General features: G+C 40.9%; 42 protein-coding genes and 4 tRNA genes (2 of these 46 running past the window's edge). 40 read left to right on the top strand and 6 right to left on the bottom strand.

Annotated elements, in window-relative coordinates; genetic code table 11:
• From lepB to NYP67_RS05545, 4 genes are all read left to right on the top strand, one after another.
• Positions 1-216: the final stretch of a signal peptidase I gene (gene lepB, locus NYP67_RS05560; protein WP_020759212.1), read on the top strand. It extends 738 nt beyond the left edge of the window; 216 of the gene's 954 nt are visible here — the last part of the coding sequence; its start codon lies beyond the left edge, outside the window; the stop codon is at positions 214-216.
• 87 nt (positions 217-303) lie between these two features.
• On the top strand, positions 304-987 hold the full coding sequence (locus tag NYP67_RS05555; protein ID WP_016793383.1) for a ribonuclease HII: 684 nt from the start codon (positions 304-306) through the stop codon (positions 985-987).
• A 300-nt stretch (positions 988-1,287) separates the two neighbouring features.
• On the top strand, positions 1,288-3,873 hold the full coding sequence (locus tag NYP67_RS05550) for a hypothetical protein (RefSeq protein ID WP_020759214.1): 2,586 nt from the start codon (positions 1,288-1,290) through the stop codon (positions 3,871-3,873).
• The gene (locus tag NYP67_RS05545; RefSeq protein ID WP_004131750.1) at positions 3,857-4,639 is read left to right on the top strand and encodes an HNH endonuclease family protein; all 783 of its coding nucleotides are present in this window, start codon (positions 3,857-3,859) and stop codon (positions 4,637-4,639) included. The genes NYP67_RS05550 and NYP67_RS05545 overlap by 17 nt, the downstream gene beginning before the upstream one ends.
• A gap of 196 nt (positions 4,640-4,835) precedes the next feature.
• On the opposite strand, the gene serS is transcribed toward NYP67_RS05545, so the two are convergent.
• Positions 4,836-6,122 (bottom strand): serine--tRNA ligase, encoded by a 1,287-nt coding sequence (gene serS / locus NYP67_RS05540; protein ID WP_020759216.1) that lies wholly within the window; start codon positions 6,120-6,122, stop codon positions 4,836-4,838.
• A gap of 105 nt (positions 6,123-6,227) precedes the next feature.
• Between serS and trxA the strand changes: the two genes are divergently transcribed.
• The 5 genes from trxA (at position 6,228) to NYP67_RS05515 (ending at position 12,723) form a co-directional block, all read left to right on the top strand.
• The gene (trxA, locus tag NYP67_RS05535; RefSeq protein WP_115761532.1) at positions 6,228-6,587 is read left to right on the top strand and encodes a thioredoxin; all 360 of its coding nucleotides are present in this window, start codon (positions 6,228-6,230) and stop codon (positions 6,585-6,587) included.
• A 179-nt stretch (positions 6,588-6,766) separates the two neighbouring features.
• The gene (locus tag NYP67_RS05530) at positions 6,767-7,771 is read left to right on the top strand and encodes an aggregation-promoting factor C-terminal-like domain-containing protein (protein WP_004131757.1); all 1,005 of its coding nucleotides are present in this window, start codon (positions 6,767-6,769) and stop codon (positions 7,769-7,771) included.
• Positions 7,772-8,000: 229 nt separating this feature from the next.
• Entirely contained in the window at positions 8,001-9,659 is a 1,659-nt protein-coding gene (locus tag NYP67_RS05525; protein WP_116689378.1) for an MDR family MFS transporter, read from the top strand.
• 804 nt (positions 9,660-10,463) lie between these two features.
• A complete protein-coding gene (locus NYP67_RS05520) occupies positions 10,464-11,255 on the top strand; it encodes a DeoR/GlpR family DNA-binding transcription regulator (RefSeq protein ID WP_116689381.1) in 792 nt (263 codons plus the stop codon).
• A gap of 562 nt (positions 11,256-11,817) precedes the next feature.
• Positions 11,818-12,723 carry a hypothetical protein gene (locus NYP67_RS05515; protein WP_473411272.1) on the top strand — a complete coding sequence of 302 codons (906 nt, stop codon included), beginning with the start codon at positions 11,818-11,820 and terminating at the stop codon, positions 12,721-12,723.
• Between the two features lie 310 nt (positions 12,724-13,033).
• On the opposite strand, the gene NYP67_RS05510 is transcribed toward NYP67_RS05515, so the two are convergent.
• Entirely contained in the window at positions 13,034-14,926 is a 1,893-nt protein-coding gene (locus tag NYP67_RS05510) for a PfkB family carbohydrate kinase (RefSeq protein ID WP_473411271.1), read from the bottom strand.
• A 197-nt stretch (positions 14,927-15,123) separates the two neighbouring features.
• Between NYP67_RS05510 and NYP67_RS05505 the strand changes: the two genes are divergently transcribed.
• The 10 genes from NYP67_RS05505 to NYP67_RS05460 all read left to right on the top strand — a co-directional run bounded on the left by NYP67_RS05505 (position 15,124) and on the right by NYP67_RS05460 (position 24,698).
• Positions 15,124-15,780, top strand: a complete 657-nt coding sequence (locus NYP67_RS05505; protein ID WP_032813263.1) for an ECF transporter S component — start codon at positions 15,124-15,126, stop codon at positions 15,778-15,780.
• Positions 15,781-15,871: 91 nt separating this feature from the next.
• Complete coding sequence (locus NYP67_RS05500) at positions 15,872-16,693, top strand: energy-coupling factor transporter transmembrane component T (protein WP_346284300.1); 822 nt, start codon at positions 15,872-15,874, stop codon at positions 16,691-16,693.
• The gene (locus NYP67_RS05495; RefSeq protein WP_346284301.1) at positions 16,690-17,562 is read left to right on the top strand and encodes an energy-coupling factor ABC transporter ATP-binding protein; all 873 of its coding nucleotides are present in this window, start codon (positions 16,690-16,692) and stop codon (positions 17,560-17,562) included. Before NYP67_RS05500 ends, NYP67_RS05495 begins: the two co-directional genes overlap by 4 nt.
• Positions 17,559-18,362, top strand: a complete 804-nt coding sequence (locus NYP67_RS05490) for an energy-coupling factor ABC transporter ATP-binding protein (RefSeq protein WP_415702818.1) — start codon at positions 17,559-17,561, stop codon at positions 18,360-18,362. The genes NYP67_RS05495 and NYP67_RS05490 overlap by 4 nt, the downstream gene beginning before the upstream one ends.
• A gap of 5 nt (positions 18,363-18,367) precedes the next feature.
• Entirely contained in the window at positions 18,368-19,069 is a 702-nt protein-coding gene (locus NYP67_RS05485; RefSeq protein WP_116689386.1) for a phosphoribosylanthranilate isomerase, read from the top strand.
• Positions 19,062-20,030, top strand: coding sequence for a carbohydrate kinase family protein (locus NYP67_RS05480; RefSeq protein WP_473410744.1), 969 nt, complete (start codon positions 19,062-19,064; stop codon positions 20,028-20,030). The genes NYP67_RS05485 and NYP67_RS05480 overlap by 8 nt, the downstream gene beginning before the upstream one ends.
• Positions 20,031-20,106: 76 nt before the next feature.
• On the top strand, positions 20,107-21,090 hold the full coding sequence (locus NYP67_RS05475; RefSeq protein WP_032813262.1) for a nucleoside hydrolase: 984 nt from the start codon (positions 20,107-20,109) through the stop codon (positions 21,088-21,090).
• An 80-nt stretch (positions 21,091-21,170) separates the two neighbouring features.
• Entirely contained in the window at positions 21,171-21,884 is a 714-nt protein-coding gene (locus NYP67_RS05470) for an HAD family hydrolase (protein ID WP_346284303.1), read from the top strand.
• 2 nt (positions 21,885-21,886) lie between these two features.
• Positions 21,887-23,092: an iron-containing alcohol dehydrogenase gene (locus tag NYP67_RS05465; RefSeq protein WP_346284304.1), complete on the top strand. Its 1,206-nt coding sequence runs from the start codon at positions 21,887-21,889 to the stop codon at positions 23,090-23,092.
• Between the two features lie 160 nt (positions 23,093-23,252).
• Positions 23,253-24,698 carry an MFS transporter gene (locus NYP67_RS05460; RefSeq protein WP_415680950.1) on the top strand — a complete coding sequence of 482 codons (1,446 nt, stop codon included), beginning with the start codon at positions 23,253-23,255 and terminating at the stop codon, positions 24,696-24,698.
• Positions 24,699-25,156: 458 nt separating this feature from the next.
• On the opposite strand, the gene NYP67_RS05455 is transcribed toward NYP67_RS05460, so the two are convergent.
• From NYP67_RS05455 to NYP67_RS05445, 3 genes are all read right to left on the bottom strand, one after another.
• A complete protein-coding gene (locus tag NYP67_RS05455; RefSeq protein WP_415697453.1) occupies positions 25,157-26,341 on the bottom strand; it encodes an SGNH/GDSL hydrolase family protein in 1,185 nt (394 codons plus the stop codon).
• An 84-nt stretch (positions 26,342-26,425) separates the two neighbouring features.
• Complete coding sequence (locus NYP67_RS05450; protein ID WP_415680509.1) at positions 26,426-28,456, bottom strand: family 20 glycosylhydrolase; 2,031 nt, start codon at positions 28,454-28,456, stop codon at positions 26,426-26,428.
• Positions 28,457-28,557: 101 nt separating this feature from the next.
• Positions 28,558-29,697, bottom strand: a complete 1,140-nt coding sequence (locus NYP67_RS05445) for an ROK family protein (RefSeq protein WP_415680510.1) — start codon at positions 29,695-29,697, stop codon at positions 28,558-28,560.
• A gap of 278 nt (positions 29,698-29,975) precedes the next feature.
• On the opposite strand from NYP67_RS05445, the gene NYP67_RS05440 reads away from it, so the two are divergent.
• The 10 genes from NYP67_RS05440 (at position 29,976) to NYP67_RS05395 (ending at position 37,141) form a co-directional block, all read left to right on the top strand.
• Entirely contained in the window at positions 29,976-30,929 is a 954-nt protein-coding gene (locus NYP67_RS05440) for an ROK family protein (protein WP_415680511.1), read from the top strand.
• Positions 30,930-31,004: 75 nt separating this feature from the next.
• A complete protein-coding gene (locus NYP67_RS05435) occupies positions 31,005-32,288 on the top strand; it encodes an ABC transporter substrate-binding protein (RefSeq protein ID WP_016785565.1) in 1,284 nt (427 codons plus the stop codon).
• Positions 32,288-33,259 (top strand): carbohydrate ABC transporter permease, encoded by a 972-nt coding sequence (locus NYP67_RS05430; RefSeq protein WP_415680512.1) that lies wholly within the window; start codon positions 32,288-32,290, stop codon positions 33,257-33,259. The genes NYP67_RS05435 and NYP67_RS05430 overlap by 1 nt, the downstream gene beginning before the upstream one ends.
• A complete protein-coding gene (locus NYP67_RS05425) occupies positions 33,249-34,091 on the top strand; it encodes a carbohydrate ABC transporter permease (RefSeq protein WP_102704738.1) in 843 nt (280 codons plus the stop codon). Before NYP67_RS05430 ends, NYP67_RS05425 begins: the two co-directional genes overlap by 11 nt.
• A 1-nt stretch (position 34,092) precedes the next feature.
• Complete coding sequence (locus NYP67_RS05420) at positions 34,093-35,619, top strand: DUF4127 family protein (protein WP_473411270.1); 1,527 nt, start codon at positions 34,093-34,095, stop codon at positions 35,617-35,619.
• Between the two features lie 42 nt (positions 35,620-35,661).
• Complete coding sequence (locus tag NYP67_RS05415) at positions 35,662-36,636, top strand: acyltransferase domain-containing protein (protein ID WP_473411269.1); 975 nt, start codon at positions 35,662-35,664, stop codon at positions 36,634-36,636.
• Between the two features lie 118 nt (positions 36,637-36,754).
• Positions 36,755-36,827 (top strand) — tRNA-Gly (locus NYP67_RS05410).
• A 27-nt stretch (positions 36,828-36,854) separates the two neighbouring features.
• Positions 36,855-36,925: transfer RNA gene (locus NYP67_RS05405), tRNA-Cys, on the top strand.
• A 31-nt stretch (positions 36,926-36,956) separates the two neighbouring features.
• Positions 36,957-37,028, top strand: a tRNA-Val gene (locus NYP67_RS05400).
• A gap of 40 nt (positions 37,029-37,068) precedes the next feature.
• Positions 37,069-37,141, top strand: a tRNA-Val gene (locus tag NYP67_RS05395).
• Positions 37,142-37,385: 244 nt separating this feature from the next.
• Here NYP67_RS05395 and NYP67_RS05390 read toward each other — a convergent pair.
• On the bottom strand, positions 37,386-46,184 hold the full coding sequence (locus tag NYP67_RS05390; RefSeq protein ID WP_473411268.1) for a Rib/alpha-like domain-containing protein: 8,799 nt from the start codon (positions 46,182-46,184) through the stop codon (positions 37,386-37,388).
• A gap of 458 nt (positions 46,185-46,642) precedes the next feature.
• On the opposite strand from NYP67_RS05390, the gene NYP67_RS05385 reads away from it, so the two are divergent.
• The 11 genes from NYP67_RS05385 to fni form a co-directional block, all read left to right on the top strand.
• Positions 46,643-46,936 carry an ACT domain-containing protein gene (locus tag NYP67_RS05385; RefSeq protein ID WP_004131818.1) on the top strand — a complete coding sequence of 98 codons (294 nt, stop codon included), beginning with the start codon at positions 46,643-46,645 and terminating at the stop codon, positions 46,934-46,936.
• Positions 46,937-46,955: 19 nt separating this feature from the next.
• Positions 46,956-48,320 (top strand): PFL family protein, encoded by a 1,365-nt coding sequence (locus NYP67_RS05380; protein ID WP_415691468.1) that lies wholly within the window; start codon positions 46,956-46,958, stop codon positions 48,318-48,320.
• A gap of 98 nt (positions 48,321-48,418) precedes the next feature.
• Complete coding sequence (locus NYP67_RS05375) at positions 48,419-49,441, top strand: ribokinase (protein WP_101889770.1); 1,023 nt, start codon at positions 48,419-48,421, stop codon at positions 49,439-49,441.
• A gap of 67 nt (positions 49,442-49,508) precedes the next feature.
• Positions 49,509-50,525 carry a ribose-phosphate diphosphokinase gene (locus NYP67_RS05370; protein WP_004131821.1) on the top strand — a complete coding sequence of 339 codons (1,017 nt, stop codon included), beginning with the start codon at positions 49,509-49,511 and terminating at the stop codon, positions 50,523-50,525.
• Between the two features lie 196 nt (positions 50,526-50,721).
• Positions 50,722-51,018, top strand: a complete 297-nt coding sequence (gene rpsF / locus NYP67_RS05365; RefSeq protein WP_004131822.1) for a 30S ribosomal protein S6 — start codon at positions 50,722-50,724, stop codon at positions 51,016-51,018.
• A 118-nt stretch (positions 51,019-51,136) separates the two neighbouring features.
• Positions 51,137-51,778 carry a single-stranded DNA-binding protein gene (gene ssb, locus NYP67_RS05360; protein WP_060785657.1) on the top strand — a complete coding sequence of 214 codons (642 nt, stop codon included), beginning with the start codon at positions 51,137-51,139 and terminating at the stop codon, positions 51,776-51,778.
• 207 nt (positions 51,779-51,985) lie between these two features.
• Positions 51,986-52,234: a 30S ribosomal protein S18 gene (gene rpsR, locus NYP67_RS05355; protein ID WP_004105399.1), complete on the top strand. Its 249-nt coding sequence runs from the start codon at positions 51,986-51,988 to the stop codon at positions 52,232-52,234.
• Between the two features lie 15 nt (positions 52,235-52,249).
• Complete coding sequence (gene rplI, locus NYP67_RS05350; protein ID WP_472781562.1) at positions 52,250-52,696, top strand: 50S ribosomal protein L9; 447 nt, start codon at positions 52,250-52,252, stop codon at positions 52,694-52,696.
• A gap of 601 nt (positions 52,697-53,297) precedes the next feature.
• Positions 53,298-54,440, top strand: a complete 1,143-nt coding sequence (mvk, locus tag NYP67_RS05345; protein ID WP_472781561.1) for a mevalonate kinase — start codon at positions 53,298-53,300, stop codon at positions 54,438-54,440.
• 21 nt (positions 54,441-54,461) lie between these two features.
• Positions 54,462-55,616, top strand: a complete 1,155-nt coding sequence (gene mvaD / locus NYP67_RS05340; protein ID WP_415697456.1) for a diphosphomevalonate decarboxylase — start codon at positions 54,462-54,464, stop codon at positions 55,614-55,616.
• On the top strand, positions 55,609-57,671 hold the 5' portion of the coding sequence (fni, locus tag NYP67_RS05335) for a type 2 isopentenyl-diphosphate Delta-isomerase (RefSeq protein WP_415697457.1). 403 nt of this gene lie beyond the right edge of the window; 2,063 of the gene's 2,466 nt are visible here — the first part of the coding sequence; it begins with the start codon at positions 55,609-55,611; the stop codon falls past the right edge of the window. Before mvaD ends, fni begins: the two co-directional genes overlap by 8 nt.

The following is a 57,671-nucleotide window of genomic DNA, read 5'->3' as shown; positions in this document are numbered from 1 at the left end:
AAAGTTAAGCCAGGCCATGTTTTTGTTCTTGGAGATAATCGCGCTAATTCAGCGGATTCTAGGTATCATAAGAACGATGGGGACGATGGTTTAGTGCCAATTTCTAAAATTGAAGGCGTTGCGTTTATGCGTTTTTGGCCACTTAATCGTATGGGCATTTTTGAAAATCACAGCGATGCTTTTGACGATGTAAAAGCTAAATCTGCAAATAAGTAAGGCGTAAGTAGACGTAATTAAGCATAAGTAAACGTAAGTAGATATCGCAAATAAGTAGTGCAAATAAGTAGTTAAGAGTAGGCAAATTTGGCAATTATTCCATCTTTTGACTTTGAACAAAACCTTATAAGCAGCGGATTTGACTGGGTTATTGGCTTAGACGAAGTTGGCCGCGGTAGTCTTGCTGGTCCTGTTATGGTTGGTGCAGCGCTTTTTAGTGCGCAAAAGATTAAATCGGGTAGTTTTCCGCAAGGTCTAGCGGATTCTAAGCTTCTTAATGCACATAAGCGGGAGGGTTTGCTGGATCCGATTGAAAATTGGTGCAATGCTTTTGCTGTTGGCTCTTGTACAAATCGTCAAATTGACGAGTGGGGTATTAGCTACGCTCTTGGTGTTGCTGCGATTAATGCGATTAACGATGTTCAAAATCGCATGCGCTCTAGCCTTAAAGATGCGCGGATTGCTGCGATTTTGGACGGTCCGTTCAATTACGTTGGCAAAGCTTTAGGTACTTTTGATGCGCCTAGTATGCAATTTTCTGTAAAAGTTCACACTTTAGTTAAGGCAGATCAAAAGTGTGCTAGTGTTTCGGCGGCTTCTGTTATTGCAAAGGTGACTCGAGATTCGTTGATGATTGATTTAGCACAAAATCCAAAATATGCTGTTTACGATTGGGCGCATAACAAGGGCTATGGTTCTAAAGCGCATAGGGATGCGATTTTGGAGCATGGCGCTAGCGATTTGCACCGTTTGAGTTGGCATTTGGGGTAGATTGCAATCTACAATTCGGCGTGTTGATGCCTGGCGTTTAGCGTAATCTTATGTGTTGTAAAAAGTAGCGAATCTGTGTGTTAGAGAGTGCTTGTAAAAGTGCATTTTACGGGTTTGAAAAGTGACTTATAGTGTTTTAAGAGTTTAGATGTTAGATGTGCTGTGAGTATTAGATTTGTTTGATGTTTAGATGTTTGGCTGTTTTTGTGTTTGTTTGCACTGTGTTAAATGTGTTCGCTCTTATGCATAATATAACTACGTTGATTTTGTAGGTTTTATGAACAAGAAAAGGATAGTTAAATGATTAGTCGTTTCTTTGCTTTTGTTCCAGGTGTTAAACATCTGGTTGCCTTAAGAGCGGCGTGTCTTGCTATATCTTCTCTTGCAAACATCGGTTTTGTGTATGTTTGTGTTGGTATTCTTTCGCCTATTTTGATTCCAGCAAAATACACTGGTAAATCTTTGCTTAGCTCCGTTGAGTTAACGTCTTATTTGATTTCGCTTGTTGGTATTTTGATTATAAAATACGTTGCTTTCCATCAATCTTGTATTTTTTCTACCGAGATTGGCACTCGCGTAGCTATGAATCTTCGACCGAAGATGTTGCAATCTATGATTTCGCTCAGTTCGGTTAATCGCACTGATTCTGTTGAGTATTCTTCGATTTGCGTAAATGAAGATATTGCTTGGGTTCAGCGTTGGGCTGGTTTGCTTTTGCCGCAAATTTTTGCAGCTTTTCCTATGCCTTTTGCTGTTAGCATTGCGTTGTTCTCAATCAACACTTATTTAGCGAGTATTTGCCTTGTTGCGGCCGTTTTTTCTGCTTTAGCTCTTTGTACTGCGCTTTATAACGTTCGTGTTTCGTTGCGTTGTTTGTGTGCTTTTTTGACGTATTTTATGGTTGCTGTTGCTGTTGTTTGCACGGTTTGGCTTCTTTCGGTTAGGTCTGTTGGTCTTCCTGCAGCAATGCTAACTTTGCCGCTTCTTATGTTAAGCGTGGATCCAATTCGCCGAGTTGCTAATTGCATGCATATTAAAAATCGTGCTGTTTTGGGGCTAAATAATATTGGCGATTTGTTCAAAAGTGTTGCTGCTAATGGTGGTTCTTCCAATAATTCATCTACTTTGGATTCCGATTTGGATTCCGAATATTCACAATCCGTGCTAGAAAAAATAGACAATAAGTCGTCTTTGAGTATTCCAGATGGCGCTAGCAACGTTTCTCTTCATGTTCGTTGTAATTTTGTTAAGAATAATCGTCCTTTGCGAGCATCCTTTAATGTTTCTAGTGGAAAACTGAATGTAATGCCAAGCGAGTATTACAATCTGGTTGCGCATAACGTTATTAATGGCGTTACTTTTAGCTCTAAATCAAACGTTGCGCTATCTTACAGTGATAGTTATGCTTTGCCTGATTTAGGTGTGGATTCGCCATTTGTGGCATCTGATTTTGGCGATATTGCTGGAAATCCTTCTTATATAACTCTAAATAATGTAGATCCTGGTGCGTTGGCAGATCTTGTAACGATTGTTCGCAAGAATAGTCACCTGTTTTCTGCCACTTTGCGAGAAAACTTATTGATGGCGTCTAAAAACGCTACTACTACGTCTATGTGGCAGGCGCTTGGAGCCGCTCGTGCGGATGGTGTTGTTTACGCAGATTACAACGGTTTAGACTTGCGCGTAGAAAATATTCATGCCGAAAATAAGCAAGACATTCTTAGGCGACTTGTTATGGCTCGTGCGTTGATTCGACGCACTCCTGTATACATTTTTGACTATTCTTCCAAAGATATTAGCGCTAAAGAAGCTAAAAACTTATGCGATATTTTGCGCAAAATTGCCAAAAAAGCAACTATTCTTGTGTTTCTTCCAAGCGATAGCTACGCCACTAGTGCAGACAATTTAGTTAAAGTTAGTGTGTTTAGTGATTCGCGTGCGCGAGCTGCATCTGTAGGCGCACTAAGTGATGATTCAAACGGAGATTTACGCGCGCAAAGTGGCGATTTAAGTGGCGATGCAAGTAGCGATGAGTATGAAAATGAGCATGAAAATATTGCGCATAATAGTGGCAAAAAATCAAAAGTGTCTTACTTAAAGAAAGCATTATTTGCCATTCTCAGTGCCTTCTCGACTGTAATAAATATTGTTTGCGCTTTGCTGATTCCTGTTTGTGCAATCGCAGCAATGTTTGCTATAGCAAGCAGGCCGCTTTTTGGCTTAGGTGTTAAAGACTATGTTCTTGTTGTAGTTGTTTGCGCATGCTTAAGATGCTTAACGCTTGTTGCGTCTTTTGCAGGACTAGACCTTCATCACGCGCACTTACACAAGGCAGGTCTTAGTATGAGCGTTGGAATGATCCTTTCGATTATTCCAGCAATCGTTTTGCTAAGCTACTTTAGTGTTCAAATCGCGATTTTTGCATCTGTGATTTGTTTGCTAATCGTGTTTGTAATCCCAGGATTGTTTAGTTTGAGCCTTAAAAGCTTTATTAATAAAGTTCATTTAGATCAAAAAATGGTTGAACTAGAAGTAGACGATGTAGAGCTTGGTTTGCAAGAAGTATTGGCCTTCCGTCAAGGAGATTATTGCGTTAAGCGAGTTGTTGACTCAATGCGAAAATTGGCTCAGCAACGCGTAAGATTATCGCGCAAAGTCGGCAGAATGCAAGCGATTCTTATGTCGGTTTCTCTTATTGGAATTGCAAATGCAATAATGCTTGTTTCTAGTACAATCCACCCACTTGTAACTAAGAATCCGCAATGGAACGTTGTGTACGCAGTTATGGCAATCATTATTCTTATTAGCCTTATTCAGCAAGTGCTCAACATTGTTATACGTCGTATTCCTTGGGTTGTAGATATTAATCATGCTGCGCAATCGTAGTAATAGTAGCGGTCGTGGCGGTCGTAGCAATCGTAGAGTAGGTGATGCGCGCTATAGCAACGCTCCAATCTCTAGGAGCGTAACGTCTTTTATATGGCTTATTGCGCTCGCGATTCTTGCAGGCATTGTTATTGGCCTAGTTTTGCCTAAAATCAACCATGACGTTGGAAATATCACTGGAGAATACGTTGCCAGTGGAGAGGCTGCAGAAAAGCTTAGCAAGCTAAAAGTAGATAAGTCGCATACTTCTGGATATAACAGAAGCGTCTTTGGGTATAGAACTACAGACGATAATAAAAACGGTTGCGACGTTCGAGAAGACGTTCTTGCGCGCGATTTAACGCATGTTCGCTTTAAGTACGCGGGATCTTGCAAAGTAGCGTCTGGGCTTTTACACGACCCATATACAGGATTAGATATTAACTTTGTACGAGGCAGAAAAACTAGCGCGCTTGTTCAAATTGACCACGTTGTGGCTTTAGAAAACGCTTGGCAATCAGGTGCTTGGAAGTGGAATCGCGCTAAGCGACTTAAGTTTGGTAACGATATGCTTAACCTTCTTGCTGTGCAAGGAGCAGCAAATCAAGAAAAAGGCTCTGCTTCTGCGGCCTATTGGCTTCCATCTAATAAGTCTTTTAGATGCGATTATGTAGCTAGGCAGATTGCTGTTAAATATAAGTACGATCTTAGTGTTACAAGCGCCGAAAAGCAGAGTATGGCTTCGACTTTGCACGGGTGTTCTGCGCAAGAGCTGCCTACAAAGTAGGGTAGCGCAATAAAAGTCGTAAGTGGCAAATCGCAAGTCGAATATTTGCAAGTCGCAAGTAACAAATTACAAGTCGCAAATCAAAATCAAAAACAAAAACAAAAGTGTGCAAACCAAAACTGATTTGCACACTTATTAGTCAACGTTAATATTAAAGGCTTAAAGCCACGTTAGGCTTAGGCTTAGGCTTAGGCTTTTAGGCTTCCCACTTAGTAGGCTCAATAACCTCTTTGCCACCCATGTATGCTTGCATAGCCTTTGGAATATCAATCGAACCATCTTCATGCTGATGATTTTCCAAAATAGCAACAAGCCAGCGAGTAGTAGCCAAAGTGCCATTAAGCGTGCTAACTGGGCGAGTTCCGCCATCTTCCATGCGCTCGCGAACATTCAAGCGACGAGCCTGATACTCCGTGCAATTAGAAGTAGAAGTAAGCTCGCGGTAACGGCCTTGCGTTGGAACCCAAGCTTCGCAGTCAAACTTGCGAGCAGCAGAAGAGCCAAGGTCGCCAGCAGCGGTATCGATAATGCGGTAAGGCACTTCCACCTTAGCAAGCATCTCTTGCTCCATGCCGAGTAACTTTTGATGTTCTGCGCGAGAATCTTCTTGCTTGCAATAAACGAACATCTCTACTTTATCGAATTGATGCACGCGAATAATGCCGGAAGTATCTTTTCCAGCAGCACCAGCTTCTCGGCGGTAGCAGCTCGACCAACCGCAGTAGCGCAAAGCGCCATTGCTTAAGTCAAGGATCTCATCCTCATGCATGCCAGCAAGAGCAACCTCGGATGTGCCAACTAAGTATTGGTCATCTGGTTCGCGAAGGCGATAAATCTCGTCTGCGTGAGAATTCAAGAAGCCAGTTCCGCGCATAACTTCTGGACGCACAAGCGTTGGCGTAATCGCAAGCGTAAAACCATGCTCTTCTGCTTGGTCTACAGCCATTGTAAGCATTGCGATTTGCAAGCGAGCTACAGCTCCGCGCAAGAAGTAGAAGCGAGAGCCTGCAACCTTAACGCCTCTGCGCATATCGATTCCAGCAACGCCAGTTCCAAGAGTTAAGTGGTCTTTTGGCTCAAAGCCTTCTGCTGCAAAGTCGCGAGGTGTGCCAACCTTCTTAACTACAACGTAGTCGTCTTCTCCGCCTTCTGGAGCTTCGTCTTCTACAATGTTAGAAAGCTTCCACATTGCTGTTGTGTAGTCTGCAGTAGCTTGCTCGGATTGAGCCTTAAACTGTGCAACTTTTTGCGCTAACTCTTTTGTTTGTGCAATAAGTTCGGCTTTTTGATCTGCACTTGCGGCTGCTACCTTTTTGCCGATTGCTTTTTGATCGGCTCTAGCTGCCTCAAATGCCTTTAAGCTTGTGCGGCGCAAATCATCTGCGCGAAGCACTTCATCGACAAGTTCTACGGACTCGCCACGCTTGCGTTGCGACTCCTTAACTACGTCGGCATGTTCACGAATAAATTGGATATCAAGCATGTTTTCTAGCCTAGTGCCGCAAGGCGACAGATGATGCTAATAACTATAGTGCAAATGAGTACGTGTTCGTGTAAAATTTATTAAATCTTGTTTTAAGGAGTAAAAATGGCACTTATTCACGCTACTCAAGAAGATTTTGAGAAGATTGCAAGCACCAACGAGGTAGTTGTTGTTGATTTTTGGGCCACTTGGTGCGGTCCTTGCCGCGCTTTTGGGCCGATTTTTGAGCAAGTAAGCGCAAAGTTTGAAGATATTCCATTTGTTAAGGTAGATATTGATCAGTCTCCAGATTTGGCGAGTGCAGCTGCGATTAAAGCGGTTCCAACAGTTATGGTTATTAAGCGCGGAGATGTTATTTATCGTCAAGCTGGCGCTTTGCTTCCAGCAGATTTAGAAGATTTAGTTAATCAAGCTAAGGCTTATGATCCTAGTAAAGATAATGAAGGTGATTCTGTAAACGAGTAAAGCGAATTTAATAAGTGTATGAAATAATCTCAAAAACCTTGATTTTTAGCGCTTCTCTTTACGTAAGACTACAATTATATATACTTTGTGCAAAAAGTCGTATGATTAAAAGTTATATAACGAAAAGTCGTATAACGTTTTAGATTTACACTTTGCACTAACTTCTATCAAGGAGAGTTATGACAAGTCACAGAAAGAAAACTGTTACGCTTACTTCATTGAGCATGCGTCAATGGGCAAGAGTTGCAGTGATTTTCGTTAGTATTGTGGCTGTTGTAGTTCTTGGAGTTGTTTCTCGAAACTTTTATTCTGGTTCCAAATCAAATTCCGCAAAGTCTTATGTAACTGCCTATTCGGCTACAGATAGCGAAAATCAGGTTTCTCGTGGAGCATACAGAAACTCGCTCAACCCATCTAAAAAAGGCGCAACTTCTTATATTACTGTAAATATAAATGGCCATCATCGCGCGGTTTTTGGAACAGATTTTACAAACGTTAAGTCCGTTTTAGAAGCGGGAGACATAACTTTGGATTCGCACGACGTTGTTACGCCGTCTCTTGATTCAAAGGTTAGCGAATCTACAGTTATAACTATTAAGCGCGCTGGTGCAAAGCTTGAAACTTCCGACGAGCCTATTGCTTTTAATACGGTTAAAAAAGAGACATCGGCTCTTCCAAAAGGTACAGAAAAGGTTAAAGATCAAGGTGCGCCTGGCGTTATGGAAACGAGCAAAATCGTTACGCGTGCAGGTAAGAAGATTGTGTCTTCCAACGTTTTTGTGTCTTTTGTTAAGCAAGCTCCAAAAGATAGGGTTGTTCTTGTTGGAACTGGCGGCGCTAGTGTAGATTCTGCTTCTGCTGAGTCTATTGGAACCACAGTTCCAGCTGGCGAGATGCAAGAGTGGGCGCATTCGTGGCTGCTTTCGAATGGATACAGCGAGGCTGATTTTACTGCTACTGTGTTTATTATCTCGCATGAATCGGGTTGGCGCGTAAACGCTATGAATCCTTCTGGCGCGTATGGCTTGCCTCAAGCTTTGCCTGGAAGAAAGATGTCTTCTATGGGAGCCGATTGGGCAACTAATTATCAAACTCAGCTTCGTTGGTTCTGGAATTATTGCAATGGTCGTTATGGCTCTATTCAAGGCGCGTATAGGCATTGGCTATCGCACAGAAGCTACTGATTTGGCGTGTAGCTACTGATTTGGCGCGTAATGAATTTTTTGAGAATCGTTGGTTTTTGAGAATCGTGTGTTTGTAGTTTGTAGTTTGTAGCTTTGTAAAACAACAAACTCACGGAGTAGTCTTATAGCTTGTTTTAAGGCGATTATTGTAGAGTCGAGTATATTTCTTGATTTTGCAATAATCGCTGATTATTTTATGCGTGTTTTGCAAATATGGAAGGAAGTTTAAGTGACAATATTGCCTAGAAAATCATGGTTTAATAAGAGTAGTGACTCTGTTAGCAAGTCTTATAAATGCAAGCCTTTTGGGAATTTGCGTGAACTTAGCCATGCTCTTGTTGGTGAGCAGGCGTATAAGAACAATCGTCTTACTCGAGCAGCCTTGGTTTCTTTGGCAATTCTAACCTTTATAACGTTTATTGGTAATTTTGCGCAATTGCAACTTACGGCCGCGCTGCCAACTATTGTGCGCGAATTTAACATTAGTGTTACTACAGGTCAGTGGCTTACATCTATTTTTCAGCTGATTATGGCCATTATGGTGCCGCTTACTGCGTTTTTAACTAGGCGATTTTCCACTCGTCAAATCGTTATATCGTCTATGATTCTTTTTACGCTCGGCTCAATTATGGCATGGCTTAGCAATGACTTTATTATGGCGCTTGCTGGTCGAACTTTAGAGGCGATTGGCACGGGCGTTATGTGGCCAGTGTTGCAAATCACCGTGTTTTCCGTGTACCCAGTAACACGGCGAGGAATGGCAATGGGCAGCGTTGGTATGGCTATGAGCATTGCGCCTGCAATCGGCCCAACTGTTGGAGGAATACAAACTGATTTTAACGGGTGGCGTTCAATTTTCTTGTCGCTTAGTATTATTGGCGTAATTTCTATTGTTCTTTCTGCATTCTTCTTGCACAATTTTGGTGAGCAAGATCGCAGCGCCAAAGCCGACTTTTTCTCCGTTGGACTTTCGATTATTGGCTTCGGCGGCGTTATGTTTGGCTTTACAAATATTGAAGCGTACGGAATTGCTAGCGCGTTTTCTTGGGCGCCTATGCTTGTTGGTGCGTGCGGAGTGGCGTGGTTTGTTGCTAGACAATTGCGCGCGCACGCGAGTGGTAAGCAACCGCTGCTTGGCATTAACGTTTTGAAGAATCGCTATTTTACAGTTGGAACGGCTTGTGCATGCTTAACGTTCTTTGCGTTTAGCTCGATTATGGTTGTTATTCCGCTTTATATTCAGTCTGATCGCGGTTTTTCCGCCACTATGAGCGGACTTGTGCTTTTGCCAGGCGCGTTTGGAATGGCCATTTCGCAATACTTTGGTGGGCGTATGCTGGATCGTTTTGGTGTGCGGCCAGTGGCAATGGCTGGCTCGTTGATTTTGCTTTTTGGCACAGTCATGATGAGTCTTATAGACATGCACACGTGGATTTGGTGGATTTCTATTTGGCAATTTACGCGTCAAATCGGCATGGGTTTCTTGCTTATGCCTGTTACAACTTGGTCATTAAACTGTTTGCAACAAAGCGAGCTTGGCGATGGATCGGCTGTGACTAATACAATGCGCCAGCTTTGGGGTGCGATTGGCGCGCCTGTGCTTGTTGTAACAATGGCTACTTTTACGCAATGGCATCACGTTCTTACGGGAGTCGGAAGTGCGGATAACGTTGCAGCTAGTATTTTTGGCGTGCAATGGACTTTGAGAATTAGCGCGATTATTACGGCTATTATGGCGTTGATTGTTATTTTTGGAGTTAAGGGAGAAGGCGCGGGTTCGGCGCATCAGCTTGCGCGCAGGGCGATTGACCGTATGCGCGTTTTGCACATTCCGCACGCATCGGAGCATAAAGATGTTATGCACGATCATACGCATCATCAATACTGATAGCTCGCATGAATCTTTGTCAACCTTACTGTTGTGCGATTCCTATTTAGCGTTGCTGAGGGCTGGGTGTTTCTACGTTCGCGCGTTACAGCGCGCTCGCGCCTTCGCCGTGCAGAAGCAGTGCTTCTGCTTTAAGCGGCTCAGCGAATCGAGGTGACTTCTCGCGCATTATGCAGCTCGAAGTCGTCGATTCGCACAACGCTTCGCCTCTTACGTGTTGTCTGCTGTTGCGGTTGTTCCGATTTGGCTTTGATTTGTTTTTTTGGTTGAAGTTTGTTTGTAGGCGTGTATCATTGGATTATTTGGCATCGGCTGCCGCTCTTATACTGTTCGACCAAGAATCACCCAGCCCTCTTACGAGTCTGAACAATTGCGTATAGTCTAATCGCCTGAGATTCTCGATTTTTCTTGCTCTCTCGGCGAGTCACCACCTTCGGCGCTGCGAATCGACTTGCATGAGCGCTTAAAGCGTAGCGCGCGAATGCACTTCGATTCGCTGAGCTTGCTCAAAGTTGAAAGCACAGTGTGCTTTCAACGCAAGCGAAGACGTGAGCGCGCTGTAACGTGCGAGCGATACGCCTCGCCTCGATAGCTGCGAAAAATCTCGAATCTCTACCTTACTTGCGCGCCAACCTGCCTGAGCGCTTAAAGCGTAGCGCGAAAAGGCAACTCGGAGCGCATTTTGCGTAAGCATTTGTTCGTTTTGCCAGATTTTATACGTTTTTTGTTAAATACCTAACGTTTTGAGCCTAGAAACGCTCATTTGCGTTTGTTTTTTGCGTTTACTTGTGCGATAATGTTCACATGATTTCTTCACAGCGTCAACAATTGATTTTGAGCCGCCTTCGCACCAGGGGGGCCGTGCGTATTACCGCTCTTTCTAAGGAACTCGCCGTTTCTGCAATGACAATTCGCAGGGATATTGCGGAGCTTTCGGATCGTGGTCTTCTAAAGCGCGTGCATGGTGGTGCTGTTACAACTAACACGCTTCTTTCAGAGCCGCTGTTTTCCGTAAAGTCGCAGATGGATATGGGGCTTAAGGATGCAATCGCCGCTAAGGCGGTGGATTATGTTCAGCCAGGAGATGTGATTGCAATCGGTGGTGGCACAACCGCATACGTGTTTGCGCAACATCTTCTTGAGTCGCGCAGGGCGTCTGGAATCACGATTCTAACAAATTCGATTCCAGTTGCGGAGCTTGTTCAAGCGCTTGAATCCAAAGACATTGAGGTTATTGTTACAGGTGGTGTTATTACGCGTTCCAACTCGTTGGTTGGGCCTATTGCAGATAAAGTTGTTTCGTCTTTGCGAGTAAACACAGTATTTTTGGGCACGCATTCCGTTAGTTTGCCTCGCGGGTTCCTTATGCCAAATTCGCTGGAAGCCGCTACGGATATGGCTTTGATGGATATTGCGGATCGCACGATTATATTAACGGATCACACAAAGTGGACTTGCACGTCACTTTCGCTTTTTGCGCGATTTGATCAAGTTGACACGGTTATTACAGACGATTGCTTAGATGCGGATTCGCAGCTTCGCACTCGCGAGCTTGTTAAGAATTTGGTTCTTGCGCCAACAGTTACTGGTGAATAGCTTGCGCGACGACCTGCCTTCGAGCTTAAAGCGTGTCGCGAATCGACTTGCATGGGCGCTTTGACTGAGATTGAAATTGCATAATGCATTTCAAGCTCCTTCAAAGCGTGATTTGGCTCAAATGTAAAGTCCAGTGGACTTTACATGCCAAATCAGCCGAGCGGCTACTAATAGCCGCGAGGAATAGCGCGCTTAGACCGCGCTCACGATATTCCTGATTCTTTTCCCATTATTTGTTTCGCGACACGCGCGAAAAGCCTTTCCTTAAAAAAACCTGGGAAAATTCTTCAAAAACCTTGAAATGCGTATTTTTACGGTTTAAGCGTTGTTTATCCACAAATTTTACGGCAATGTGGCCTTTATTGTGGATTAGTTTGTGTATAACATCATTTTTTTCGGTTTAGCATGTGTGGCTGGGGCTTGACTTTTTCAAACGGGGGGGGGTATGTTAATAGCAAACATGGCCGCACCTAGTTTGGCTGTGTGCCGCAATCCGTTTTGGATTGTGGAGCAATTTTTCTATGCGCCCCTAACGCATAGGAGAAGAAGAAAGGAAATTAAAATGATGAATAAGAAGGCTATCGCCGCTTTCGCTGCTGGCGCAACTTTGCTTGCCGGCTTTGCAATGGCAACCCCAGTGTTCGCTGCTGATGCTCAGGCTCCTAAGAATGATCAGAATCCTGCGGCTCCTAAGAATGATCAGAATCCTGCGGCTCCTAAGAATGATCAGAATCCTGCGGCTCCTAAGAATGATCAGAATCCTGCGGCTCCTAAGAAGAAGGATTCTGAGTCTACAGAGGATAAGATTCATGCTCTTAAGTTAGCGGATGCTAAGGCTGAGTTTGATAAGCAGAAGGCTGAGTTGGGTAAGAAGAAGACTGCTCTTACTACTGCTGCTACTGATCTTAATAATGCTGCTCAGGCTGTTCAGTCTGCGAAGAATAGAGTTGATGATGCGAAGCGTGATTTGGCTCAGAATAAAGATAAGAAGAATGTAAACTCTTTGAAGGATGCCCTAAATAAAGCTGATGCTGATTTGAAGAAGGCTGAGAAGGTGCAGGAGAAGAAGAGTGCTGCTTTCAAGGATGCTTACAAAAACTTTATGGAGTTGTTGGCTGGTGATTATGCTAAGGCTGTTAACGCTTTAACTGCATTGGATGAGACAGCTGTTAATACTGCTGATACTGTGGCTGGAGTTGAGGAAGCTTTGGCTGATGATGAGGCTGTTAAGAATGCTTTGAATATTGTTCCATCTGCAACGATTCAGCAGGGTAATACTGGCGCTACCAAGCAGGGTCAGCAGGGTAAGCAAGACCAGCAGCAGGGCAAGCAGGGTAAGACTGAGGTTGAGAACAAGAAGGATGCCAAGAAGCATTTGCCTGGTACTGGTGTTGGCGTAACTTTGACTGCTTTGGCTGCCACTATGCTTGCTGGCATGGGTGCTGCTGTTCGCAAGGCTCGTCACTAAGCACTGTTCGCGCGCACTGGTGTTCGCTGGTGCGCGTGCAAAAAATTGGCTTGCGTTAGGCGGCGGCGCGTGTTTTGCGCTGCAGCTTGCATGTGGGGTTTAGAGTTTGCTTGGTTTGCCGAAATTTCCTTTTCTTACCGTGTAGGTTCTTTATTCTGCGTGCGGGTGCTTAATGCTTGTTGCTAGAGATGGTTTTCCGCTAGGGACGGGATTCTGTTCTTTAGTTTTAAAGGCTTGTTAGGTTTCTAACAAGCCTTTTTCTTTTCAGTGTTTTGTTGCTCAATGCGCTGATTATAACAACAGAAAGCGTCTACTGGTTTATCAAACTGCTTTTAGGCATAGTTATACTTGTTTCTAAAGTATATTTGTCTATAAAAGATGGTGTTATCTCTTCTCTAGAATTCGAATAATTTGCAGCGTAGGCCGCAATTTCTGCTGCTTGGTTTGTAGTGTAACCATATAGCATATATGCTGCTAGTGCTGATACAAAAGCATCACTGCAGTTGCTATACTTCTCTATGTTGGGTTCGTTGCTTTTTACTATTTTTTCTTCTTTGTAATCAGATAGTAAGTATCCTTTATGCAGCATATTTATAATTACTGTTTTTACGCCTTTATTTATAAAAGATGAGGATTTTTCTTTTGCTATTTCCTCAATTCGATCAGTGCTTTTACTATCTATATTCGTAAATAAAATATCTATTTTATCTATTATTTCTTTCGGTATGTTTTCGGATGAAACATGATTGAATATGATTTTTGCACCAGCTTTTTTAGCGATTTTGCACGCAGATATTATTGCATCGACAGGTATATCTGATTGAATTATGCAATATGCTGTGTTTTCAAACAAATTAGCTCTATCTTGTATGTTTGATTGATTTAATGTGCTATTTGCGCCAGATATTACAGATGTTATTGAATCTCCGCAAGCGTCTACTAATGTGTACGCTTTTCCAGTGTGAGATTCATGTTTGCGTATTACGCCAGATGAATCTATTGCCCATTGTGAAAGTGTTTTATATATTTTGTCTGCATCCAAGTCGTATCCAACATTTCCTATTAGGGTTACACGTTGGCCAAGGTTAGATACTGCTATAGCTTGGTTTATTGCGCTACCGTTTGGATAAGTTTTAGAAGTTTGAACATTAATGCTTTCATTTTTACTTGGCAAATTTTGCACAGATAGGAATGTGTCTAGGTTAATAGATCCTATAATTGTTATCTTTTGTTTTCTTAGCTGAGACGGTGATCCTATAGTTCTTGTATTGTCCAGATGGAATTCTTGAACGAAAGAAGTCTTTGATTCATGTCTTTTTTCTATTTCGTTTATAAGCTTGCTGCACAAGTATGACCCAAAATCAGCGTTGCGGATTGTATATGTAGATATTTCAGAGTTTTTTGCCAGTATAGGCTGTTCGTTTGTGTCGTTTTTTATGGATACGAGTGAAACGTCCTCGGGAATGCTTCTATTTAGAGAAGTCATTAACTGTTGAAATTCTAAAGCTTTTCTATAATGAGAAGACACGAGCGCAGTAATAGAGTGATCGCTTATTTTTTCTACTAATTTGTCGTTGAGGTCAAAAAATATTCTGCTTTCGTCAAAATCGAGGTGATGGTCAAATAAGCATGATTTGAATCCGTTAAGAAAATCTTTTGTTCTTCTTCCATCTGTCATTAAGCATCCTATTGATGTGTGGCCATGCGATATTAGTTGTTCCGTCAGTTTATATGCCGCATCTGAATAGGGCAATAATAGTGATTCGTCGCCTCCTATTGATCCAATAGTTAGCCATGGTATCTCGTGTTCAATTCCTTTTAATTTATTAAAGCTTTCTTTGCTTACTGGCTCCCATATAACGCCGTCGATTTTGTGCTTGCTAAGTGCGCTTATATTTTTACTTTCTTGTTCTATGTTTGAATAGCTATTGAAAACTACTGTTCCATAGCCTGATTGTTGTGCTGTTTGTATTATTCCGTCTAAAGTTGTGTCAAAAGATATTGAAGATCTAAGAATTACTGCAATATGCCAAGTTTTTGATTGCGACGATATTTTTGCATATGGAGTGTAGTGATATTGTCGTATTACAGATAAGACGCGCTCGCGAGTTTCAGAACTGATTGAATCATCTTTACTGTTAACAATTTTTGACACAGTTGATGCTGAAACTTTGGATAATCGAGCTATGTCTTTAATGTTCATTTGATTCCTTCTTTTTTGTCTTCAAAGATATAGTTTATTCATAACTGTGCATTATTGACAATAAGTATTTATTATTCTAAGATGAATTATGAAAACTGTTTAGGAAACAATTTTCATACAGTGTTGTTTTGTTGAAATTTTGAAAGAATTAACAACTTTGCAAGACTTATCAACATTTTGTTGAAGGGTGGTGCATGATGGCAAAGAAGCTATTATTTATTGAGAATATTAAGAATCAATTCTCAACTAAATCGTTAGTTTTGATTCCTATTGCAGTAGGTATAAATCTTATTGGCGGCACTCTGTGCTCAACGCTAAAGCTCCCTCTGTTTCTAGATATGATTGGAACTATGGTAGTTGCCTGCTTATCGGGACCGTGGGTTGCTGCCTTAACTGGGTTCTTAACAAATGTATTTTTAGCATTGGTGGCAAATCCAGTTAATTTACCTTATGCGGTAGTTAGCGTTTTATGTGGTCTTGTTGTTGGTTATATGGTTAAGGCAGGTTTATTCAAAAAGTGGTGGGGTGTTCTAATTGTTTGGGTTGTTGTAACCTTAGTAAACGCCGTTTCTGCATCACTTATAACAGTATTTGTTTTTAGTGGAGCAACTGGCATTAATGGAACCTCGGTGCTTACTGCAACGCTTGTTGTAGCAATGAAAAATATTTTTGCTTCTGTATTTTCATCATCAATTATTGAGAACCTATTAGATAAGGGAATTGCTGTTGCTGTTGCCTACTTTATTGTTAAAAAGGTGCCTAAGAGGTTCTTAAGTCAATATGCTGCAGGCAATTCAGATGATTCGGATAATTCTGATGAATCAGATGAATATGATGAAGATTCTGTTGATTAATTAGTTTTTTGGCGAAGAAGCTGATTTAACAATCTTGAATCAGCTTCATGGTTTTATGGTTTCATAAGTTTAACGAGGGAGTTATGTTGCAATGAGTGATAATAAAAGATGTTTAACATGGCAGCGTTGCGATAATAATCCTGTTTCTATGCTGAATCCTATAACAAAAATAATTACTATTTTTACTTTAGGAATCTCATCTATGGTATGGCCAGATCCTTGTCTAGGAATTGCATTTATTGTAGTTCTTTTTGTTGTAGCAATTATTGCAAGGATTGTTGTTCCATATGTAAAACTTATGTTTGGCTTTGGAATACCAATGACATTAATGCTTATGTTTATACAAGGGCTATATAGCCCTAGTAATAAAACCTTTATAGCGGATTTTGGATTTGCAAAACTTGGCCTTGAAGGAATGATTTATGCGGGAAGAGTAGTAGTTACTGTTCTAGTATTTTTGGGCAGTTTTTACATTATGAATAAAACTACTTATATAGGCAGTATGGTCGCTGCTTTAACTGGCATAGGTCTTCCTGCAAAAATAGGTTACTTAGTTTTAGCAAGCTTAAATGTTGTTCCGCAAATGCAAAGACGAATGTCTGTTATTAGCCAGGCTCAAAGCGCTAGAGGGTTAAAAATGTCTGGAAGTGCGATTGGCAGATTGCGTGCTCTAATACCTTTACTTGGGCCTGTTGTTTTAAGCTCTTTGACTGATGCTCAAGAGCGAGGAATGACATTAGAAACGCGTGGCTTTGGTATAAATGGAGTAAAAAGAACAAGCATAGTAGAAGTCCAATGGAGAGTTTATGACTCAGTTTTGACTTACATGTTATTACTAATTCTTGCTATCTCCTTAGTCTTGTCTACCTGTTTCTATGTTGGAATTATTCCTTATTATGGGGGTCTAAAATGAATAATATTCTCTCCGTAAAAGATTTTTCATATAGATACAGCGGTAGTAAGAAAAGTGCATTAAAACATATAAGCTTTGATGTTAAAGAGGGAAGCTTTTTATGTATCATAGGCGCTAACGGATCTGGTAAATCAACATTATGTAATGCATTAGTTGGTTTAATACCGCATTATTTTGTTGGCAAATCGCGTGGGAAAGTGGTTGTTGACGGCAATGATGTTTCTTCTTCTAATGTAGCTAAACTTTCTAAAACAATCGGTCTAGTATTTCAAAATCCGTTTAATCAACTTAGCTACACTTCGGGCACTGTTGCAGAAGAGCTTGCATATGGATTATGTAATCAAGGTGTTGCTCGTAAGGAGATGACTGAAAAAGTTATTCAAGTTGCAGAATTAATGCGTATAAGTGATATTTTAGACCGAAATCCTCTTGAGCTTTCGGGTGGACAGATTCAAAGAGTTGCATTTGGGTCAACTTTTATTATGGAACCTAAGATTTTGGTTTTAGATGAGTGTACAACACAACTTGATCCACTTGGCAGCGAGGAGATTTTTGACATTGTAAAACGTCTCAATAATAGTGGCGTAACTGTGATTATGGTTGATCACGATATGGAGCGCGTTGCAAGGTGCGCTGATACTGTTATGGTGCTGGATAATGGCGAAGTTTTTACAAGTGGATCGCCTTATGAAGTATTTACAAATCCAGATATTACTAATCACGGAATTGAACCTCCAGATTACGTAAAACTCGGTTTTGCTATTGCTAATTGCGGAGTAAATGTGACTAAAATTCCTATCACCGAGAATCAGGCAGTTGATCTTGTTAAAAGTAGGATACGTTCTAATAAAAGTGAGGTTAACTCATGAAGTTAGATGTTATCAATCTTGTGCACGAATATAAATCGGGGCACAAAGCGCTTGATGGTGTTTCTTTTAGCATTAGTAGCAATGAGCCTGTTGCAATAATTGGTCAAAATGGCGCTGGTAAAACAACGCTTGTTAAGCATTTTAACGGTATTCTTAAAGCAACTTCGGGCAAAGTCTTAATTGATGGGATAAATGTTGATGCTAAAGATACCTCTGAATGGGCTTGCGAAGTTGGGTATGTATTCCAAAATCCAGATGACCAGCTGTTTTTAGAGAGTGTTCGTAAAGAATTTTCGTTTGGTCCAGAACAAATAAAAATGGATTCAAAATTAATCGAAGAACGCATGGAATTAGTTTCAAATCTTGTTGGTCTTAACAATAAGTTAGATATTCATCCTTTTGACCTATCTTTAACAGAGAAAAAATTCTGCACTATTGGTGCAGTACTTATGATGGATCCAAAAGTCATTATTTTTGATGAGCCTACATGTGGTCAAGATGTTTTAGGAAATCTACGTCTTAAGAAGATTATAAAAACGCTGCAATCTCAAGGAAAATTGTGCATAACAATATCGCATGACATGAAGTTTGTTACGGAGAATTTTAGTCGAATAATTGTTATGCAGTCTGGAAGAGTTTTGTTAGATGGGCCAGCAGAGAAGGTGTTTTCTCAAACGGATATCTTGCGATTATCTTTTGTAACTCCTCCACCGATTACAAGAGTTGCGCAAAAAGTTGGTATGAATGGCACTCCATTTACTGTGCCAGCGTTTGTTGAATTGTTTAACAGTGAAAGGTGAATAATATGGCTGACGTTATTGTACAAATTTATGGAATTAGGACTGTGGAAGATGCGCGTATGGTTGTAAGTCTTGGCGCTAAGCATATTGGCGTAAGCTATGGGCATATTCAACATACTCCAGGTCAGTTGTCTTGCTCGCAAGCAAAAGAGATTTTTAATGGAGTACAACCAGGTGCCGTAAGAATTGGCTTAACGTGTTCGGAGAATATAGACGAAATTAGTGAAGACTTAAATTTAGCAATGCCAGATGTTTTGCATTTATCTGGAAACATAGAAGGTATAACTCCTGAACAAGTTGGTGAGTTAAAAAGTAGGTTTCCTGAGCTTCTTATTATGCAAGCTATACCTGTTCTTAAAGGCGTTCCTTTAGAAGAGCAAAAAGTTCTCCAATATGTTAAAGATTATGAAAAAGTTTCCGACTTCTTTTTAATAGACACAAAATCGCCAGATGCTAACGACATAGGCGCAACTGGAATTGAGCACGATAGGTCTATTGATAAGGAGATTATTGACTCTACATCTGTTAAATGCATTATTGCTGGAGGCCTTGATGCTTCTAATGTTGCTGATGCGATTCATGATACTAGCCCATATGGTGTTGACTCATTTAGTCTTACAAATTACAAAGATGAGCGTGCAAATACGTTGAGATGTAAGGATCCTGTAAAAGTGGAAGCTTTTATTAAGGCGGCGTTAAATGCATAATGTTATTGTTGTTGGCGATGCAAATGTAGATATTATAGTTCCTTATCCGCGATTTTTGAATGAGCAAAGAACTATTGTTAAGTATCCTGATGTATCTATTCAAGGTGGAGGTACTTCTGCAAATACTGCTGTTGCGCTTTCTAGATTAGCAGTTAATACATTTTTTGTTGGTTCTATAGGGAATGACCAATATGGTCGTTTTGTTTTAGATGATTTTGCTAAGGAAGGCGTTGACACAACCTATTTGCGCACGCATGCTGAGTTAAATACCGTTGGAGTGTTTGCGTTTGTAGATGAGTTTGGTGAAAGGTATTTGTGGGGTTGGCCAAGGGAGAGCCAATCCTTTAAGGTGCTAGATCTTGATGATCGCATTATGAATGCTGTTAGAAACTCTGATTGGATTCATTCTTCTGGTATGTGCCTTGTGTATAACACTTCTGCAAGAGATTCCATTACGCGCATATTTAGAGAGGCTTATAATCTCGGAATTCCTACTTCATTCGATTTGAATTTACGAGTTGATAATGGCGTATTAAATCCTGATTTTTATGATGCTTTGATGGGAATAATGCCATATGTAACTCATTTATTAGGTTCTGGTCCAGACGAGTTTTCTTATTTAGGAGATGATACATGGGAAAATAATGCAAAAGATTTATCTGTTAACGGACGTACAGTTGTTGCAAGAGATGGTGCAAACGGCTCTATAGGATTTAAGAATAGTAGCGTTATATCTGCTCCACCGTTCAATGTTGATGTTGTAGATACTATAGGTGCTGGCGATATTTATAACGCTGGTTACATAAAATCTATGTTGGATTGTTCTAATATTGAACGATCCTTACTGTATGGGAATGCTGTTGCTGCGTATTCAGTAGCGCATAAAGGTGCTAGGAATTCTCCTAATATCAATCAAATTAATGAATTTTTGTTGCATTATGATGTAAAAACTTTCAAATAACAATTGAGGTTATTGATTAATAAATAATGCAATAAATAATAAGTTACCAAACAATATGATAAGGAAGTCATTAATAATGAGTAATAAAAAGAAAGTAATTTTGGATTGTGATCCAGGTCATGATGATGCATTTGGAATAATGATTGCGGTTAAGCATCTTAATGTTCTAGGGATTACAACAATTGGCGGCAATAGCCCATTAGAAAATGTTACGACTAATGCAATTAAAATTCTTGAAGTTTTAGGCGAGGCAGATAATATTGGTGTTTACCCTGGGCATAGCTGTCCTATGGTTGCGCCTCTTGTTACTGCGCCTCAATTCCACGGTGTTACTGGTCTAGATGGTCCAGTTCTTCCAGATCCTGTTCATAAGCCACAGAATAAGCATGCTGTAGATTTTATTGTTGATACAGTTATGAGCACAGATGATGTAACTCTTATAGCTACAGGTCCGTTAACAAACATAGCATCTGCAATAAATAGAGAACCTAGAATTGTTGATAGAGTCAAAGAAATATGCATCATGGGTGGGTCTGTTACTTTTGGAAATTGGACTCCATCGGCAGAATTCAATATTTTTGTTGATCCAGAAGCAGCATCTAGAGTGTTTAATTCTGGAATTCATGTAAAAATGACTGGAATTAATTTAACTCGTCAATGCGATCTTAAAGCAGAGCATGTTGCTAAATTTAGGCAAATTGGAACAAAAGCAGCAATGTTAGCTGCTGATTTAACTGAATTCTTTATAGGAACATGTGCTGAAGAAACAAATCTAACAGGCGCAACAATGCATGATGCTTGTGCTGTAACATGGGTTGCTTTCCCTGAACTTATTAAGGCTGTGCCAATGCATATTGACGTTGAGCTTGATGGAAAGCTAACAAGAGGAATGACTGTATGTGATTACAGACATCTACGTGGCGAAAATCCAGCTGTTGATTTAGAGCGTACTCCAACTATGGAGCCAAGAGGTAAGGAACCTAACGCAGAAGCAGCTCTTGAGCTAGATTTCCCTGGATTTGTAGATATGCTTTACAAGACTCTTGAAAGTTATAACTAATTTAGTTTTAGAAACAGTATTAAGAAACGCTATTTATAAATATTGTTCATTATTAACAATCTATAAAGAAAGGGCTTGGGGTGAGGTATAAATTAATCCTTTGGGATTTTGATGGAACCATAGCCAGTACAAGCGAAGACGTGTGGCGTTCCATAAACTATGCCGCATGTGCTTGTGGGTCTAAGCTTCCTGAAGGATTTATATCTAATAGTTCTAATTTGAGTAAGTCAACATTAGAAATATTTAAGTGCCTCATCCCATATCCTGGATTTGAATTTTATAAAAAATTCGATTCAGATATTAGTAATCATTATAGGAATTTAAATAATTTTCATAGTACGCACATGTATGCGGGCATTGCTCGGCTTATTTTGAAACTTAAAAAATGCGGAGTAATAAATGCAATAGTTACGAATAAGCCATTGGATGCATTGGAAAAGATTTTGAATATAAAAAAATGGATTGAGCTATTCGACAGTTGGATTTCTCCAGATTCTTTGTATTCTGAATCGAAAGTTTATATGAGCAAGAAAGAAATGATTTCTTTAATGATTAGTAAATATAATATTAGCCCTTTTGATTGTGTATATATTGGAGATTCCTATAGCGACGTTGAGTCTTCTAGAGAAAATTGTGTTGATTGTATTGCTGTATCTTATGGAGACGGTGAAATCTCTGCATTGAAGTTGGCCAGGCCAAAGTATTTAGCTAATTGCGTAAATGACATTTCTTCAGTTCTATTTTCTTCTTATATTGCAAATGAAGAAAGAAACTCTTTGCTGGAGGTTCAGTAATCATGATTAATAATTTTGATCTTTGCATTGGAACTAAGTTTGTGTTTGGCAGGAATGCTCAATGTAAAGTTGGAAAAGAATTAAAAGATAGAGGTATATCCAAGGTTCTTCTTCATTATGATGGGGGAGAATACCTTTCACATATTCTTTTTGATATTAAAAATAGTTTGCATAAATACAATATTGATTTTGTTGATCTTGGTGGAGTTGAGCCAAATCCTAAGCTATCGCTAGTTAGAAAAGGTATTGAAGTTGTAAAAAATAATTGCATTGATGGCATCGTTGCAATTGGAGGTGGTTCGGTAATTGATTCTTCTAAAGCTATAGGTATTGGAGCTGCTGGTAATTGTGATGTATGGGATTATTTTACTGGGTTTGAGAAAGTAAAGTCTAGTTTGCCAGTGTTTTCTGTGCTTACTTTGCCTGCGTCGGGTAGTGAATCAAGCAAAGTAGTGGTTATAAATAATGACTCTGAGCATCTTAAGCTGCTTATATCTAATACAATAGTCAGACCTGTTGTTGCTTTTATGAATCCAGAACTAACTCTTAGCGTTCCAGCATATCCAACAGCATGCGGAATAGTAGACATGTTTAGTCATATTTGCGAAAGATATTTTAGCGATGATAACGATTTTGGGGTAGTGGATTCCATGTGTGAAGGTGTTTTGCGCACTCTAATTTCCATAGGTCCGCGCTGTTTGGAAAATCTGGAAAACTATGATTTGCGTGCGCAGATTATGTGGATTTCAACAATTGCTCAGAATAATACTTTTAGTATTGGTCGCAATGAAGATTGGTCTACGCATACGTTAGCGAATGAGATTAGTGCTCTATATAACACTCCTCATGGTGCAACATTATCTATAATCATGTGTTCATGGATGAAGGTTGCTTCTAGCAAGAATGCTAAGAGATTTGCTAGATACGCAAAAGAAGTGTTTGGCATTTCTACTGAAGCAAATGTTAGCACTGTAGATAGTGAATCTTATTTAGCAAATAAGGGAATTTTGGAAACTGAAAAGTTTTTCAAATCCTTAGGTATGCCTACGAGTTTTGAAGATGCGGGTTTGCCGAAAGATGGAATCGATAAGATGCTGAGTCAAATTGAGTTCTTTGGTGAAGATAATTCTATAGGTTCTGTTGCAAGGCTAAATCCAGATGATTGTAAAAAAATATATCAGCTTTCTATGCATAGGGAAATCTGTTAGAAAATTCGTTTTTTAGTGGGTTATTGCTGATTTAGCTGATTTATAAGTAAATGTTGTTGACATAAGTCAAATGAAGATTTGTGCCAGCGATGCTGCGTCAAAAATATAGGCGTGGTAAAAATATTCCATTTAATTGGAAGAATAGAAGAAAGGAATAGCCATGACTAAAGTTGAAGTCAGTGAGCGAACTAATGGCATTCCAGTTCCTGAAGAGGGAACTGAAGAGTTCGCAAAAATGAATAAAATGGCAAAAGTTGCAATTCCTGTTGTGCTCGCTATTTTTACTCTTGGCGTCTTGCAGCAGCAGGCTTTTGGAATGATTTACGTAAATATTGGAGACCAGCTAAAACAAGCAAACCTTGCTCCATTAATCACGTCTTTGCCAGGAATTGTCTTGGGTATTGTGTGCGTTATTTATGGTTCGCTTGGTGATTTTGTGTCGCTAAAGAAAATGATGACATTAGGAACTGTTGTGTTTGTTGCTGCATCGGTTCTTGGATGCTTTGGTCATCTTAATATTTGGATTGTAATTATTGCTAGGATTTTACAATCTGCTGGATGGCAAGTTTCTGGCTCTATATTCTTGGTGCTGGTTTCTAAGTATGTAGAAAAGGAGAAGCGAGTTATTTGGTACGGAATATTTGTTGCAGTATTCCGTGCTGCTGCCGCTTTGGGTGTATTCCTTGCGGGATATATGACCTTAGTTGATTGGAGAATTCTGTTTGGCATTGGCGTGTTGGCAGTGTTCTTGCTGCCAGTATTGCGTAGGAATCTGCCAGATGAACATTGCAAGGGCGCAAGGATTGATGTTATTGGCTTTGCGCTTATAGGTCTATTTGCAGCATCTGTAACTATGTTCTTTACAGATATGAATTATTTCTGGCTTGCTGCTTGCGTGGTGACGTTAATCGCATTTGTTGTTTATATAAATAAGGCTAAGAACCCATTCATTACACCTAAGATGCTTACAAATCCAGCATTTGCAATGACTATGGTTGTAATCTTTGTTGGATACTTCTTTAGCTACACTTTGAATGCAGGATGCAATGCTATTGGATTAAATGTTTATAAGATTGATTCTTCCCAAGTGTCTAATTGGCTTGTTTGGTCAATCATTTTAGCTGCGATTATGGGATTTGTTGCTGGTCCTATTATTCAAAAGATTGGACGCAAAGCTTCGGTAATTCTTGCTCTTGCGTGCATGGGATGCGGCTTGATTGCAATAGCTATTTTGATTCCTGCAGGCCAGGTTTGGGCGCTTGCTGTTGCTCCGTGCATCTACTACTTTGGCACTTCGTTCTTCTACCAGCCAATTGTTGATACTGCAACTTTGACAGTAGAACCTGAAGAATCTGGTAGAGCTTTAGGATTTAATGATTTGCTTCAAGCTATTACTGGTTCGATTGGTGTATCTTTATTCGGACAGCTTATGGCCAATGGCTCGATGAGCGGAGGATCTATGTTTGGAACAGCAAGCGGCCTTGCTTCCACATATGCAAACGTGTTTATGATAGGCGGAATTATCGTTCTTGCAGCTATGGTTATTTTCATCTTCTCTATGAAGATGATTTATAGCCATTCGCACGTTGAGAAAGATGAGGCGTAGTAGAGTCAGGTATTGTAGTCAGGTATTTTAGTAAATAAATTATTTATTGCCGTATTTAACTGTAATTGTTAAATTGCAGAGTATTAGGCATTGTTGAAAATTTTAGAAAGGTTTATAAGCAATAAAAGCCGCAGTGGATTTTTCGTTGCGGCTTTTATTTTGTTGTTGAACACGCTGATTATAACTACAAAATGCGGAAGATTTGCGGTTTCATGTAGTGCGTTTTTGCGATGACATGCCTTGCGCTACGCTTTAAGTTCTCATGCAAGTAATTGTTCGCGCGGTCTAAGCGCGCGAACGTCTTCGCTTGCGTTGAAAGCACACTGTGCTTTCAACCTTAAGCAAGCTCAGCGCTCCGAATTACCTTTTCGCGCTACGCTTTAAGCGAAAAGGTAGGTCGTCGCGCAATCACACTACAGTTTTGTGTAATGCATACTTTCTTTTTTGATTGTCATCCTTTACATCAACTGTCTTATTTTATTAATTAAGATTTGCGCAGCATTTTTATGTGCTATTTTTCCAGGGTGACTGCATGCGCCAAGATTATTATCGCTAGTATTTTGTAATTCAATATAGAATATTTTCTTGTCGCTCGTTTTATTGCAGAAATCATTAATGGATTGTTTAATAAGATTCTCCAGCCTATTTCCAAGCATCCCATAGCACCAAATTATGGTTGAGTCTGGGTTAATATTTCTAACTGTTTCTAATAGGTTATTTACGCCGTTTTTAACTATCTTTGCAGACTCATTATCTAAGAAGTCATTTTCACTTGAGTTTAGAGCATTTTTATCTAAACTTAACTTGAATTTTTTATGCGTTTTCGGGTCTTCCCACTCGTTTGCAAGGCAAGCTGTGGCGTCGTTTGTTCCAAGATTTATAACAATAAAATCAGTGTTGATTACTGGTTTATAGCTATCGTTGCAACCAAATTCAATGTTTCTCCCTTGAGCAGGTTTACAAATTTTTGAGTATATATTTGTTAATGTGCAATTAGGATTATTTTCGCAGTTGCAAACTATTCCCCAGCCTGCTTGAGATATTACGCTAAAATCTGCATTTAATGCGTCTGACACTATTCTAGGGTATCCATTCCAAGCGCTAAAAATGGCAGAGCAATATTTCTGTATACTCGCATTCGCGCATGCTCCTTCTGCGCTTGTTATACTGTCTCCTATAAATTCAAGAGTTAAAGATGGTTTTTCTGGATTCCTAAAAGTTCCATCATATATGACTTTTTCTATAACAAAAGTTTGAGTCGGGTCTTCGTGCATAAACTGTGTTTCTTTTAGCAAACGTATTTTATGATATTTATTATCTTCTAAATCGTTAGACAATTGAATTAAGTTAACGCCATTGTTAAGTGCTTGTTTGCTTATTTGGCACCCATCTATGTCTACGCTTACCCAAGGTTCATATTGTGTGTAAGATGACTCAATTACAACTTTTAGTGAGTTTCCTGAATACAAAAATTCAACGCCGCTTCCAGTCCAATAAGTTGAATAGTATTTTTTGCTTCCACAAGGATTTTTTACATGATTATATCTTCCTAAAACTCTATGTTTTACATCGAATATGTTGGATATTTTTAATCCAGAGTCTAGAATTGCTTGTTCGTTGATTGAGAAGTTTGTGTTATTCATAAAAGCCTTCATCTTATATTTATAATTTTCATAAAATAGTCATCGGATAATAAATAGTAATAAAAAGTAATAAAAGTAATATATTTAATTGGCATTTTTTAGTAGCCAATCTATGTGCCAATCAAAAACTGGTCGAATCCTGTACAAGTCTGCAGATTTTCCTATAGAATTCCACCTATTTGCATATTGAATAAACCAATTGTTTATAGTCTGTACAAAGTAAGCTACTTGGTCTTTGCTTATTTTATTGCTGCTATTTGAATATTCTGCGCTTGCGTTAAGAATATACAATCCAAGGCTATTAAGTATTTGCTGGCCTTGAATACTTAAAATTGTTGTGTTTATAAAGTCTTTATTTATTCTTTCTTTGAGTGTGTAGCATTTGGAGCAAGAGTACGTTTTATAAAGATCATTTATGCATTTGTACAATGTGTTGTTGTATTTTTCTGCATTTAATATTTGTTGATTTCTATCAGTCAAAAACTGTTTTCTTGCTTCTTTTAGAGATATGTCTTTTTTGAATCCTAATAAGAATAAAACATCTTTGTTTGAATTGCCATTATCATCAAGCTCTTTAAATTGCACCGCGTCTGACCAGCTAAATGCTTGTGAGTGTGATGCTTCTTGAAGAATATTGCATAATTGAGGGCAAGCATTATCGGTAAGAATATTGCTTATATTTTTTAATAAGGTATTTAGCGAATTGATATCTGCAAAATCGTGTTCTACATTGTTTTTACTTATCTTGCTAGATCCCCATGAGTATTGAGCAGTCATAATCAAATAAGGCAAAGAGAGAATTGGGTCATTTATATGACCATAATCTCCCCAGTCTGTGAGTAATAATCCACAAGCGTTATTTTTGTGAGCATATTTACACATTTTAGATATGTTGCTAACTGCGCAATCAAAGTCTGGTATTAGTCGATTCCAAGTTTGTGTTCCAGGGCATACGTATTGCTGTGCGTTTTGATTATGTATTAATTTAACACTATCTTCTGTAACGTTTGCTGCATAATTCCAGTTTGCAAAAATAACATTTTTTGGAATGGCGCATAACATATTTGGATGTTTTAATGCAATATCTGCATACATTATTGGCTGTGATCCTATTTCTTGTAACGAATTGCATAATTTTTGAACGTAAGATGAATATAGGTTTGCTACGCCATCTTTTTGCGCAATTTCTTTGCTTTCTCCGCAGCCAAGATCAAAGGTTTCATCTGCGCCAATGTTGAATTTATTTGATCTAAATAATGCTGCATAATCTTTAATTCTTTTACTTATGAATGGTATTGTTTGTGGGTTTACAGGATTAAATGTGTGATGCAGCATTCTTTCTACAAAGCTAAACGGCCTTTGTGATTGGCTAGGGAATTCGCCAAGATTTTTATAAGACGGACTTCTTAAAACTTCGTACATATGACCAAAAGTTGCCATAGTAGGAACAAGCTCAATTCCTCGGTTGTAGCAATATTCGTCTAGTTCAATAATTTCACTGCATGTAAGTGGGGTATGCTTAATCCACGATTCAATAGTATTTTCTAAATCAATAGTATGCTCAACATAAAGCTGTAGTTGGTTATATTTGTATAAGCACAATTGATCTACCAAAATCTTTAGCCAAGAAAGCTTAGGTATTCTACCTCTTGAAACGTCGTAAGAGTATGCTCTGACTGGTATTTTTGGAAAGTCTTCAATTTCTATTAAAGGCATACTTGTTCCAAATTGTTTAATTAACTGTCTTATAGTTTGTATTGCAAAACAAATACTCTGAATGTCTTTAGCTTCTACAGTGATTATTGCACGATTTATTCTTGGTTGATTATTTGCTAATGACGTATAAATTTTATATTCTTGTGCGCGAAGATCCTTGTTTATTGATACATTTATGGCGCTTTTATAGCCATCTCCATAGCTAACATTCCAATCAAAATTAAATTGATTTTTTAAGTCTGCACATAACTGTTTTCCAGCAGTAGTAATTCTTGTATCTGGTTTAATATTTTTGAAACTAATATAGCTTGACTCTGGAAGAGTTATGGAGTCGTTTCCTGTAATTTTTAATTTTTGTGGATAAGGCACAAGTATTATTGTTGATTCTTTTATATCCATGATTAATGCTTCTTTGCTATTTTTGTTTAAGTTTTATCTTTTAATACATATTCAATATGATTAAAGATTTTTATTGGTAAATATTGGTATATTTTCGTATATTAAAGATGCATAATTCTGTTTTGAATAACAGAAATGCATTCTCCAATAAGAGTTATGTCGTTATTACACGTACAGCGTCTTACGGTGCACAAGTGTTTTGGATTATAAGGGCCGTACTCTTGTATGGCTTCTTCCGTGGCGCTTATAAAGACTTTGTTTACAATGTCGGATGGTCCATAAATAACAACATCTGTTAAGTCTAAAAGATTAATAGTTGTTGTAAGAGCTTTTCCTAAATAATGTCCAGCTTCTGTTAGTATGTCTATTCTTGCTTGATTAGATGTGAACATTTTTTTATGCAATATTTCTGCAGATATATATGTTTCTAAACATCCCTTTTTTCCACATGTGCAAGTTGGACCATTAGTGTCAACGGTTATATGACCGATTTCTCCTGCAGAATTGTTTATGCCAGTAATTATTGCGTCATTTATTAATATAGATGCTCCAACGCCTAGTGATAATTGTATAAATATAGTGTTTGATACTCCGTTGCCGAAAAATCTTTCTGCTAGAAGTGCGCTATTTGTATCGTGGTCAATAATAATAGGGCAGTCAAAATATTTGTTTAATTCTTCTTTAAGATTTATATTTTCCCACTGGAGGTTCAACGAACGTATGACTTTTCCATTGTTGTCTACAATTCCAGGAACAGCAATGCCTATTCCCAATATATTATTGTTTGATTGCTTTATAAGAGTTTGACACAATTCAACTATTTTGTCTGCGCTAACATCTGTGTTTTTGTATAGTGATATTTCTGATCGTTTTAATATATCTCCGCATAGGTTGAGGATTGCGCCTTGTATTAAGCATGGTTGAGAAATATCAATAGCTATAATATTCCAATAAGTTGCATCAACTTCTAGTAATGTTCCTCTTTTACCACGTTCTATTTTTGATTCATGCCCACTTTCTATAAGCATGTGGTCATCTAGCATTTCAGATACAACGGTAGAGATTGATGCTTTTGAAAGTTCTGTCTTTCTTACAAGCATTGCTCTAGAGAGTATTTGCTTTGGGAATAAATAATTGAATACTAGCATTCTATTATTTATTCTTGCGTCTGCGGGTATTGTTTTTTGAGAAACCGTCATCAGCTGATTTATCATCGACTGAGGTATTTGGGTATCTTCCATATTGCATCCCATCTTCAAGCCCTTTTATTTTTATATGTTACATATTATCAGATAAATATATAGTTTGGAACATATACTAAAAGATGTTTTTAGAAATTATTTTTTTGAATTTACGTTTTTTGTATTAATAAGTTATATTGCGAAACGCCTTTATTTTCAATGTTTTTTGATAAATATTATAAATGGTATTGCTTTTTTATTTTTTAGTGCAATAATTGTACTTAATCCAATAAATATGGACTTTACTTCAAGGTAGAGGTAATTGTAAGGAGTTTATTATGGCACTTGATTCGCCAATACGTATAGGTGTAGATGTTGGTGGCACAAAGGTGCTGTGTGCAGCTTTTGACACGCACAATAAGCCTATTGCGTATTCTCAAGTGTCTACTCATCAAGGAGAAAAAGAAATCGTTGATGAGGTGTGTAATCTCATATCAAAAGTGATTAAGCAAGTTAATAATATATATGGAAAGGAAGTTGATTTAAGTATCGGTATTGGAGTACCTGGATTAGTGAATCAAAACACTGGTTGCGTATGCGAATCGGTGAATTTGGGATCGCATAATCTAGATTTCAAATCTGAAATCTTAAATAGATTTGGAATAAATGCCTACATTGATAACGATGTTAATGCTGCAGCCTTTGGTGCATACCATTATTATGGAGCAAATTCAAGCAGTTTAGTGTTCTTGAATTTAGGCACTGGTGTTTCGGCAGGAGTAGTTATTAATGGGTTGCTTTTCCACGGTTCAACTGGGATTGCAGGAGAGATAGGACACATTGTTGCAGACAAAAATGGTGCAATGTGCCCATGCGGTCAGCGTGGGTGTGTAGAAACAATAATATCTGGAAGCGCTTTAGCGCAAATGTGGCCTACCAAAAATGGGTATCCTATTGCATCGTTGCTAAGAGAAGTCTCCAATAAAAATGAAAAGGCTGAAAAAGTCTGGCATAAATTCATATTCACGCTTGTAAGCACAATACAAATGCTTACAGTAACTTTTGACCCAAAAATTATTGTTATCGGCGGTGGCATAAGCAAGATAGGAACAATTTTATTAAAGGATATACAAAAAGTTATTGGTGAACTTGAGACAAAATCGCCATTTTTGTCCTCATTAAATATATCTAATCGTCTAGTGATTGCAGATCAAGAGGTGTTTTTTGGTGCGTTAGGAGCAGCTCTTATCGGCAATCACAATAACGATATAAAAAAGGAGGGAAATAATTAATTACATACATTTTCCAACTAGATATTGCTAATACGTAACTGTTAATACATAAATTGATTTCAAAGGAGAAACATTATGAATGCTATTGGTAAAGGTGTTATTGCTGGATGCGTCTCAATCGCAGCCGCACTATCGTTATGCGCATGCGGTTCTTCTGCAAATAATTCCGAATCTTCTACAGTATCGTTCCAAACTTGGAATCTTAAGAACGATACTTACACTCCATATTTTACAAAACTTATTAGTGAGTTTGAAAAAGAAAATCCTGGAGTAAAAGTCAAGTGGGTCGATCAGCCTGCAGAAAACTATGATTCAAAGTTGTCTACGGATGCCGCAGCTGGTCAATTGCCAGATATTGTAAATGTTAACGAACAGCAAGCATACAATCTTGCAAAGTCTGGAGCGTTGCTGAATCTTAGTAAAGAAGCTGCAGGAATGGCCAAGGACTATTTGCCTCAGGTTTGGGATGGATCTAAATTCTCGGGCAATGGTATTGACGAAGGAGTCTACGGATTCCCATGGTACTTAAATATTGATGTTGCTTATTTGAACAAGGATGTTTTTGCTAACTGCGGTCTAGACATTAATAAGCCGCCAAAAACCTACAATGATTTATTCGATCAGGCAAATACGGTTAATGAAAAATGCGGTGGTAAGAGCTACATGATTGCTGTTCCATACGTATTCCCTTCGCAATTTGAGGAATATGGTGTTAACTTCTTGAGTAAAGACAGGTCAAAGTTTACCTTTAACTCTAGCAAGGGTGTTGAGTATATTCAGCATTATGCAGATCTTTATAAGAAGGGTGCTATTCCTAAAGATGGAATGAATGCAAACATAATTAACGCAGAGAAACTATACTTCCAAGGAAACATAGCGTATATGCTTGATTCAACTTCATCTGTTGCCGCATTTAAGGCAAATGCTCCGCAAGTCTATAAGCAACTCGATGTAGCACCATTGGCAACAAACAAGAAGAATACGCTTAACCCAATGCTAATGGCAGTAAATTCTCAAACAAAGAATAAGAAAATGGCTCTGAAGCTCGCTAACTTCTTAACAAACAAGAAGAATCAAGTTGAGTTTTCTAAGAAGTCAAACACTTATCCTTCGGCAGCTGGCGCAATGGACGATCCATTCTTTAAGAGCATTGACGAATCTACTATAGAAGGCAAGGTTCTTAGAGTTGCTAAGGAAGAAATTGATAATGGTACTGTTGCAAACTTCCCACCAGAGATTTCCGATACTGACGGCGTAAACTATCTATCTCCTGAATTAACTCAGGCAATTCAAGGAGAAAAGGGAGTTAAAGAAGCGCTTGATAAAGCAGTTGCCGCACTAAACGACAGGTTAAAGTAATGATTTCTCCTATGAATAATCCACAAGCCGAGTCGGCAGTGAGTCGCAGTAATGCGGCTCCTGCCCCTCGGGGCATCTTCCGTAAAAAATTTAACGAAGATGGGTGCATATCTTGGTTATTTGTTCTGCCAGCTTTAATCATACTTATATTGTTTTGCATTTATCCGTTTATAAACACCATCTTAAGATCTTTTACAAACGCTAGAATGCTTATACCTGGGCACAATGTTGGATTTGCAAATTACGCAAAACTATTTGGCGATAGTCGTTTTGTAACTGCTATTTTCAATTCTGCTTTATACACAGTATGCGTTGTGCCATTTATGATTATTTTGCCTCTTATACTTGCTGCTTTGGTGAGTAAAGATTCAAAAATAATAGGATTCTTTAGAACAACCTACTACTTCCCAGTAGTGTTGTCTGCAGTGGTAATAGGGCTTATCTGGACTAACTTGCTCGATACAAGGGGATTAGTTAATTCCATTCTACAGATGATTCACGTAGTAACAGGGCCATTGCCATTCCTTACAGACAGATGGCTAACAATTTTTAGTGCAATGTTTGTAACAATATGGTTAGGTCTTGGATATTACATGATTATTTATTTAGCAGCTTTAGCTAACATAAATAAATCATTGTACGAAGCTGCAGATATAGACGGAGCTGGAATAATGCGCAAATTCTTCTGCATCACAGTACCAGGAGTTAGATCCACAATGACTCTAATAATGATGCTTTCGTCTGTAGCAGCATTCCGAGTGTTTAACGAGGTGTATGTAATTACTCGTGGTACAGGCGGAATAGGCGGAAAAGACATAACAATGACAATGCTGATTCAGCAAGAAGGAACAGGATTGAGCGCTCGCACTGGGTACGCTAGTGCAATAAGCGTTGTTCTGTTAATTATTGTTGGTTTTATAACAGTTATTCAGCAAATATTTGTTCACAGGGGTGCTGGAGATGAAAACTAATAACACTCATCGCGTTAGAATCGGAACGATAGTTCAATATTGCATTCTTGTATTAGTGTTCATATTGCTAGCTGGTCCATTAGTATGGGAAATTGCACTAGCATTTAAGGGCCCTAATGACAATGTTTTTGCAATGCCTCCGTATTTGATTCCGCATGATTTTACAGTGCAAAATTTTGTAAAAGCATTTAGAACAGTTCCTATACTTCACTATTTGTGCAATACCTTGATTGTTGTAGCAATGAATGTTTTGGGGAATATAATCGGATGCTCAATGGCTGGATATGCTTTTGGGTGCTTAAAGTTTAAGTTTAGTAAAATTGGTTATTTGCTTTTTGTTGCCGCAATCATCATGCCATGCGAAGGTATTCTTGTTTCTACATTCCTTCTAGTAAAAGGTATGGGATTAACTAATACTCTGTTTGGTTTGGCTTTGCCTGGTTTAATCGGCCCGTTAAACGTATTGCTTATGGTAAATGCGTTTAAATCTGTTCCGCAAGATTTACTAGAAGCTTCAAAAGTAGATGGAGCGAATATTTGGCAAAGATTCGTGTATGTAGCCTTGCCGCAGGTAAAAGGAACGCTTACTGTTATTGGAATATTATCATTTGTTGGAAGCTACAACGACTTCTTGTGGCCATTGGTTGCATTAAGCGATGACGATAAATATACGCTTACTGTTGGCTTGAATCGTTTACAAGGAACGTTCTATACGGATCCTAGATTAGTTGCGGCTGGTGCAATAATATCGCTTATTCCTATAGTTGTATTCTTTGCTTTATTCCAAAAGCATCTTTACAAAGGATTACAAGAAGGTGGGTTGAAAGGTTAAAATGAAAGTCTTATTTCTTCCATTAGACGAGCGACCTTGTAACTATAAGTTCCCAGAGCTTTTAGCTAAAAGTAGTGATTTTGACCTTGTAAATGTGCCGTTAGAATTATTAGGTAATAAAAAACAGTCTGCAGATATTAATGGAATAGTTGATTTCTTGATGGATAACGCCAAAAAATGTGATATTGCTATAATATCTGCAGACATGCTTGTGTATGGGGGATTGGTTCCTTCAAGAGTACATAATTTACAAAGCGATTGTTTGCAAAGCAGACTGAGCGTATTGGAAAAGCTCAAAAAAGTTAATCCAAATATGACTTTATTTGTTTTTTGCACTGTTATGCGCGCGCCTGCGTATAACAGCAGCGATGAGGAGCCTGATTATTACGCAGAATATGGTAGGAGTCTTTATTTAAGAGCATATCTGAGTGATAAAAAGATTAGATGCAATGATCTAACACAATTGCAGGAGAAAGAGTTAGAATCTTTTGATATTCCTCAATATGTTATTGATGATTATGAAAATCGTCGTGATAAAAATCTTGGTATTAATATATCAATTCTTGATTTAGTAGCAAATAATACTATTGATTATCTTATTTTTCCACAAGACGATTCTAGTCCATACGGATATACTGCAGTATCTCAAAGAAGACTTCAATCAGCTGTTTATTCTAAGAGGTTAAACAGTAGAGTTGCTATGTATCCTGGATCAGATGAAGTTGGCATGACTCTGCTTGCAAGAGCGTTTTGTAAATCGCATAGAATAAAGCCTGCTATAAGTGTTGAATATTCGTCTATATTAGGGACAACAATAGTTCCTTCTTACGAAGATAGGCCTATGTTTGAAAGCCTAAAATCTCATGTTTTAGCTTGTGGAGCAAGGCTTTTAGAAAATTGGGAAGATAGCGATTTAGGTGATTTAAGCGGTTTAAGTGGACTAAACAACATTTGTTTAATGATTAATGCTCCTGGAAAAGTTATGCAAGAAGCAGAATTTTCTGTATCTAATCATGATGTAGCGTACGACACGTATAGAAATTTAGATTATTTTACTAATCATATTTGCACGCTAGTTGAATCTGGTAAGAAAGTTGCGTTATGCGATAGTGCGTATTCAAACGGTGGGGATTTGCAATTATTAACTTTGCTAGATGATAATAACGTTTTAGACAGAATTATTAGTTATGCGGGATGGAATACAAATTGTAATACTTTGGGAACAGTTTTATCTCAAGCAATTTTAGGCATTGATTCAAAAAGTATAAAGAAAAATATTGCATATAGAATAATCGAAGATGCGTTATATCAATCAAATATTCGATGGAATATAGCTAATAGGATTGATAATTATGGTGGTAATTATTTTGATGTAAAGCCATGCGAAGCGTGGGCTAAGTGCGAAGCTAAAAACTTGTTGCAGAAAGAGTATAGCAAGTTGAATTTATCGAAAGCGCTTCCTTTGAAAATCAATAATGTAGATTTTCCATGGAAAAGGATGTTTGAAGTTAATTTTGATTTGTTGTGAGGCTTGTTGTGAGTTTATTGTGAGGCTTATTGTGAGGTAAAAATGTGTGATTTGTTAAAAGAAGATGAAAAGTCATACCTGATTTCGCAGACTGAAGAAGATGTTGAAAATCTGTGTAACGAATTGCATTTTGATGATTGCCTAACGCGCACAATAGTACAATCTTTTAAAAATATAGATATTTTTGTTTTGATGGATTGCATACAAGACCTTTTTAATGACGGGTTTAATCAAGAGTTAGCAGTTGCAAAATTGAATGAATATTGTGCTGATGATAGCGGAATGCGGATTCTTTCAATATTTATGGTATGCGTTCTTTTGGTGCGTAGAAGATATGAACAAGCTGGAATTAAAGATGAAGTCTTTTTAAGTACTTTTGGTTTTATTAAAAGATTTGTTAAGAAGATTCGTGTTGGCAAGTATCCTTTTGTTTTTAGTGAAGAATTTTGGTTTCCACGTCTTCTTTCTATGAAAATATTTAGATTAGGTGAATTAGAATTTGAGTTTTGCAAAAGGCAAAATCTGGTAAGCGTACATATTCCGTCTGATGCAAAGTTAAGCATAGAAAATTTAACGATAAGTTTTATGTTAGCTAATGAGTTTATAGATAAGTACATTCCTGAGTTAAAGAATTGCACTTTTTATTGTATATCGTGGCTGCTTGATCCTGCTTTAGATAAGTTGCTACCAGAAAAGTCGAATATTCGAGTATTTAGATCTATGTTTAGAGTTTTTGGAATTGCATATTCTGACGACTACAAGCGTTGGGTTTTTGGAGAAAATTGCAAGATTTTTGGGCGTGGTGAAAATGGTGTAAATTGTGGCAAGGAAAACAATGTAGAAGCGTGTGGGGAAGTGCGCAAGGAAAGTGGCAAGGAAAGTGGCAAGGAAAGTGGCAAGGAAAGTGGCAAGGAAAGTGGCAAGACGGAAACAAGTTTGCAAAAAAATATTAGGGAATATGTTGAAAATGGGGGAAGGATGGCGATTGGGTACGGAGTTTTAAAGAATGTTAGGTAGAAAATTTAACAGTGTTTGCTATTCGACACGCCAACGGGCGGCGGACTTGAATTTATAAATATTTCTGGTATAGTAGTTACTCGTGCTTCGGACTGGCATTAGTTAGCGAGAAAGCATTGCGGACATAGCTTAGTTGGTAAAGCGCAACCTTGCCAAGGTTGAGACCGCGGGTTCGAGTCCCGTTGTCCGCTCTAGGTCTGGTGAGTTATCGGCCTTGTGGTGGGTTAGCCAAGCGGTTAGGCAGCGGCCTGCAAAGCCGTATAGATGAGTTCGACTCTCGTACCCACCTCGATTGAGCGTGTTAGCTTAATAAACAACCTGGGCGGTTGGCGCAGCGGTAGCGCACTTCCCTGACACGGAAGGGGTCACAAGTTCGAACCTTGTATCGCCCACTCGAAAGGATTGCCTTTCACGCATAATTAAAAAAATTTTGGGTGATTGGCGCAGCGGCTAGCGCACTTCCTTCACACGGAAGGGGTCATAGGTTCGATTCCTATATCACCCACAATATGTTTGTTTTCGCGGTATTTTACCGCGTTTTTTTTTTACTCATTGACGAGCTCGCGAGCGATATTCTCGAGTCATTTCCGCTTTTAGACTATAACCCCCCGCTTTTTGTAGTCGAACACGCCGTTTAGAGCTATAAAAAACGGAAGTCTACAAAAGCGGATGTCTACAAAAGCGGGCAATAAAAAGGCCCAGAGCAATCGCTCCAGGCCTTTTATGGGTTTATTTATAGAGGCTACTAGCTAGTTGCGCTTCTTGCGGCGAGATACAGCCTTTCCTGCTGCTCCCATGCCAGCAAGCATCGCAGATGCAAGAGCACTTAATGCAACACCAACGCCAGTATTACCTAGCGCACCTTTATCTCTTCTAGATCCACTATTGTGAGATTGGTTTCCATGATTATTGCTGCCATTGTGGCTGCTAGCATCATTTTTGTTGCCATTATTCTTTGCGTTGTTGGCGTTGTTGGCGTTGTTGGCGTGGCTTCCACTATCGTGGCTTCCGCTATCGCTACTACCGCCGTTGCCATCGTCATCGCTACCGCTATCGCCGCTTCCACTATCGCCACTACCACTGCCTCCAGGCTGCGCAATCGTGCCTGTAACGGTGCTAGACGAGCCTTTAGCAGTGCTATCTCCGCTGTTCTTTGCAACAGCAGTAATCGTGCTTCCGTCTTTAACGTTTGAAGCTGGAATAGTAACAACGCCAGTATTTGGATCAACAGTTACTCCGTTAGGCGCAGAGCCGTCGATCTTCCACACGCGCTTATCGCCTTCGGCGATAACGGTGACTGTAACAGTTTGCGGCGTGCTTCCATTGCCTTCAGGCGTATAGGTAATAACAACCTTATCTATGCGCGTATCCGTAGGATTTGGCGTTATTGTGGCGCTTCCGTCTGCAGGCGTATCTATGCGTGGAACGGCAATATCTCCGCCAACCGTTACTTCAACAGTGTTTCCAGTCTTAGCAAAATCACCTGTGCCGTTTGTAGGCGTAAGGTTTACAATCGCACCAGGCTTTTGCTTGTCGATAGCAATAGTGAAGTTGCCATTCTTATCTGCAACGCCTGTTCCGATTTGCTTTCCATCTTTGTCGGTAACAGTTACTGTTGCGCCCGGAAGAGTCTTTCCAGTGATGATTTGTTTAGTAGAATCATCTGGATTGTCTTTTAGCGTTTGCTCGCTAATCTGTGGAGTCTTAAAGCCAGTCACAGCAGTAGCAGGATCAGATGGTTTATCTGTCTTGTTCTTAGATACTGCAGTAATAGTGCTGCCCTCCTCCAAATTCTTTGCTGGAATAGTAACAACGCCAGTCTTTGGATCAACAGTTACGCCATCTGGAGCGTCTCCGTCAATCTTCCACTTACCATCGTTATCCTTCTTAGCAATAATTGTGCGAACTGGCTGTTCTGGACCATTGATTGAATTTGGCTTAGCATTGATTTCAATCTTTACAACCGTTGTGTCGCCAGTTGGCGGAGTTACAGTTACGTTTCCGTAGTTCTTCTGGTTGTCGGTTGGTACCGTAATCGTTGGCTTTTGTGGTTTAGCCGTGACGGTTACTTCTACTGGAGTGCCTTCTTCATTACCTTTGCTTGGAACAAGCTTGAGTGTTGTACCAGAATCCTTCTTATCGATTTCGATAGTGAAGTTTCCGTCTTCTTTGACAGTTCCAGTACCAACAGTGTTTTCACCTTCTTTGACAGTTACGGTGTTTCCTGGCTGAGTTTTACCAGTAATGGTTGTCTTATTAGAATCTGGCTTGTTTTCAGCATTGCCATCGTTGATAAATGGCGTGTTTTTATCCACAACGTTTACTGTTACTGTTACATTCACAGGTGCGATACCTGGAATATGTACAACAACAGTGCCGTTCTTGCTTCCAGCTGTCTTTGTGTCTGGCATGCCATTTTCTCCAGTTGCCCAGGTGAATGTTGTTCCCTTAGGTAATTCATCCTTATTAGCAATGCTGTCTTCTGGCTTTGGCTTGGCGTTTACTGGCACGCTCACCGTCTTGTCTTTTGGATTTGGCACAACGAGCACATTGACTGAAATGTCAACATCTGGCTCGCCTGGAACCTGAACAGTCACAATTCCTGGCTGGTTGCCAGTCTTTGACGTATCAGGCTTCTTCTTCCAAGAAACATCAGCATTCTCAGGCAAATCGCTATGATTCTTAATAACTTCCTGTGGCTGAGGAGTGGTATCCTTGCCGCCAGTCTTTTGCAGCACGGTTACGTCTTTTCCTTCAGGAGATGCTGTAACAGTAATTTTTACAGGCACTTTTTGAGGATCTTGCCCTGGAATCTTTACAATCACAGTGCCAGTAGTAGGACCAGTCTTGTCGGTCTTTGGAGCAGCATCTTTCTTCCACTCGAAGGTGGTTCCCTTAGGCAACTTATCGTTGTCTTTAATGCTGTTCTTAGGATCTGGATCGCTGTTCTGAATGACGGAGGTGTCCTGCGCTGTAGGCGCAGGGTTTACGTTCACAGTAACTTTGGCTTTCACTGGATCTTTCACACCTGGGATATGAACGAGCACAGTGCCAGTAGCAGGACCCGTCTTGTCGGTCTTTGGCTCGTCATCCTTCTTCCAGTCGAAGGTGGTTCCCTTAGGGAACTTATCCTTATTAGCAATACCCTTCGATGCGTCTGGAAGTTTGTCGCCAACCTTCACGTTAACAACATTCGTTTCTGGATTTGGCGTAACGTTCACTGTTACAGGCACCTCTACAGGGGATTGGCCTGGTAGGGTGACTAGTATAACTCCATCTTTCTTTCCAGAGTTGCTGGTATCTGGTGTATTCTCAGGTTTCCATGTAAAGGTAGTTCCGCTAGGATACTTATTCGTTTCGCTAGAATCCTTAATAACATCCTTAGCATCTGGCAACTTGCCTTTTTGTGGCACGTTGACTTCAGATGCACTTGGGTCAACAACGTTAACCTTTACTGGCACTTCTTGAGTAGTAGATCCAGGAATAGTGATCTTTACTTTTCCGGACTTGTTGTTGCCTTCCTCAGATGTGTCTGGTTTTTCGGTCCACTCGAAGATGGTGCCATCAGGGAACTTATCCTTATTAGAAATCATGTCTTCTGGCTTAGGTTCCGCACCCTTTGGCACAGTCATGCCAGTTTTCGCTTGTGGCTTTGGAGCCTTAATAATTACAGGCACGTTGATCAAGGTTTTTGATCCATCCGGATACGTAACCGTTACAGGCACCTCAAACTTGCCAGCCTTATCTCCAGCAGGGATCTGAGCCTTATCACTATCAGCAATAGAGTAAGTTGGATTATCTTTTTCGCCTGCTGGCCAATTAGGAATCGTAACCTTACTTGTAATGTCGCTATCCGAAGGCTTTCCGCTGTCGATATTTCTTTCAAGTGGTTCAGCTTGTGGAGTATGCGTATTCGCATCCGCATCCTTAACAACCACATGAACATTTACAGTGTCGGTCGTACCATCTGGGTATTTAACAGTAACCGGCACATCGCTTTCACCTGGAGTATTCGTATTTGGAAGCGTTGTTTCAGTTCCCACAGTCTTAGTCGGTTGCTTTTTGCCACTTGGATAGTTAGGAACTCTTACTTGATTAGTAATATCGGCATTGCTAATCGTTTCGCCGTGCTTCTTCGTAAGAGTTGTAGTGGTTGGTTCGTAAGAGTCGGAATCCTTATTCAAGATTGTGACGTTTACGTCCACATCTTCGCTTGTGCCATCCGGATAAGTTACTGTTACAGGTACTGTGTAAGCTCCAGGCTCTGAGTTTCCTCCTGGAATCTTCTTAGTATCCTTGACTTTGTAAGAGATTTTAGTTGCATCTCCAACAAAGTGTGGAACTGTTACCTTATCAGTAATATCCTTCTCGCTAATAGTTGAGCCGTAAGGCTTTTCTAGTGTAGAAGACGTTGGCGTGTAAATATCCTTGTCAGTGTCCTTAACTACCACTGGAACTTCAAGAACAACTTCTGACCCATCTGGGTATGTGACCTTAACAGGAACATTAGTTGTGCCAGTCTTAGTCATATCAGGCAAGTTGTTTTTGTTTACAAGCTCTACTGTTGTTCCTGTTGGAGCAGGCTTGCCATCAACTGTAGAAGTCTTTACAGCACCAGTGATATCCGCAGCAGTAATCTTATCCCTACGGTTTTTCTTAACTTCGTTTGCGCTTGGTGCGTAAGTCTTGGTATCAGGATCTCCAGTAGTAACTTTTACTGTAACGCGAGATTTGGAGCCATCAGGATACTCAATATTAACGTTAATATTTACGTCGCCAGGAGTTGTACCATTTGGAATATCGTTAGCATTTTCAACAGTTACGGTTGGTTTAGGCTTACTACTGTCAAAAGTAACGTGATTATTTACTTCATCTTTATTAGATTTTTCGCCATACTTCTTCGTTATATCAGTAACAGTTGGCTTATTTGTTTCGCTTTGTGGTTCGCCAATTGTTACCTTAACAACTGTATGATCTTCTGAACCATCCTTATACGTAATGGTTACAGGAATATCAAACGTGCCGGCTTTAGTTCCGTCTGGAATGTTATGTGTGTTGTCAATGGCAACTTTTGCGTCAGTAGGAAGCGCTGTATCCTTACCCTGCTTATCTTTAAGACTAATGCCTTTATCCTTGCCAACACCAGTAATTTTACCGGATATGTTGTCAGTCTTTGGCTTCGAGTTGTAAGCAAACGTAAGCGTATTGCCTTGTGGGTTATAGCTCTTGCTCTGCGGCTCGCCAATCTTAACTTTTACTGTTGCATAACCAACAGAGTCATCGCTATACGTTATCGTTACAGGAACTTCATATATGCCAGGTTCAGTTCCTCTAGGAATCTTGGTTTCGTCTGCAATCTTAATTGTTGTTCCTGCAGGAATTTTGTTCTTAGGCCAAGATATTCCGCCGCCAGTAGAAGTGCTTGTTATGGAATCTTCTATTTGCTTCTTAGTAGAGCCGTAAGACTTATCAACCTCGTTTGTAGTAGGTTTATAAGTCTTACTCATTGGCTCTTGGATGGTAATAGGCACTTCGACTTCTGTTGTAGAACCATCTGGATAAGTAACAATAGCTGTTATTGTGGAGTTTCCAGGAGTGCTTCCATCTGGTAAAGTTTGGCCAGTTTTTACAGAAACTACTGGTTTCTTAGTTTTGTCTTTATTTGTATAGTCAGTTGTTACTGCTTTCTTTATATCGTCTTCTGTTACTTTTTTACCGTTTTGCTTAGTAATACGCGTAGCGGTTGCAGTGTGTTCCTCCGCGCTTGTATATACAGCAATCTGAATAGGGAGTTTAGAACTATTACCAGCCTCGTCTGTTACAGTAACAGTACGGCTCCAATATTGGCTTGTTCCTTCGTTGGTTGGTGCTGTGCCAGTTATATGAACAATAGCAGGGTTCTTAACACTGTGGTTGCCTGCATTGTCAACTGTTAAATTAGTTTTAGTAATTCCGCAATCAGGTACCGTGCTATCCAAGTTTGCGCCGACTACTTTGCCAGTGTTGTCGTGAACTTTCAGTGTAAGGTCAAACTTCTGTCCGCGATGAACTTTCAGCAAGTAATGATCTTTGCCTCCATGTGATGCTGTTCCTAGATCAGGCTTTTCAATAACAGGCTTAATTGTATCCGTAACAGTAAGCTTTGGTGAAACGTCTACGTGAGAACCGTCTGGGAACGTTATGCGAATTGTAGCAGTTGTATCTTTGCTAGGCTTATTCCAATCTGGTTCCTTAACCCAAGAATACGTTGTACCGGTTGGCAAATCTTTCTTGCTAGCTTCGGATATACCATCTTCAGCCTTTGGGTGATTATTATTGTTGCCATCTTCAGGAATGTTATGAGTTATATCCTTTGGAGTAATCTTGCCGAATTTATCTGCTTGATTGTGCACAATAAAGCGAATTGGGAAGTTCGTTTGATTTCCAGAGCCATCAACTGCTACAAGAGTCCTAGAGTACGCTCCGGCAGCCGTGCCATTCGGCACAGAGCCTGCGATCTTTATAGCTCGAGGATCTTTTTCAGAACCAACACCTTGCTTTGTTGCAAAATCAGATGAAGTCATGCCGGTTATTAAACGATCAATCTTCAAATCTGTAACTTTGCCACTGTTGTCTGTTGCTGTTATTTTCAGTTCGCACTTGTCACCGTGGTACGTGTCAATCTTTGTGTAACTTGTTTTGCCTTCAGTAACCTTTTCGGTTACTTCAGTCCAAGTGTCACCAGGGCCTTTCTTGTACACCTTTATTACTGGTTTCACTGTATCTTGAACTGTTACAGCTACAGAAATCTCTTTAGGTTTTTCTCCAGGAATGGTGACTCTTACTGTGCCAGGATTTTCTTTACCAGTTGAGTCGGTCTTAGGTTTAGTAACCCAAGTGTATGTTGTTCCAGAAGGAACATTTTTGCTGTTTTCAAATATCTTCTTAGCGTCATCATTAGTAAGTTCATGACCTAAGTCAACGGTAATAGGATTTGCTTTTAGCTCGTAAGGTTGCTTAACTGTTAGCTTAACTTCCTTCTCAGTTTTGTTTCCAGCAGCATCAGTAACTGAGAACTTAAGTTCGTGTTCTCCAATTTCGCTTTCTTTCATGCCGAGTATCGTAATTTTTACTTTGCGATTTTTTGGATCATCTTGTTTGCCTTGGTATTCAATCTTCAAACGTGAAAAATCACCATTTACAAGTTTCGCTAGTGGAGCTGCAATATTGAAGTCGTCAATTTTAATATCATCTTTTGCTTCAAGATTAAAGATTAAGTTTTCTCCAACTTTTGCAGTTGCATCGTTTGCTGTAAGTGTTGGCTTTTGTTTATCTTCTGTAGCTTGATGATTTTCACTTTTATCGGAAGATAAATTGAAGGTATTTGTATGTTTATCCTGATGATTGTTGTATGAACTGCTTGTAATCGCATACACATTTCCTGCAGGTATGCCATTAGCTACAGTAATAGTTGCCTTACCGTCTTTGATTTCGGTAGTAGAGCCAATTGCGTTATTGTTGGCATCGTATAATGTAACTTTGTTTGTGGCACCTGGTATAAACCCAGTGCCGACGTTTACTACTACTTTCTGGTTTTTAATTTTTGCGCGACCGGTTAAATCTGTTTCAATAACAGGTGTTTTCGGCTTAACGTTAAATGTTACAGTAGTATCTTTGTGGCTACCGTCTGTGTAATGCACTCTGACAGTGTTATTAAAGTTGCCAATTGTGCTGGAATTAGGTGTTCCGCCGTACCATTCTACTTTTTGCGGCTTAACTTTATTGTCAGAATTATTTTCGAGTGTTATGTAATCGCTTGGTTGTTTAAGTTTATCCCCAACGGTTACAGTGTTCTCGCTACCTTTTGGTGCGTGCTCAAAAGCAAGTGGCTTTCTAACTGTTACAGGAATGTTCACTATATGGTAGGATCCATCCGCATATATGATTTTTGATGCGACTTGCAGAGTGTTTTTAGAATGTTTGAAACGGCTTTCGGATAGATTTGTCTTTGGTAACTTTTTGTCAATAAAAGTTATTGTACCATTTCCATCATTGCCTTTTATCTGATTTTCCAGTTCTTTTTCAGTAAGCTTATGCCCCCAATCAACAGTAAGTGGGGTAGCGGTTGGAGCCTTGTACTTCTGGTTCAGGTTCTTAAGATGTACAGTGACTTTCTTTTCTGCTTTGTTGCCGGAAGCGTCGGTTGCAGAAACTGTAATCGTGTAGTCGGAGTTTACTGGATTATTTTTTTCATCCTTGTGCTCAAACTTAACGCCATTAATTTCGTGTTTGTAAGGATTCTTTTCAGTTGCGTCATAACCGTCCTTATTATTCTCATCAAAGTTTGCATTCTTTATGCTATCCGGGAATCCTTTTACAGAGAAATTAGTTACTTTTTCGCTATTATCGGACGTGCCGAAAGTAATCTTTTGCTTATCACCTTGATATACGGTAATGCTACTGGAGTCGTCTGTAAGCTCCTTGCCATTAAAATACAGCTTTGGAGGCAAATTATCGCTTTTTGTGCGAGGGAAGTTTTCGTCGTGAGTTCGTCCGGAAATGAAGGTGTAAGCAGAATGTGTATTTCTTCCGTAAGAGCTTGTGTTTGCGTAAGTAAAAGCGTTTTGAATGTCGTCTGTTGTTACGCCTTGGCGCAGCTTTACCTTGCAATGCATGCGTACAGCGTAATCAACATTAACAGTTGTTATACCAATGCCGTAATTGTATCCGCTATAAGGGCTTGGTCCAGGAGCTATAGCCTTCTTAATAGCGTCATCTAAATCTCTTTCGTTAACGTGGAAGTTATCGGATATATCTCGTCCTCTACTTCCTCCGTTACGAACGTTCAATGAATTCTTATAAGTAGAGCCATTATAATCATGGTCATTGTTAAATAAATTCTGATCGAACGATTTGCTTGCCTCATGATTAAACAATTTAATATCATGAGAAAGGTTTGCATACGTTTGAGGTGAACTGCCATTGCGCTTGTAGAAATCAAATCGTAAATCAGTTACGGTATCGCCTTTATAAGCACCATTGTTTAAATCTGCAACAGCATAAGGCACTAGCCACACATATTGCTGTTTTTTAGACGATGTAAGCATGGACTTGCCGTCGTTGTTAAAGAACACGTCGAAGACTAGGTACTGGTCGTTTCCTATCGTTTTAACATGCGCATACATATCCGTCTTGTTCTTTAAGTCGTCGTAGTTGCCCTTGTTGTAGTCATCATGATTTTCGTCAGTGTTCACGTAACCTGCGTCACCATTGCTATTTTGGTAGCGGTAGCGCTGATACTCAAGAATATTCGGCGTATGCAGCCAAGGAGTAGGATCAGCGTCTGTGCTACTCACTTGATATGCAAATGCCGCTGTAGTTGGAGGAAGAAGAATATTAGAGGATGCGAGGATTGGCTGACCGCCCAAGCAGGTGGCTGCAGTAAGAACCGTTGTGAGCGCGCTAAGCGATACTTTTCGCGCGGTTGATGCACTAAAATTGGCGCTTACATTTGCAAATGAGCGATACTCTTGATTGCGAGCGTGCTTTTGGCGAGTGCTCTTTACCATAATAATCCCCGTTCTTTTTGTGTTCTTCTTTTATTCGTCCGCTTTATGGAGCATGCGATGCATTGCGATTGCTAATGTGTGCTTAACATGCATGCATTCAAGCTTTGCCCAATTACATGAACAGATAAATATTCATCAATTCAAGATATTATATCGTATTTTTGTTTTTTGAGTGAAATTTTTTAAGCGTGACGTTGTTTATAAGTGTAAAATTTACTGATGGGGGGGGGTATTTGACGCATATTATGTTGATATAACGATATATAGAGGATTTTATTATAAATTTTTAACCTTTTATGAAAATTTATTCATATGTTATTTTGGCGTGTTGCACAACTAAGCGATTATACGCGGCGGGCAATAGTATAAATAAGGAGCAAAACGCGCGCGAATGGCAAGCAGAATAGATAGAACAGCTGTTGCGCAGCAAAAATCACATATAGCCAATAGGAGTGATTATGAACACCACTAATAATGATGAAAACAAAGCCGTAATCACCGTAGTGGGCAAAGATGCTGTAGGAATCATAGCAAAAGTTACGACTCATTTAGCAAATAGCAAGGCGAATATTTTAGATATATCTCAAACAATCGTCAACGGATTCTTTAACATGATGATGATTGTAGACGTAAACGAAATAAGCGTAGAATTTGGCGAGCTGGCCGAAGAATTGGCAAAGCTGGGCGAAGGAATAGGCGTTAGTATACACTGCCAGCGCGCAGAAATATTTACAAACATGCACAGAATCTAGGGATTAGTAGGAGAAGCCCATGCTAAACATTATGGAAGTGAGCGAAACAAACTCCATGATCGAGCAAGAAAAGCTCGACGTTAGAACCATAACAATGGGAATAAATCTGCTAGACTGCGCAGACGCAAGCGTGCAAAAAGTGTGCGAAAACGTGTACAACAAGATTACGCGCCTTGCAAAAGACTTAGTCAGCACGGGCTGCGCGATTGAGCGCGACTACGGAATCCCGATTGTAAACAAGCGCATAACCGTAACACCAATAAGCCTAGTTGGAGCAGCAGCGTGCAAAAGCCCAGACGACTTTGTGCAAATTGCGCACGCGCTAGACAAAGCAGCAAAAAAAGTTGGAGTAGATTTGATTGGCGGCTACTCTGCTCTGCCTGCAAAATCCATGACAGCTGCCGATCGCATGCTTATAGAATCGCTGCCAAAAGCCTTGAGCGAGACGGATATTGTGTGCTCGAGCGCAAACGTGGGGTCTACGCGAACTGGAATTGATATGGATTGCGTTCAGCTGCTTGGGCGAGTAATCAAGCAAATCGCGCGCGCGACTGCAGACCGCGACTCGTACGGATGCGTAAAGTTTGTGGCATTTTGCAACGCTCCAGACGATAATCCATTTATGGCAGGCGGATTCCACGGCGTAACCGAAGGAGACGCTGTAATAAACGTTGGAGTATCGGGGCCAGGCGTGGTTTCGCGCGCGCTAGACGAGGCACGTGGCAAGGATTTTGCGTTCTTGTGCGAGACGATTAAGCGCACAGCTTTTAAGATTACGCGAGTCGGTCAGCTTGTTGCGCAAGAGGCATCTAGAAGGCTTGGTGTGCCGTTTGGAATAATCGACTTGTCGCTTGCGCCAACGCCAGCCGTGGGAGATTCCGTAGGCGAAGTCCTAGAGAAAATCGGACTTTCTACTGTTGGTGCGCCTGGCACAACAGCCGCTCTTGCAATGCTTAACGATCAAGTTAAAAAGGGCGGAATAATGGCCAGCAGCTACGTTGGCGGGCTTTCTGGCGCGTTTATACCTGTTTCAGAAGACGCAAACATGATTGCTGCTGCAAAGTCTGGCTGCCTTAAAATAGAAAAGCTAGAAGCAATGACGTGCGTATGCTCCGTAGGGCTAGATATGATTGCGATTCCTGGAAGCACAACTGCTGCAACAATATCTGGAATGATTGCGGATGAGGCAGCAATTGGCATGATAAATCAAAAAACAACTGCTGTACGCATAATACCTGTGGAAGGCAAAAGCGTTGGGCAAATGGCTAATTTTGGCGGTTTAATGGGGTACGCTCCTATTATGTCAGTAAATACCGCAAGCTGCGAGGAGTTTGTTTCGCGTGGCGGAAGAATTCCAGCGCCTGTTCATAGCTTTAAGAATTAGGCGAGTTAATCGTAAGTTAAATTGTGATTTGATTGCGGCTTGAATTAATACTTAATCACGCTTAAATCACGAATTAATGGAATTTTACGAAAGGATTTATGATGGAAAAGACTACGCCACTAAGCGGCGAAATGCTTGCTAGCGCGCTAAAAAAGATAGGCGAATCAAGCAATCACGTTGCTGTAGTAGGCTCCATGAACGCAGACTACACAATAGTCGCAGATCGTCTCCCAAATCCTGGAGAAACTGTAAACGGAAGTGATTTGCGCGTTCTTCCAGGCGGAAAATCGGGGAATCAGGCCGTTTCTGCAGCAAAAATAGGTGCAAACGTGCAAATGTTTGGCGCGGTAGGCAGCGACGAAAATGCAAAATTCCTATTAAACACGCTAGAATCTGCTGGAGTAGACACGTCTAGAATTTTGCGTGTAGAAGGCGTAAAAAGTGGCGCAACAGTAATAACAGTAGACGCAAAAGGTGGCGAAAACACAATCGTTTACGCTCCAGGGTCTAATGCAAAAGTGAGCGTGGAATACATTAGCCAAAACGATGTTAAGCAAGCAATTTGCGGCGCAAGCGTTTTAGGACTTTGCCTAGAAAGCCCAATGGAAACCGTAACGGCGGCGGCAAAAATTGCGCGTGCGGCTGGCGTAAAAGTTTTGCTAAATAATTCTCCTTTTGTAAGCGAGCTGCCACGCGAATTGATTGAAAACGCAAGCATACTTCTTGTAAACGAGCACGAGATGGCGCAATTGCTTAAAATTAGCGAGCCAGAAGACGGAAATTGGGACGATTTTGATTGGCATGATGCGGCGCGCATTATGCACGAGTACGGCTTTGACGAGGCAGTTGTAACGCTTGGTGCAGAAGGCTCGGTTGTTTTAGACTATGCTGCGCAAGATGGCAAGAAGGCTGTGCGCATTTGCCCTCAGCGTGTTAAAGCAGTAGATACAACGGGTTGCGGAGACGCGTTTATGGGAACCGTTTTAGCAGGACTTGCAGCTGGATTTAGTCTGGATCAAAGCGCGCAAGTTGCAACTTACGTTTCGGCGTATGCAGCAATGGGATTTGGAGCGCAAAGCTCGTACGGCAATGCGCAGCAGGTTGTTCGCGCGTTTGAATAGTGGCGCTGTATGCTGCTAGACTAGTCGCGTATGCGTTTTTACTGATTTTGCAAACGGGAAGGCAAATATGTCAACAATTCTTGAAGGCACTCCAAAAAAGCAAATGATGCTTGTAACGGGTAGAGCGTATCCGCAACTTGCGGAAGAAACCGCCAACTACCTTGGAATAGACGTGCTGGAAACAACTGCCTACGATTTTGCAAACGGTGAGATGTATGTGCGCTTTACGCAACCAGTTCGAGGTGCAGACGTTTTTGTTTTGCAAGCGCACACAGATCCAATCAACAATTGGATTATGGAGCAGCTGCTTATGGTGGATTCTTTAAGGCGAGCATCCGCTAGAAGCATAAACGTTGTTGCGCCTTTCTTTGGGTATTCGCGTCAAGACAAAAAGCATCAAGGCCGCGAGCCGATTACAGCGCGACTTATGTTTGACTTGTTCCGATCTGCTGGAGCTACTCGTATTTTGACTGTAGACATGCATGCTGCTCAAGAGCAGGGATTCTTCGACGGTCCTGTGGATCACTTGACTGCTATGCCAGTTTTGATTGACTACGTTCGCAACACTATGAGCCTAGAAAACACTACGATTGTTTCTCCAGACGCAGGGCGAATCAAGGTTTCGGAGCAATGGGCTGCAAAGCTTGGCGGATTGCCATTAGCGTTTATTCACAAAACGCGCGATATAACAAGGCCAAATCACGCGGAAGCGCATGGAATTATTGGAGATATTCAAGGCCGCGATTGCATTGTTGTAGACGATATGATCGATACGGCTGGCACTATTTGCGAAGCTGTGCGCACACTTAAAGGCGCTGGTGCAAAATCCGTTACTTTGGTGGCAACTCACGCGCTGCTTTCTGGCCCTGCAGTAGAGCGACTTAAGAATTGCGGCGCGCGCGAAATCATTTTAACGGATACTGTTCCTGTTCCAGAAGAAAAGCGCTTAGAAAACATGACGGTTCTTTCGATTGCGCCTCTTTTAGCTGCTGGAATTAGGTCCGTGTTTAGGTCTGGATCGCTTGTTTCGCTTAGAAACGCGCTTCCAGAAGACATGAAGCATAGGAATATTTACGCTCATTAGTGTGGTTGATTAGCTGTGCGGCGGTGAGTCGCAAGCATGATGTAGACTTAATAGGTTGTTCGTAAAATTAAATATGCAAAAATTATTGCGTAATAATCGCGTAATAAATTGTGTAATAACTTGATTTACGAACGATTTTGCAAACACACTCCTGCTGTGGAAAGCCCGCAGCCGAATAGTCCGAAGGAGGTGGGTGATGTCTGCACATAAGTATGAACTGATGTTCATTGCCGATCCAGAGCTTGACGAGCGCGGTCTTAAGAAGTTGACCGAGCAGTATCTTGAGCTTGTCACCAAAGAGGGCGGTTCCGTTGATGGTACCGACTATTGGGGTCGCCGTAAGCTTGCTTACGAGATTGATGGCAAGAACGAAGGTAACTACGTTGTAGTGAATTACACTGCCGAGCCAGCTCTTAGTGACGAGCTTGACCGTGTTTTGAACCTTAACGAATCTGTAGTCCGCACGAAGATTCTTCGCAAGGACGCAAAGTAAAGCGAAATAAAGCAAAGTAAAGTCAAGATTTGAAAATAGTCAAAATTATTTTAGATATGCTCTAAATTGTTCCAAGTCTTACTAAATTGTTCCAAGTCTTAATAGAAAAGAGGCTACGATGGCTGGAGAAACTGTTATAACGGTGATTGGTAATTTGGCTAAAGAGCCAGAGACTGCTACCAGTTCTAACGGTAGTGTTAGAACGTCTTTTACGATTGTTTCTAATTCCTCTACTTTTGACAGAAGAACAAACAGCTACGTTAACGGCACGCCATTATCGCTTAGATGCGTTGCATGGGGTGACTTAGCTGAGCATTGCGCGCAAACGCTTACAAAGGGAATGCGCGTTATTGTTCAAGGTAGGTTGCGTGCAAACAACTACGTTGATAAAAACAGCAACGAAAAACGATACAGCATTGATTTGATGATTGATGAGATTGGGCCATCCTTGCGTTTTGCAACCGCTCAGGTTAATCGTTTGAGCTCGAAGGGCGGTTTTGCTGGGAACAATGGCGGATTCAATCAGGGCGCTGGTGCTGGAGCTGGTATGAATGCTGGTGGATACACTGGCGGTTATGCTGGCGGCGCGAATTATGCGAATAGTGCGGCTGTTGGTGCTGGTATGAATGCGCAAAATGGCGCTAATCAGGGCGTAAACGTTGAAGATCCGTGGAGTGCTTCTGCTCCATCAAACGGCGGATTTGCAACGTTTGGAGCTAGCTCCGATTTTGGTGGATCAGACGAAGAGCCAGAGTTCTAGTTTTTCTAGTTTTACTGGTTTACTAGTTTTATGCGCGCGCTAATGGCGTCTAGTCGCCGCTGCTTTAGGGCAGATAGTTTAGCGAATATGACTTATTGCTTGTAAAACTAATGCTGGTAAAAATCTAAATACGACTTTACAATTAAAAACATCAGTTTAGCGTATAAACAAAAACAAAAGTTTAACGCATTTAAGAGAGGACATCCTATGTCACGTAAGAGGCCGCAACCACCGGTCAAGCCTTTTAAGAAGAAGCCAAATCCTTTGAAGGCTGCCAAGATTACTGAAATTGATTACAAGGACGTTGCTTTGTTGCGTAAGTTCGTTTCGGACCGCGGCAAGATTCGTTCCCGTCGTATTACTGGTGTAACCGTACAGGAACAGCGCAAGATCGCGAAGGCCGTTAAGAACGCTCGCGAGATGGCTTTGCTCCCATACGCCACTACTGGTCGCTGATTGAGAGGATAGAACATGGCAGAAACCAAGGTTATTCTCACCAAGACCGTTGCAAACTTGGGTCACTCTGGTGACGTTATTACTGTTAAGGCTGGTTACGCACGTAACTACTTGATTCCACAGGGCTTGGCCTTTGCGTGGAATAAGGGCGCTGCTTCCCAGATTGAAGCGATGCGTCGCGCACGCTTGGCTAAGGCTGTTGCCACTCGCGAAGAGGCTGTTGCAGCTAAGGCCGCAATCGAAGGCACTGTTGTAGAAATCGCCGCTAAGGTGAGCGAGTCTGGCAAGCTCTTCGGTGGTATTTCCGCCGATAAGATTGCTGCTGCTTTGGCACCAAAGGCCGCCGTTGAAGCACGCGCTATTAGCGTTGCTGCAATCAAGACCACTGGCGAATTCCCAGCAACTGTGACTCTTCACCCAGAAATCAGCGCTTCCTTTACTGTTAAGGTTGTAGCTGAGTAGTTAAACATGTTCCAGCTTCCCACGCGGGTTTTGTGAGTTCTTGCAAGTTATTGTGATTTTGTGAGTTTTGCAGGATTTGCGTATTCTTGCAGGATTTCTGCGAAATTTGCGATGGGAGGCAATCCATTTGGATTGATCTTAAGCATTGGCTCTGTGCGAATTGTGGCGAGTTTTGCTTGCTGCGACTTGCGCAGAGCTTTTTTGTTTTCGCGCTACGCTCTAAGCGAAAAGGCAATTCGGAGCGCTGAGCCGCTCAAACGTAAAGTCCAGTGGACTTTACGTGCGGCGAAGACGTTCGCGCGCTTAGACCGCGCGAACGACGACCTGTCATGTAGTGTGTTTGTATTTGATTTTGGTGTTTTTAGTACAATCGCACTACATAAACACGTAGAACTGTAGTGTGTTTGTACTGGATTTACGTGTTTTATGATACAAACGCACTACATGAAGCGGGAAATGTGAATGTGTTGTGTGCGTATTGCGCAAATCGTGGTGTTTAGTCGCTTTAGCTACTAAATTATAAAAGTTGTGCAAATAAGCTTAAACGCGCATCAATTAAGCAATGCCAATAAGTGAACCAGTGCGTCGCAAAGGAGGATTAGTGACTGAGTGCAACACTTTAGCGAATCGCCACGCGTCCAATCCGTGCGATTGCAAGAATGAGAATATTTGTGAGAGTGCGGAAAATCGCGTACATAATCGCATACACAATCGCATTGGCGTTGGGCAGACTTGCGCAAAAGTAATTCTTTTTGGTGAGCATTCGGTTGTTTATGGCTACAGTGCAGTGGCTCTTCCGCTGAAAAATCTTAAGATGCGCGCAACAGTTAGGAGCGCAAACGCAGAAAACGCATTAAACACAGGTGCGCAAAAGTCGCAAGCAGCCGACGAGCTAGTTGCACAAATCGAAAATAATCCTAATAAAAACAGCTTGCAAGAGCTTGCTCAAAGTTACGTAACGCTTAAAGCGTTGAATTTTTGCGGGCCATTAAAAAATGCACCAAAGTGTTTGAACTCCATTAAAACCGCGATTTATAAGGCTTTGCAATTTGCAAATTGGCGCAGCGAAGCGTTACAAGTGGAAACAGCTTGCGATTTTCCGCCAGAGCGAGGATTGGGGTCGTCGGCTGCAGCTGCAGGCGCTGTAATTCGCGCGATTCTAGACTATTATGCGATTGAAGCCAGCGAGGATCAGCTTTTTGCGCTTACGCAGGAGGCGGAAAATGTTGCTCATGGGAAGGCATCGGGATTAGACGCTAAGGCTACTGCTTCGGCGCGCGCGGTGCGATTTTTGTGCGGCGAATTTAGCAACATAAATATACGATTGCACGCGTGGCTTGTTTTGGCTGATTCGGGATGCAAGGGTCAAACGCGTGATACGGTTGAAGCATTGCGCAAAAAGCGCGATTTGAATCCGCATGCGGTTGATGCGATGCTAGAGCAGCTTGGGAAAATTGCTATTAGCGCGCAAGAGGATTTAGAGCTTGGGCAGCCGTTGGATATTGGGCTTAAGATGAGCCGCGCGCACAAGATTCTTGCGCAATTAGGCGTGAGCACGCCACTTTTAGACGAGTTGGTTAGTGCTGCGTGCAAAAGTGGTGCTTTGGGAGCAAAGCTGACTGGTGGAGGTGGCGGCGGCTGCGTTATAGCGCTTGCGCAAAGTTACGAGGATGCGGTTAAAGTGGCGGCGGCGTTAGAGCGCGCAGGTGCTGCCAAAACGTGGATTGTGGAAATCGGCAGTTAGAAAGGTTATAGAAAGGTTATTGTGGAAAACGTTGAAATTGAGCCAAAAATAGCGTTTGACGAGTCGATGCAAACGCATTGCGCAATCGCGGAAGCAAACGCAAATATTGCGCTAATCAAGTATTGGGGAAAGCGCGACGAGCAGCTTATTTTGCCGTATTCTTCCTCGCTATCTTTGACTTTAGGCGGATTTTCCACTAAAACTAGCGTGCATTTTGACGATTTTCTAAAAGAAGACTCCGTTTGTTTAAACAACACAGAGCTTAGTGGCGATTTATTGCAAAGCGAAGAGCGTGCGCGAATCGTAAGAATACTAGACATGGTGCGGAAAATGGCTGGAATCGAAAGCCATGCGCGAGTCGTAAGCAAAAACACGTTTCCAACGGCTGCAGGTCTTGCGTCTAGCGCCTCGGGTTTTGCGGCGCTGGCTGCGGCGTCAGCGTATGCGTCTGGTCTTAGGTTAAACGCGCGCGAACTTTCGATTTTATCGCGCAAAGGGTCGGGGTCGGCATGCAGGTCGATTTATGGCGGATTGGTGTTGTGGAACGCGGGCGTGAGTAGCGAAACAAGTTATGCGGAGCCAATTGAATCGCCAAAAGATTTGAATCTTGCAATGGTGGCTGTTGTTTTGAATACAAGCAAAAAGAAGATTTCGAGCCGCAATGCAATGCGGCAAACGGTTGAAACATCGCCGCTTTATAAAAGTTGGATTGAAAGTTGTAAAGATGACATTGCAACGGCTTTGCAAGCGATTAAAAACTGTGATTTAGAGGCTTTGGGCGAGGTTTCGGAGCGAAACGCTTTAGGAATGCATGCTGCAATGCGCGCGGCCAATCCTAGCGTTGACTACCTTAGCGAAGAATCGCACGCCGTGCTTAGAGTTGTGCATCAAATGCGCGGCGAGGGGTGGCCTGTTTGGGCTACAATGGACGCAGGTCCAAATGTTAAGGTTTTAACTAACGCGGAGCATGCTTTGCGCGTTAAAAATGAGTTGAGTTTGCGCGTGTTGAGTGAGATTAAGAGTTTGCGCGAGTTGCAGAAATCGGCGGATTTGGCGGATTTGTCTCATGTGGATTTTGCGGAATCTGTTGAATCAGCGCAATCCAATCCGCAGTTTGTTATTGCGCGCCCAGGCGATGCGGTTAGCGTAACGGCGTACGGAGAAAATCATGACTAAGTTTCAAGCGGAAGCACCTGGAAAGCTTTATATAGCAGGCGAATACGCTGTTGTGGATGGAAGAGCGGCAATCGTAGCAGCTGTGAATCGTTATGTAAAAGTTACGGTTGATGCGGCTGGAGCTTGTGATTTTCTTGAAAATGGCGCATGTAGTAGGAATTTTTACGGCAGGAATTTTTACGGAAAAATTACGTGTGAGGATAAAAATTTTGAGCCATTATATTGGAAGTTTGGCGGCGGAAACGGTGACGGCACGCGTTTTGGCAATAACAAGGAATTTATTTTAGATAAAAATGATGGATGCGGATGCGATTCGCGCTCGGTTGCTTGCGATTTGCCAGCGGAAAAATCGCAAGCAACCAACGATTCGCTAGAACAAACTAATGTAGAAAAAATTAAAAAATACTACGCGTACGTGATTTCCGCAATGAACGTAGTGGACGAATATGCGCGCGAGATGGGCGTGTTGGGTGCGGAGGACGCACTGGGTTGCGCGCGCGAATACAACGTACACATTGAAAGCGATTTAGACGATAAAAAAAGTGGCAAAAAATATGGACTTGGATCTTCGGCTGCAGTAACGGTGGCTGCTGTTCGCGCGTTGTGCGAATGGTACGGATTGGCGATTGCAACGCCAGAATTGTGCAAATTGGCCATAATCGCGTCTTCGCTAGTAAAAAAGTCGGGAAGCGGCGGAGACGTGGCAGCAAGCTCATACGGTGGGTGGGTATTGTATCGCGCGTACAATCGCGAATGGCTTAAAGCGGAAGTCGAAATGATTGAAAGCGGCGACTCCAGCTTGTGCGAGTTGATGCAAAGAAAATGGCCGCGATTTGAAGTAAAACGCTTAAAAGTGGGCGCAAGCTTACGACTTTTAGTTGGCTGGACTGGGAGCCCTGCCAGTAGCGCGGAGCTTGTTGGAAGCGTGAAAGCTGGAGTGAAATCTGAGGCAAGCGGCACTTTAAGCGTGAATAATATTGATAAAACATACGCTGAAACATACGCTAAAACTTACGAAGATTTTTGCGTGCAAAGCGAAAAATGCGTGCAAAAAATCGCAAATGCGCTAGAAAATGGGGATTTTAACGCGTTATTAAGCGGATTCGCGCAAAATCGTGCGTTGCTAAAAAATCTTGGAGAAATCACGGGAACGCTAATCGAAACACCAAAACTTACGCAGCTAATCGAAGTTGCCAACAGTGCAGGATTGCCATCCAAAACAAGCGGCGCAGGCGGAGGAGATTGCGGAATTGCGATTGCGCGCGCACAAGATTTTGATGCAGTTGCTAATCTCATTAAAGACGAATGGCAAAAAAGTGGGATTGAGGCGCTTAATCTGAAAGTCGCGGAATTTGATGAAAATCGCGACTCTTCGCTTATTGAACAGCGCAAAGACGATCACATAAAACTTGCGTGCGAACAATATAAATCGCACGCGGACGCTGGTTTTGAACAAGTGCGATTTATTCCAAATGCGTTGCCGCAATTGGCGCTAAGCGATGTAGATACAAGCGTGCGCGTGTTTGGAGAATCCGCAAAATGGGACGTTCCGCTGTACATTAACGCAATGACGGGCGGCAGCAAGAATGGCGAAAATATAAACGCAATGCTTGCAAAAGTGGCAGCAAAAACTGGTGTAGCAATGGCTTCTGGCTCGCTAAGCGCAGCGCTTAAAAATCCGCGTCTTGCAGAGACTTTCAGCGTTATTCGGCGCTTTAATCCGCGCGGATTTGTTATGGCGAATGTAAGCGCTGGGGCAAGCGTTGAACAGGCGATTAAAGCTGTTGAAATTTTGCAAGCAAACGCGTTGCAAATCCACCTTAATGCGGCGCAAGAGCTTGTTATGAGCGAAGGCGACCGCGATTTTAGCGCGTGGCTTAGCAATATTGAGGCTGTTGTGCGCGCGCTTGATTCAATGAAAGTGCCAGTTGTTGTTAAGGAAACTGGATGCGGAATGAGCGCTGGGGATGTTCTGCAATTGCAAAATGTGGGCGTGCGCGCTGTGGACGTTGGTGGGCGCGGCGGCACGAATTTTGTTGCGATTGAAAATGCACG

Source organism: Gardnerella sp. c23Ub_4, assembly GCF_055804115.1.
The sequence above is the reverse complement of the archived record's forward strand: the minus strand, read 5'-3'. Positions and strand labels throughout refer to the sequence as shown.

What these genes read in the sequence shown, in the direction of transcription:
- NYP67_RS05550 (WP_020759214.1), top strand. Translation starts at nt 1,288, where the DNA reads ATGATTAGTCGTTTCTTTGCTTTTGTTCCAGGTGTTAAACATCTGGTT.
- NYP67_RS05545 (WP_004131750.1), top strand. Translation starts at nt 3,857, where the DNA reads ATGCTGCGCAATCGTAGTAATAGTAGCGGTCGTGGCGGTCGTAGCAAT.
- serS (WP_020759216.1), bottom strand. Translation starts at nt 6,122, where the DNA reads ATGCTTGATATCCAATTTATTCGTGAACATGCCGACGTAGTTAAGGAG.
- trxA (WP_115761532.1), top strand. Translation starts at nt 6,228, where the DNA reads ATGGCACTTATTCACGCTACTCAAGAAGATTTTGAGAAGATTGCAAGC.
- NYP67_RS05530 (WP_004131757.1), top strand. Translation starts at nt 6,767, where the DNA reads ATGACAAGTCACAGAAAGAAAACTGTTACGCTTACTTCATTGAGCATG.
- NYP67_RS05520 (WP_116689381.1), top strand. Translation starts at nt 10,464, where the DNA reads ATGATTTCTTCACAGCGTCAACAATTGATTTTGAGCCGCCTTCGCACC.
- NYP67_RS05515 (WP_473411272.1), top strand. Translation starts at nt 11,818, where the DNA reads ATGATGAATAAGAAGGCTATCGCCGCTTTCGCTGCTGGCGCAACTTTG.
- NYP67_RS05510 (WP_473411271.1), bottom strand. Translation starts at nt 14,926, where the DNA reads ATGAACATTAAAGACATAGCTCGATTATCCAAAGTTTCAGCATCAACT.
- NYP67_RS05505 (WP_032813263.1), top strand. Translation starts at nt 15,124, where the DNA reads ATGGCAAAGAAGCTATTATTTATTGAGAATATTAAGAATCAATTCTCA.
- NYP67_RS05500 (WP_346284300.1), top strand. Translation starts at nt 15,872, where the DNA reads ATGAGTGATAATAAAAGATGTTTAACATGGCAGCGTTGCGATAATAAT.
- NYP67_RS05495 (WP_346284301.1), top strand. Translation starts at nt 16,690, where the DNA reads ATGAATAATATTCTCTCCGTAAAAGATTTTTCATATAGATACAGCGGT.
- NYP67_RS05490 (WP_415702818.1), top strand. Translation starts at nt 17,559, where the DNA reads ATGAAGTTAGATGTTATCAATCTTGTGCACGAATATAAATCGGGGCAC.
- NYP67_RS05485 (WP_116689386.1), top strand. Translation starts at nt 18,368, where the DNA reads ATGGCTGACGTTATTGTACAAATTTATGGAATTAGGACTGTGGAAGAT.
- NYP67_RS05480 (WP_473410744.1), top strand. Translation starts at nt 19,062, where the DNA reads ATGCATAATGTTATTGTTGTTGGCGATGCAAATGTAGATATTATAGTT.
- NYP67_RS05475 (WP_032813262.1), top strand. Translation starts at nt 20,107, where the DNA reads ATGAGTAATAAAAAGAAAGTAATTTTGGATTGTGATCCAGGTCATGAT.
- NYP67_RS05465 (WP_346284304.1), top strand. Translation starts at nt 21,887, where the DNA reads ATGATTAATAATTTTGATCTTTGCATTGGAACTAAGTTTGTGTTTGGC.
- NYP67_RS05460 (WP_415680950.1), top strand. Translation starts at nt 23,253, where the DNA reads ATGACTAAAGTTGAAGTCAGTGAGCGAACTAATGGCATTCCAGTTCCT.
- NYP67_RS05455 (WP_415697453.1), bottom strand. Translation starts at nt 26,341, where the DNA reads ATGAATAACACAAACTTCTCAATCAACGAACAAGCAATTCTAGACTCT.
- NYP67_RS05450 (WP_415680509.1), bottom strand. Translation starts at nt 28,456, where the DNA reads ATGGATATAAAAGAATCAACAATAATACTTGTGCCTTATCCACAAAAA.
- NYP67_RS05445 (WP_415680510.1), bottom strand. Translation starts at nt 29,697, where the DNA reads ATGGAAGATACCCAAATACCTCAGTCGATGATAAATCAGCTGATGACG.
- NYP67_RS05440 (WP_415680511.1), top strand. Translation starts at nt 29,976, where the DNA reads ATGGCACTTGATTCGCCAATACGTATAGGTGTAGATGTTGGTGGCACA.
- NYP67_RS05435 (WP_016785565.1), top strand. Translation starts at nt 31,005, where the DNA reads ATGAATGCTATTGGTAAAGGTGTTATTGCTGGATGCGTCTCAATCGCA.
- NYP67_RS05430 (WP_415680512.1), top strand. Translation starts at nt 32,288, where the DNA reads ATGATTTCTCCTATGAATAATCCACAAGCCGAGTCGGCAGTGAGTCGC.
- NYP67_RS05425 (WP_102704738.1), top strand. Translation starts at nt 33,249, where the DNA reads ATGAAAACTAATAACACTCATCGCGTTAGAATCGGAACGATAGTTCAA.
- NYP67_RS05420 (WP_473411270.1), top strand. Translation starts at nt 34,093, where the DNA reads ATGAAAGTCTTATTTCTTCCATTAGACGAGCGACCTTGTAACTATAAG.
- NYP67_RS05415 (WP_473411269.1), top strand. Translation starts at nt 35,662, where the DNA reads ATGTGTGATTTGTTAAAAGAAGATGAAAAGTCATACCTGATTTCGCAG.
- NYP67_RS05390 (WP_473411268.1), bottom strand. Translation starts at nt 46,184, where the DNA reads ATGGTAAAGAGCACTCGCCAAAAGCACGCTCGCAATCAAGAGTATCGC.
- NYP67_RS05385 (WP_004131818.1), top strand. Translation starts at nt 46,643, where the DNA reads ATGAACACCACTAATAATGATGAAAACAAAGCCGTAATCACCGTAGTG.
- NYP67_RS05380 (WP_415691468.1), top strand. Translation starts at nt 46,956, where the DNA reads ATGCTAAACATTATGGAAGTGAGCGAAACAAACTCCATGATCGAGCAA.
- NYP67_RS05375 (WP_101889770.1), top strand. Translation starts at nt 48,419, where the DNA reads ATGATGGAAAAGACTACGCCACTAAGCGGCGAAATGCTTGCTAGCGCG.
- NYP67_RS05370 (WP_004131821.1), top strand. Translation starts at nt 49,509, where the DNA reads ATGTCAACAATTCTTGAAGGCACTCCAAAAAAGCAAATGATGCTTGTA.
- rpsF (WP_004131822.1), top strand. Translation starts at nt 50,722, where the DNA reads ATGTCTGCACATAAGTATGAACTGATGTTCATTGCCGATCCAGAGCTT.
- ssb (WP_060785657.1), top strand. Translation starts at nt 51,137, where the DNA reads ATGGCTGGAGAAACTGTTATAACGGTGATTGGTAATTTGGCTAAAGAG.
- rpsR (WP_004105399.1), top strand. Translation starts at nt 51,986, where the DNA reads ATGTCACGTAAGAGGCCGCAACCACCGGTCAAGCCTTTTAAGAAGAAG.
- rplI (WP_472781562.1), top strand. Translation starts at nt 52,250, where the DNA reads ATGGCAGAAACCAAGGTTATTCTCACCAAGACCGTTGCAAACTTGGGT.